50 protein-coding genes and 1 tRNA gene (1 of these 51 only partly in view) are annotated in these 55622 nt (G+C 70.8%); 26 read left to right on the forward strand and 25 right to left on the reverse strand.

What is annotated here, in order from left to right:
• A protein-coding gene (locus OV427_RS35895; protein ID WP_267860729.1) for a diguanylate cyclase crosses the window boundary here: on the forward strand, positions 1-1191 show its 3' portion. It extends 66 nt beyond the left edge of the window; only the last 1191 of its 1257 coding nucleotides appear in the window; its start codon lies beyond the left edge, outside the window; it ends in the stop codon at positions 1189-1191.
• Here the strand turns inward: OV427_RS35895 and cyaY are convergent.
• Positions 1179-1511 (reverse strand): iron donor protein CyaY, encoded by a 333-nt coding sequence (gene cyaY, locus OV427_RS35900; protein WP_267860730.1) that lies wholly within the window; start codon positions 1509-1511, stop codon positions 1179-1181. The two genes, OV427_RS35895 and cyaY, sit on opposite strands and share 13 nt — an antisense overlap.
• A 13-nt stretch (positions 1512-1524) precedes the next feature.
• Positions 1525-2019: a SixA phosphatase family protein gene (locus OV427_RS35905; RefSeq protein WP_267860731.1), complete on the reverse strand. Its 495-nt coding sequence runs from the start codon at positions 2017-2019 to the stop codon at positions 1525-1527.
• Positions 2020-2204: 185 nt separating this feature from the next.
• Between OV427_RS35905 and OV427_RS35910 the strand changes: the two genes are divergently transcribed.
• Positions 2205-2873: a hypothetical protein gene (locus OV427_RS35910; RefSeq protein ID WP_267860732.1), complete on the forward strand. Its 669-nt coding sequence runs from the start codon at positions 2205-2207 to the stop codon at positions 2871-2873.
• Between the two features lie 36 nt (positions 2874-2909).
• Here the strand turns inward: OV427_RS35910 and OV427_RS35915 are convergent, their stop codons facing one another.
• Positions 2910-6689 carry an FAD-dependent oxidoreductase gene (locus tag OV427_RS35915; RefSeq protein ID WP_267860733.1) on the reverse strand — a complete coding sequence of 1260 codons (3780 nt, stop codon included), beginning with the start codon at positions 6687-6689 and terminating at the stop codon, positions 2910-2912.
• Positions 6690-6939: 250 nt separating this feature from the next.
• Here OV427_RS35915 and OV427_RS35920 point away from each other — a divergent pair, with 250 nt between their 5' ends.
• On the forward strand, positions 6940-7875 hold the full coding sequence (locus tag OV427_RS35920; RefSeq protein ID WP_267860734.1) for a class I SAM-dependent methyltransferase: 936 nt from the start codon (positions 6940-6942) through the stop codon (positions 7873-7875).
• A gap of 12 nt (positions 7876-7887) precedes the next feature.
• Positions 7888-9780, forward strand: coding sequence for a hypothetical protein (locus OV427_RS35925; RefSeq protein WP_267860735.1), 1893 nt, complete (start codon positions 7888-7890; stop codon positions 9778-9780).
• Here the strand turns inward: OV427_RS35925 and OV427_RS35930 are convergent.
• The 3 genes from OV427_RS35930 to OV427_RS35940 form a co-directional block, all read right to left on the reverse strand.
• The gene (locus tag OV427_RS35930; protein WP_267860736.1) at positions 9758-10597 is read right to left on the reverse strand and encodes a glycosyltransferase; all 840 of its coding nucleotides are present in this window, start codon (positions 10595-10597) and stop codon (positions 9758-9760) included. The two genes, OV427_RS35925 and OV427_RS35930, sit on opposite strands and share 23 nt — an antisense overlap.
• A gap of 187 nt (positions 10598-10784) precedes the next feature.
• Complete coding sequence (locus OV427_RS35935; RefSeq protein ID WP_267860737.1) at positions 10785-11672, reverse strand: hypothetical protein; 888 nt, start codon at positions 11670-11672, stop codon at positions 10785-10787.
• Positions 11669-13906: a glycosyltransferase family 4 protein gene (locus OV427_RS35940; RefSeq protein ID WP_267860738.1), complete on the reverse strand. Its 2238-nt coding sequence runs from the start codon at positions 13904-13906 to the stop codon at positions 11669-11671. The genes OV427_RS35935 and OV427_RS35940 overlap by 4 nt, the downstream gene beginning before the upstream one ends.
• A gap of 30 nt (positions 13907-13936) precedes the next feature.
• Here OV427_RS35940 and OV427_RS35945 point away from each other — a divergent pair, with 30 nt between their 5' ends.
• Together OV427_RS35945 and OV427_RS35950 are read left to right on the forward strand one after the other, a co-directional pair.
• Complete coding sequence (locus OV427_RS35945) at positions 13937-15040, forward strand: glycosyltransferase family 4 protein (protein WP_267860739.1); 1104 nt, start codon at positions 13937-13939, stop codon at positions 15038-15040.
• 35 nt (positions 15041-15075) lie between these two features.
• Positions 15076-15609: a hypothetical protein gene (locus OV427_RS35950; RefSeq protein WP_267860740.1), complete on the forward strand. Its 534-nt coding sequence runs from the start codon at positions 15076-15078 to the stop codon at positions 15607-15609.
• Positions 15610-15630: 21 nt separating this feature from the next.
• Here the strand turns inward: OV427_RS35950 and OV427_RS35955 are convergent, their stop codons facing one another.
• Positions 15631-16152 (reverse strand): NADAR family protein, encoded by a 522-nt coding sequence (locus OV427_RS35955; RefSeq protein WP_267860741.1) that lies wholly within the window; start codon positions 16150-16152, stop codon positions 15631-15633.
• Positions 16153-16235: 83 nt separating this feature from the next.
• On the opposite strand from OV427_RS35955, the gene OV427_RS35960 reads away from it, so the two are divergent.
• Positions 16236-16961: a hypothetical protein gene (locus OV427_RS35960; RefSeq protein ID WP_267860742.1), complete on the forward strand. Its 726-nt coding sequence runs from the start codon at positions 16236-16238 to the stop codon at positions 16959-16961.
• Between the two features lie 10 nt (positions 16962-16971).
• Here the strand turns inward: OV427_RS35960 and OV427_RS35965 are convergent, their stop codons facing one another.
• Positions 16972-18315, reverse strand: a complete 1344-nt coding sequence (locus tag OV427_RS35965; protein WP_267860743.1) for a sigma 54-interacting transcriptional regulator — start codon at positions 18313-18315, stop codon at positions 16972-16974.
• A 144-nt stretch (positions 18316-18459) separates the two neighbouring features.
• Between OV427_RS35965 and OV427_RS35970 the strand changes: the two genes are divergently transcribed.
• Positions 18460-20385, forward strand: a complete 1926-nt coding sequence (locus OV427_RS35970) for an SPFH domain-containing protein (RefSeq protein ID WP_267860744.1) — start codon at positions 18460-18462, stop codon at positions 20383-20385.
• Between the two features lie 246 nt (positions 20386-20631).
• Positions 20632-21408, forward strand: coding sequence for a hypothetical protein (locus OV427_RS35975; protein WP_267860745.1), 777 nt, complete (start codon positions 20632-20634; stop codon positions 21406-21408).
• Positions 21409-21518: 110 nt separating this feature from the next.
• Here OV427_RS35975 and OV427_RS35980 read toward each other — a convergent pair whose 3' ends face one another.
• From OV427_RS35980 to gmd, 4 genes are read right to left on the reverse strand one after another with little or no spacing between them, the layout of a single operon-like run.
• Positions 21519-22178: a glycosyltransferase family 2 protein gene (locus OV427_RS35980; RefSeq protein WP_267860746.1), complete on the reverse strand. Its 660-nt coding sequence runs from the start codon at positions 22176-22178 to the stop codon at positions 21519-21521.
• Positions 22175-22702, reverse strand: a complete 528-nt coding sequence (locus OV427_RS35985; protein ID WP_267860747.1) for a class I SAM-dependent methyltransferase — start codon at positions 22700-22702, stop codon at positions 22175-22177. The genes OV427_RS35980 and OV427_RS35985 overlap by 4 nt, the downstream gene beginning before the upstream one ends.
• Before the next feature lie 50 nt (positions 22703-22752).
• The gene (locus tag OV427_RS35990) at positions 22753-23682 is read right to left on the reverse strand and encodes a GDP-mannose 4,6-dehydratase (RefSeq protein ID WP_267860748.1); all 930 of its coding nucleotides are present in this window, start codon (positions 23680-23682) and stop codon (positions 22753-22755) included.
• Positions 23683-24657, reverse strand: a complete 975-nt coding sequence (gene gmd / locus OV427_RS35995; RefSeq protein WP_267860749.1) for a GDP-mannose 4,6-dehydratase — start codon at positions 24655-24657, stop codon at positions 23683-23685.
• 142 nt (positions 24658-24799) lie between these two features.
• Here gmd and OV427_RS36000 point away from each other — a divergent pair, with 142 nt between their 5' ends.
• From OV427_RS36000 to OV427_RS36010, 3 genes are all read left to right on the forward strand, one after another.
• A complete protein-coding gene (locus tag OV427_RS36000; protein ID WP_267860750.1) occupies positions 24800-26053 on the forward strand; it encodes a myxosortase-dependent phytase-like phosphatase in 1254 nt (417 codons plus the stop codon).
• 46 nt (positions 26054-26099) lie between these two features.
• Complete coding sequence (locus OV427_RS36005) at positions 26100-27911, forward strand: bifunctional metallophosphatase/5'-nucleotidase (protein WP_267860751.1); 1812 nt, start codon at positions 26100-26102, stop codon at positions 27909-27911.
• 228 nt (positions 27912-28139) lie between these two features.
• Positions 28140-28517: a hypothetical protein gene (locus tag OV427_RS36010; protein ID WP_267860752.1), complete on the forward strand. Its 378-nt coding sequence runs from the start codon at positions 28140-28142 to the stop codon at positions 28515-28517.
• A 113-nt stretch (positions 28518-28630) separates the two neighbouring features.
• Here OV427_RS36010 and OV427_RS36015 read toward each other — a convergent pair whose 3' ends face one another.
• From OV427_RS36015 to OV427_RS36030, 4 genes are all read right to left on the reverse strand, one after another.
• The gene (locus tag OV427_RS36015) at positions 28631-31408 is read right to left on the reverse strand and encodes an Hsp70 family protein (RefSeq protein WP_267860753.1); all 2778 of its coding nucleotides are present in this window, start codon (positions 31406-31408) and stop codon (positions 28631-28633) included.
• A gap of 25 nt (positions 31409-31433) precedes the next feature.
• Positions 31434-33296, reverse strand: a complete 1863-nt coding sequence (locus tag OV427_RS36020) for an Hsp70 family protein (protein WP_267860754.1) — start codon at positions 33294-33296, stop codon at positions 31434-31436.
• A 17-nt stretch (positions 33297-33313) separates the two neighbouring features.
• On the reverse strand, positions 33314-33940 hold the full coding sequence (locus OV427_RS36025) for a DUF2760 domain-containing protein (protein WP_267860755.1): 627 nt from the start codon (positions 33938-33940) through the stop codon (positions 33314-33316).
• A 106-nt stretch (positions 33941-34046) separates the two neighbouring features.
• Positions 34047-34122: transfer RNA gene (locus tag OV427_RS36030), tRNA-Ala, on the reverse strand.
• A 204-nt stretch (positions 34123-34326) separates the two neighbouring features.
• Here OV427_RS36030 and OV427_RS36035 point away from each other — a divergent pair.
• The 6 genes from OV427_RS36035 to OV427_RS36060 all read left to right on the forward strand — a co-directional run bounded on the left by OV427_RS36035 (position 34327) and on the right by OV427_RS36060 (position 42251).
• Entirely contained in the window at positions 34327-36717 is a 2391-nt protein-coding gene (locus OV427_RS36035; protein ID WP_267860756.1) for a tetratricopeptide repeat protein, read from the forward strand.
• A 315-nt stretch (positions 36718-37032) separates the two neighbouring features.
• Positions 37033-37917: a heme o synthase gene (gene cyoE, locus OV427_RS36040; RefSeq protein ID WP_267860757.1), complete on the forward strand. Its 885-nt coding sequence runs from the start codon at positions 37033-37035 to the stop codon at positions 37915-37917.
• Positions 37918-37944: 27 nt separating this feature from the next.
• Positions 37945-38934, forward strand: coding sequence for an ABC transporter ATP-binding protein (locus OV427_RS36045; RefSeq protein ID WP_267860758.1), 990 nt, complete (start codon positions 37945-37947; stop codon positions 38932-38934).
• Positions 38931-39800 carry an ABC transporter permease gene (locus OV427_RS36050; RefSeq protein WP_267860759.1) on the forward strand — a complete coding sequence of 290 codons (870 nt, stop codon included), beginning with the start codon at positions 38931-38933 and terminating at the stop codon, positions 39798-39800. Before OV427_RS36045 ends, OV427_RS36050 begins: the two co-directional genes overlap by 4 nt.
• Positions 39801-39886: 86 nt before the next feature.
• Positions 39887-40753 (forward strand): carboxypeptidase regulatory-like domain-containing protein, encoded by an 867-nt coding sequence (locus OV427_RS36055; protein WP_267860760.1) that lies wholly within the window; start codon positions 39887-39889, stop codon positions 40751-40753.
• 13 nt (positions 40754-40766) lie between these two features.
• Positions 40767-42251, forward strand: a complete 1485-nt coding sequence (locus OV427_RS36060; protein ID WP_267860761.1) for a lipase maturation factor family protein — start codon at positions 40767-40769, stop codon at positions 42249-42251.
• Positions 42252-42308: 57 nt separating this feature from the next.
• Here the strand turns inward: OV427_RS36060 and OV427_RS36065 are convergent, their stop codons facing one another.
• The 4 genes from OV427_RS36065 to OV427_RS36080 form a co-directional block, all read right to left on the reverse strand.
• The gene (locus OV427_RS36065) at positions 42309-43649 is read right to left on the reverse strand and encodes a HAMP domain-containing sensor histidine kinase (RefSeq protein ID WP_267860762.1); all 1341 of its coding nucleotides are present in this window, start codon (positions 43647-43649) and stop codon (positions 42309-42311) included.
• Positions 43650-43870: 221 nt separating this feature from the next.
• Positions 43871-44551, reverse strand: coding sequence for a response regulator transcription factor (locus tag OV427_RS36070; protein WP_267860763.1), 681 nt, complete (start codon positions 44549-44551; stop codon positions 43871-43873).
• Positions 44552-44566: 15 nt separating this feature from the next.
• Entirely contained in the window at positions 44567-44830 is a 264-nt protein-coding gene (locus tag OV427_RS36075; protein WP_267860764.1) for a hypothetical protein, read from the reverse strand.
• A 48-nt stretch (positions 44831-44878) separates the two neighbouring features.
• Positions 44879-45388, reverse strand: coding sequence for a periplasmic heavy metal sensor (locus OV427_RS36080; protein ID WP_267860765.1), 510 nt, complete (start codon positions 45386-45388; stop codon positions 44879-44881).
• A gap of 337 nt (positions 45389-45725) precedes the next feature.
• Here OV427_RS36080 and OV427_RS36085 point away from each other — a divergent pair, with 337 nt between their 5' ends.
• The 3 genes from OV427_RS36085 to lepB all read left to right on the forward strand — a co-directional run bounded on the left by OV427_RS36085 (position 45726) and on the right by lepB (position 47659).
• Positions 45726-45929 carry a cold-shock protein gene (locus OV427_RS36085; protein ID WP_267860766.1) on the forward strand — a complete coding sequence of 68 codons (204 nt, stop codon included), beginning with the start codon at positions 45726-45728 and terminating at the stop codon, positions 45927-45929.
• Between the two features lie 207 nt (positions 45930-46136).
• A complete protein-coding gene (locus tag OV427_RS36090) occupies positions 46137-46508 on the forward strand; it encodes a cupin domain-containing protein (RefSeq protein WP_267860767.1) in 372 nt (123 codons plus the stop codon).
• 485 nt (positions 46509-46993) lie between these two features.
• Positions 46994-47659, forward strand: coding sequence for a signal peptidase I (lepB, locus tag OV427_RS36095; protein WP_267860768.1), 666 nt, complete (start codon positions 46994-46996; stop codon positions 47657-47659).
• A gap of 144 nt (positions 47660-47803) precedes the next feature.
• Here the strand turns inward: lepB and OV427_RS36100 are convergent, their stop codons facing one another.
• A complete protein-coding gene (locus OV427_RS36100) occupies positions 47804-48445 on the reverse strand; it encodes a hypothetical protein (protein WP_267860769.1) in 642 nt (213 codons plus the stop codon).
• Here OV427_RS36100 and OV427_RS36105 point away from each other — a divergent pair.
• On the forward strand, positions 48435-48764 hold the full coding sequence (locus OV427_RS36105) for a hypothetical protein (RefSeq protein WP_267860770.1): 330 nt from the start codon (positions 48435-48437) through the stop codon (positions 48762-48764). The genes OV427_RS36100 and OV427_RS36105 overlap by 11 nt on opposite strands.
• A gap of 167 nt (positions 48765-48931) precedes the next feature.
• Here OV427_RS36105 and OV427_RS36110 read toward each other — a convergent pair whose 3' ends face one another.
• Both OV427_RS36110 and OV427_RS36115 read right to left on the reverse strand, forming a co-directional pair.
• Positions 48932-49480 (reverse strand): hypothetical protein, encoded by a 549-nt coding sequence (locus tag OV427_RS36110; RefSeq protein ID WP_267860771.1) that lies wholly within the window; start codon positions 49478-49480, stop codon positions 48932-48934.
• A 445-nt stretch (positions 49481-49925) separates the two neighbouring features.
• Positions 49926-50378, reverse strand: coding sequence for a GNAT family N-acetyltransferase (locus OV427_RS36115; RefSeq protein ID WP_267860772.1), 453 nt, complete (start codon positions 50376-50378; stop codon positions 49926-49928).
• A gap of 349 nt (positions 50379-50727) precedes the next feature.
• Between OV427_RS36115 and OV427_RS36120 the strand changes: the two genes are divergently transcribed.
• From OV427_RS36120 to OV427_RS36135, 4 genes are all read left to right on the forward strand, one after another.
• Entirely contained in the window at positions 50728-51414 is a 687-nt protein-coding gene (locus OV427_RS36120) for an FHA domain-containing protein (RefSeq protein WP_267860773.1), read from the forward strand.
• 526 nt (positions 51415-51940) lie between these two features.
• Positions 51941-52324, forward strand: a complete 384-nt coding sequence (locus OV427_RS36125; protein WP_267860774.1) for a hypothetical protein — start codon at positions 51941-51943, stop codon at positions 52322-52324.
• A complete protein-coding gene (locus tag OV427_RS36130) occupies positions 52321-52809 on the forward strand; it encodes a hypothetical protein (protein ID WP_267860775.1) in 489 nt (162 codons plus the stop codon). The genes OV427_RS36125 and OV427_RS36130 overlap by 4 nt, the downstream gene beginning before the upstream one ends.
• 388 nt (positions 52810-53197) lie before the next feature.
• Positions 53198-53803: a TetR/AcrR family transcriptional regulator gene (locus OV427_RS36135; protein WP_267860776.1), complete on the forward strand. Its 606-nt coding sequence runs from the start codon at positions 53198-53200 to the stop codon at positions 53801-53803.
• A gap of 4 nt (positions 53804-53807) precedes the next feature.
• Here OV427_RS36135 and OV427_RS36140 read toward each other — a convergent pair whose 3' ends face one another.
• Entirely contained in the window at positions 53808-54659 is an 852-nt protein-coding gene (locus OV427_RS36140) for an NAD(P)H-binding protein (RefSeq protein WP_267860777.1), read from the reverse strand.
• Positions 54656-55495, reverse strand: coding sequence for an SGNH/GDSL hydrolase family protein (locus OV427_RS36145; RefSeq protein WP_267860778.1), 840 nt, complete (start codon positions 55493-55495; stop codon positions 54656-54658). Before OV427_RS36145 ends, OV427_RS36140 begins: the two co-directional genes overlap by 4 nt.
• Positions 55496-55622: the final 127 nt, after the last annotated feature.

The raw sequence follows: 55622 nt of genomic DNA on the forward strand, positions 1-55622 counted from the left end.
GGCGCCGGCCACGAAGTCTCCTCGGTGGGCAGCGCGGACGAAGCGCTGCGCGCCGCCCGGATGCGTCCTCCCACCGTGCTGCTGGCCTCGGGGACGGGCACCCTGGACGGAGAGGCGCTGTGCCGCGCCCTCCGCGCGGACGGGCTCTCCGTCCCGGTGCTGCTGCTGTACCCACCCACCGAGGAGCACGCGGACGAGCGCGCCGTCGAGGCGGGCGCGGACGGGTGCCTGGTGGGGCCCCTCAAGCGCGCCAACGTGCTGACCTGTGTCGGGCTGCTGATGCAGCGCGAGGAGGCACGGAGGCTGGCGGCCCCCGCTCCGGCCGAGGCTTCCGGCGCGACGCTCGTGCTCACGAGTGAAGACGAGCTGAGCTTCGGGGAGTCCACGCCCGACGGGGCTTCAGGCGCGGGTTCCGTGCCCTCGCGCGACGAAGCGCGAAGGTCGGAGGGCTCCCCTCCGGGGGCGGCCTCCCGCGTGGCCTTTGCCCTGGAGGGCTCGGGCGAGGCCGTGGGCCCGGACGCCCAGGCCGGCACGGGCGTGGCGTCGACATCCTCTCGAGGGACGGCCTCCCTGCGCGCGTCGGGGTTCGCCATCACCCCCGTGCCGGGCACGTTGACCCTCCTGGAGCCGGAGGGCCGCCGCGTCACCCGCTCGGACCTGCCCTCCGTGGGCGCATCGCCGTCGTCCTCGCCGGACTTCGAGTTCCTCAAGCGGCTGATGCTGATGGAGGTGAAGCGCAGCCGCCGCTACCGCTACCCCATCGCCCTGCTGCTGGTGGAGCTGGACCGCTACACCGAGCGCATCGCTCCGCTCGCCCCCGCCGCCCGCACGGGTGTGCTGGCCGAGGCGCTGGGGCTGCTGGTGGCGGGCGTGCGTGACATCGACGTGGCGGTGCCCTTCTCGGACAGCCGCTTCGTGGTGTTCCTCCCGCACACGCCGCGCTCGGGCGCCCTCGTCGTGGCCGAGCGCCTGCGCGAGCGGGTGAAGTCCCTGCGGGGGCTGGCGGGCACGAGCGCGTCCGTGGGCGTGGCCGTGTCCGAGCCGCCGGCGGGCAAGGCGCCTTCGTCCGGTGGCGGGGCCCAGGTGAGCTTTGGAGGCCTGCTGAAGGAAGCGGGCGAGGCGCTGCGCCGCGCGCAGGCGGCCGGGGGCGACAGGGTGGAGCCGGCGGGCGGGAGGCCTCAGCCGGGATAGATGAAGTCCACGCCGCTGATGTCGTGCACCACGTCCGCGACGAAGGCGAGCAGCTCCAGGCCCCGGCCCTTGTCGTCCTTCCAGGCGCTGGTGGCCGGGTCGTACGTGAAGTGGATGCCCTGGCCCCGGCCCGCCACCCAGATCTGCCGCACGGCGCGCTGGGTGTTGACGATGCACTTCTCGCGGGAGCGGGCGGTGAGCGTCACCATGTCGCCCGTGCTCTCGGCCTCGAGGAGGTCCGGGTCGATGGCGTCCGCCGCGGCGAGGATGCGGCGGAACGCGGCGGTGGCGAGCTGGTTGTAGCGGGCTTCGTCCATCATGGCCGCGCGGGCCTCACTGGATGACGTCGAGCACCTGCTGGCCAGGGGCCGCGTAGAACAGGAACTTCAGCTGGGGCGTCTCCCCCTCCGTGCGCTCCAGCGCGATGACGGTGCCCGGGTTGACGGGCTTGGGGAAGGACTGCATGCCCAGCAGGTGGGCCGCCAGCGCCCCCATGGAGGGCTGATGCCCCACGAGCACGAGGTTCTGGTCCGAGTGCTCGGTCAGCACCGGCTCCACCGCGCCCACGGGCATGTCCGGCAGCAGGCACCGGTGCACCTTGAGCAGACCCTCGTGCTTCGTCTCGATGGAGAGAATCTGCGCCGTCTGCACCGTGCGCACCAGCGGGCTGGTCAGGATGAGACCCACGGGGCCCATGCGCTCCGACAGCGACGCGAAGTGCTGCGACGTCGTGGCGCGGGCCTTCGCGGTGAGCGCGCGCGCCTCGTCGCCGAGACCCTCGGGGATCTCTGCGTCCGCATCGCCGTGCCTAACCAGGAAAATCCTCAAAGTCCCTCCACCGCTTTCGACAGGACCGCGGTTCGTACACGAGCGCGGCCGGGTAGGTCAAAGGTAATGCGGCGATTGTTCAGTGGCCGGAACAACTCCGTCGTGCCAGAGAGAGAAGGGCGTCACCGGCCGCCGCGCAAGTGGCGGAAGTTCCCGGTGTCCCCGGCCCGTCTGGAGGAAGACGCATGCGCACCGTGCTGTCGGGACTGTTGGTACTGCTGACCTTCTCGGCTTGTAAGAAGGAAGAGGCCGCACCTCGCCCGGCACCCGGGGAGGCAGCCGAGCCAGCCAACGGCACCCCGGCGGGAGGGGAGGCCGAGGTCGGTCCGTACACCGTGACGAAGGAGAAGCTGGACGCGTACGTCGGCTACCAGCGGCGCATGCTGGACGTGTACGGCTCGCTGCTCAAGGGGCTGCACGGCCTGGGCGCGCTGGTGGACGCGGGCACCCCGGAGGCCATGGCGTCCGCGCGCGCGGGGCTGAAGGTGGTGGAGGCGAAGGCCAAGGCGGAGGCCGAGGCCCGGCAGCAGGCGGGGCTGAGCGAGAACGACGTCAACGGCATCGCCGAGGTGGTGACGGCGGTCATCAGCCAGCGGCAGCTCGGCCGCACGCTCCAGTACGAGGAGGAGCTGAAGAAGCTGGAGGCGCTCCAGGCGAAGCTCCCTCCCGAGCAGCAGGAGGGGCTCGCGGCCCAGGTGGCCTCCATGCGCCGCCAGGTGGAGGCCTTCGAGAAGCTGGCCGACGCGCGCCGCGACTACGGCGACGCCAACGTGGACGTGGTCCTCACCCGCGAGGACGACCTGATGAAGAACTACCAGGAGATGCTGCGGGTCTTCACCGGCACGCGCCGGTGAAGACCCGGGGCTCGGAGCCCGGAAGCGCGCCGTGCCTCAGACGCGCTTGAGGTGCGGCGCCTTCTTGAGGAGCTGCGCCAGGTAGACGTCCGCCACCTTCTCCATGACGGTGTTGCCGCGCAGGCGCTGGTTGAGGTTGACGAAGTCCACCTGGTCCAGCCGCTGGTCCTGGTTGTAGCAGGAGAACACCCACGTCTCCTTGCCGGTGAGCGGGTCCACGTGCCGCTGGAGGCACTGGGCGCAGATCTCCTTCATCATGCACTGCATCGGCGAGTTGATGGAGCCGATGGCCTCGTGGCCGGGCTTGAGGTGCGGCTGGAGCACGCCGTGCCGCGCCTCGGCCACCGCGCGCATCATCCGGTCCGAGCCGATGGCGATGATGCGGTCCACCTCCGCCAGGGAGATGACGGGCGCCGGGCCCAGCTTGTTCTCCGCATAGGCCAGCATGGCCTGCACCACGTTGCCCCGGAACGCCGAGTCCTGCGGGCGCCGCGGCGCAATCGTGTCACCCGTGTCCACGGACCACACAATCTGGTCCGTGCCGGCTTCAATCTCGTCCTGCTTGAAGGAGTCCGACTTCTGCCGGTAGCCGGCGAAGTAGACGACGCGGCAGCCGGCCGCCTTGAGCGAGCGGGCGATGGAGAAGAGCACCGCGTTGCCCAGGCCGCCGCCCACGAGCGCCACCGTCTCGTTGTGGCCGATTTCCGTGGGCGCGCCGGTGGGGCCCATCAGCACCACCTGCTCGCCCGGGGTGAGCGCCGCGCACAGGCGCGAGGACGAGCCCATCTCCAGGACGATGGTGCCCATCAGCCCCTTCTCCTTGTCCACCCACGCGCCGGTGAGGGCCAGGCCCTCCATGGTGAGGCGCATGCCGTCCACCACGGGCGCGTTCCGCTCGAAGTTCTGCAGGCGGTAGAACTGGCCGGGGGAGAAGTGGCTCGCCGCGAAGGGCGCACGGACCACCACTTCCACAATCGTCGGAGTCAGCCGGTTGACGGCGACGACGGTGGCCGTGAAGGCCTCGTCCAGCTTCGCGAAGTGCGCGGCGCGCTGCTCCTCGCGGCGGGCCTGGGCCACCTCGTCGGTGAAGTCCATGGCCGCCACTTCCTTCGCGTACAGGCGAGCCACCTGCGGGTGGCCGTCCTTCGCGCTGGCCATGGCCTTCACCACGTTGCCCGCGTAGGTGGGGTGGTTGTCGCCGTAGAAGGAGATGAGGTGGCCGTCCTTCCGGTACGACGTGAAGAAGCCCGCCTTCGCCGCCGGGTCCTCCTTGGCCTTCACGGGCTTCAGCTCGAAGCCGTCATCGGCCTCCACCAGTTCGTGGCCCTGGAAGTACTCCCCGCGCGCGTCGAGCTGGAAGGTGCCCGGGTATTCCTTCTCGTACGTGACGTTGGGCGACGTGCCGGCGGCGACGCACACCGTGCGCGCGGGCAGCTCGAAGAACTGCCCGCTGCCCTTCAACTTGCCGTCCACCGTCACCTGGCGCTCGAAGCGCAGCGCGCGCACCGCGCCGGACGCGTCCTGCAGTGCCTCCACGGGGCTCATGCGCTCGATGAAGCGGATGCCCTCCTCGAGCGCCTTGGTGACTTCCTCGTGGTTGAGGCGGTAGGCGGGGGACTCGGTGAGGCTGCGGCGGTAGACGAGGCTCACCCCGCCCCAGCCGCGCACCAGCTTGATGAAGTCCGGGTTGCGCCCCTCGGCCTGCGCCTTCTCGCGCTCGGCGCGCACCGCGCGGCCGTGCTCCAGGAAGGTCTGGTAGGAGGCTCGCTCCTCGGCGTCCAGGCGGGCCAGCACGCCCTCCTCGCCGAGGTCCGCCACCAGTCGCTCATGGCGGGCGAGCGTCTTCTCCACCTGCACCGGGTAGTACGCCATCAGCTCGGTGGCGGTGTCGATGCCGGTGAGGCCGCCGCCGATGACGATGGCGGGCAATTGCACCTGGAGGTTGGCCAGCGAGTCCTTCTTGAAGGCGCCGGTGAGCTGCAGCGCCATGAGGAAGTCGCTCGCCTTGCGGATGCCCCGGATGAGGTTGTTCTTCATCCCGATGATGGTGGGGCGCCCCGCGCCGGCGGCGATGGCGATGTGGTCGAAGCCCAGCTCCCACGCGTCTTCAATCGTCAGCGTGCCACCGAAGCGCACGCCGCCGTAGATGCGGAAGCCCTCGCGGCGCGCGAGCGTGAGGTGGATGAGCGTGAGGAAGTTCTTGTCCCAGCGCACGGTGATTCCGTACTCGGACACGCCGCCGAAGCCCTCCAGCACGCGCTCGTCCAGCTCGCTGGTGAGCGCGGACCAGTCGCGGATGGGCCGCAGGGCGCGGCCGTTGCGGCCCACCAGGTCATCCGGGAAGGGCTCGATCTTGAGGCCGTCCACGCCGGTGACGCCGAAGCCCTCGTTGAGCAGGTAGTGGGACAGCGTGTAGCCGGCGGGGCCCAGGCCCACCACCAGCACGTTGCGGCCCACGTAGGGCAGGGCGTACGGGCGGCGGACGTTGAGCGGGTTCCACCGGGTGAGCAGCCCGTAGATTTCGAAGCCCCAGGGCAAGTCCAGCACGTCCGTGAGGGTGGCCGTCTCCGCCAGGGGGATGTTCACCGGCTCCTGCTTCTGGAAGATGCACGCCTTCATGCAGTCATTGCAGATGCGGTGGCCGGTGCCCGGGCACATCGGGTTGTCCAGCGTCACCATGGCCAGCGCGGCCACGGAGTTGCCCTCGCGCTTGAGCAGGTGCGCCTCGGAGATGCGCTCGTCGAGCGGGCACCCGTTGAGCGGAATCCCCAGCGGGTTCTTCTTGTAGCTGTGCCCCTCCGCCACCGGGTCCTTCGCGGGGAAGCCCTTGGAGCACGAGTCCTTCGAGCGCTCGTGGCAGATGACGCAGTAGTCCACCTCGTTCATCACGTCGCGCGAGGTGCCGCGGCGGTCCGTGAGCTTGAAGCCGTCGCGGTGGCGCAGGTGGTGCTCGTCCCCCTCCGTGATTTCGGGCAGCTCCGGGTCCGGGCGCTTCAGCTGGACGAGCTGGTCGAACACCAGCGGCTTGGGAATCCGGTGCGTGGACCACGCGTGGAAGACGTCCTTCGTCTCCGGGTGCAGGGCGCGCGCGTACGTCCAGCGGTCCGCCAGCGACAGGAGCGCGCGGACGGCCTGCAGCTCCGCGGCGTCGTCGCCCTGGGTGACGAGGCTGGAGCCGAAGGCGTCACGCCCTTCCGGGGTGGACACGAGCCCCTCGCGCAGCGCCGCCCATCGGGCGCGCATCGCCTCCGCGCGGGGCTGCAGCTCCGCGGGGAGGCTGCCGGCGAACAGCCGCTCCAGGTCCATCAGCGTGAGGACGGACTCGGCCAGGCCGCGCTCCAAATCGCCCGTGGCCAGCGCCTCCGGGAAGCCGAGCTGCATCAGGAGCCGCATGCGCGCGTCCAGCGAGGGGAACTCGGCCAGCGAGGGGCGGTCCGCGGCGCCCTTCTTGAAAACGCGGCGGGTGATGAACTCGCGCTTGAAGTCGAAGAGGGGCAGCTCGCCCTTGAGGCGGCCGGCCAGGCGCTCGAGCTCCGACTCGAGGCGGAAGAGCTTCGCGACGAAGCGCGACACGTGGCGGGACACGCGCACGAGCAGGTCCGACTCGGCGGGGCCGGTGAGGCTGGTGCCCCCGGATTTGCGGTACGCCTCGTAGCTCTGGAAGAGCTCGGGTTCGTCCTCGGCGAGCTGCGCGTCGAAGCGCTCCATCAGCCGGCGCAGGCCGCGCGGGCGGTAGAGGTCCTCGAAGGTGAAGCCCGGCAGGCCCAGGGTGAGGGTGGGAGCGGAGTCGGAGGGCAGGTCGGTCAAGGCGCGCATATCACTGAAGGTGTGAGAGGAACCTGGGGGAACGGCTCCCGGGCGGGGCCTATTTCGCGGTCAGTCGCCCGGAATGCAAGCGGGCTCAGCACCGCGCGTGAAGGACGGCGATGGGAGCGATTGGCCCGGCTTCGGTTGTAACGCGGCCGGCCGCGCAAGACACCTCGGCCCGCGTCATGTCCGGCGTGAGGCGAGTCCCACCCACCTGCCGTGTTGTGGGGGCCCGCCCTCGGGGATACGGTGCGCCGCCATGACGGAACGCGCCCACCGCCGCCAGGCGGAGCCCCACCTCGCTCCGGTGCCCGACGCCTGCTACCTGTGCAAGGGAGCCCGGCTGCGGATGAAGTTCCCCGCCCGCGGCGGTGGAGAGCCCGAGGGCGCGGCGGCCTACAACTGCACCTCCTTCGGCCACCGGAGCCACCCGCCTATCTGGGAATGCAAGGACTGCGGGATGCTCTTCCAGTGGCCCATGCGCTCGGCGCAGGAGCTGCTGTCGGCGTACCAGGGCGTGGAGGACCCGCTGTATGTGGCGGAGAAGGAGAACCGCTACCACACGTTCCGCAAGGTGGTGCGGGCGCTGGGGCCGCCGCTGGGGCGGACGCTGCTCGACGTGGGCGCCTACTGCGGCTACTTCCTGGACGTGGCGCGCGAGGCCGGCTTCCGCGCGGAGGGGCTGGAGCTGTCGCGCTGGGCGGCGGGGCACGCGCGCTCGCTGGGCTTCACCGTGCACGGGGTTCCGCTGGCGGAGCTGGCGGCGCGGGGCGTCCAGTACGACGTGGTGACGCTGTGGGACGTGGTGGAGCACTTCGCGGACCCGCGCGCCGAGCTGGAGGCCGCGTTCCGGCTGGTGCGCCCCGGCGGCCGCATCTACCTGTCCACCATCGACGCGGGCAGCCTCGTGGCCCGGGTGTTGGGGGGCCAGTGGCCGTGGCTGATGGACATGCACCTGTTCTATTTCGGCCGGCCCACCCTGGCGACGCTGCTGGAAGAAGTGGGCTTCCACGTGAAGGACACGCGGACGTACACGCACATCATCTCCGCGGACTACCTGCTGCGGAAGGTGGGGGCGAGCTTCCGTCCCGCGGCGCCGGCGCTGGAGCTGGCCCGGCGCGTGGTGCCGGGGGCGTGGGCCATTCCGTTCAACCTGGGCGACAACATGCTGATGGCCGCCGAGCGGCCAGCCTGACCTCCACCGTCTATGTCCTCACTTCCGCGGCGGGTGCTCCACCCGCTGGTGCTGCTGGCGTTCTCGCTGCTGTCCGCGTTCCACACCTGGCCGCTGCTGTCGAAGCTGAAGGGCCACGTCGCGGGCGGGCGCGAGGACGTGCTGATGAACATGTGGCACCTCTGGTGGATGCGTCAGGCCACGTGGGTGGAGCCGCAGAACCCCTTCTTCACGCCGCTCTTGCACTGGCCGCTGGGGGCGGAGCTGTACTGGCACACGCTGTCGCCCGCGAAGACGCTGTGGGGCGTGGTGCTGCTGCCCTTCATGCACGTGGAGACGGCCTACAACCTTGTCCTCTTCGGCACCTTCGTGCTGACGGGGTACACGGCGTGGCTGCTGCTGGATTATCTCCTGACGCGTGCGGGCTTCGCTCCCGGGCTGGCGGCGGTGGCCGCGCTGGCGGGCGCGTGCGTGTTCAACTTCTCGCGCTACCACCTCAGCCACTCGATTGCGCACCTCAACCTGTCCGCGCTGGAGGGCATCCCCCTCTACCTGTACTTCTTCCTGCGCTGGCTGGACGAGGGCAAGCGCAAGTGGCTCGTGGGCGTGGCGCTGGCCGCGCTCTACACGCTGCTGTGTGACTATTACTACCTGCTCTACATCGCGCTCTTCTCCTTCCTCTGGGTGGTGGCGGAGCGCTGGCGTCGCGGGCCCCTGCTGTCGCTGGATACGCTGAAGGACCCGGGCATGCGCCGGGCGGGCCTGGCGGCGCTGGCGGCGGGCCTGGCGTGCATACCGCCGGTGGTGCCGCTGCTCCTGCATGCCTTCCCCGCGCCGCTGGCCATCCACCACGGGGACTCCGACTACTTCACCGACCTGTACGCCTTCTTCCTCCCGGACACGCTGTCAGGCTGGGTGGAGTCGATGCCGGACTGGGCCCGGGAATTCTCCGTGGGGGTGGTGCGCGGGAAGATGGCGAGCAACGCGGAGGAGGCGGGCACCTTCCTCGGATGGCTCACGCCGCTGCTGGCCGCCTTCGCGCTCTGGCGCGGCGTGCCTGACGGGCGGCGCTGGGCGGGGCTGGGGCTGGGCTTCGCGGTGCTGTCCATGGGCACGGTGCTGAACATCGGCCTCGCCGACAGGCTGTCTCCGGTGGTGTTGCTGCTCGTCGTGACGCTCGTGGTGGCGTGGGCGCCGGCGTGGCGCGGGCGCTCGTGGCACCGGGACGTGGTGGTGCTGCTGGGCCTGTGCACGCTGCTGTCGTCGCTGACGCCGCTCACCGCCTTCGAGCAGCCGCTGCTGGTGCAGGTGCCCATGCCCTACGTGGTGTTCAAGCACGTGGTGCCGCTGTTCTCCCGCGGCGGCATGCCGGTGCGCTTCGAGCTGCTCACCACGCTGGCGCTGAGCGTCCTCGTCGCCTTCGCGGCGGCGCACCTGGGGCGCATGGTGTCCCAGCGCAACGCGGCGGCGGGTCTGGGCGTGGCGCTGGGCGTGGCGCTGGTGCCGAACGTGGAGTACCTCGGCAAGCCGTTTCCCATGCCGGAGCTGCCGAGGCTGCCGCCCGTGTTCGACGAGATTCGCTTCGCGCCCATGCCGGCGGCCGTCTTCACGGACAACGTGCTGGGGCAGTGGGAGCAGATCTACCACCAGAAGCCGGTGTCCTTCGCGCGCCTGTCACGGCTGCCGGTGCGCGAGGCGGGCATGCTGGAGCAGCGCATCTTCCGCGCGCTGGAAGGACTCAATGGCGTGGCGGGGAAGGTGTCTCCGGAGGAGCGCGAGGAGATGCGCCGCTTCCTGAAGGACAACCACTTCCGCTGGTACGTCACGCACTTCAACCACCCGATGCGGCACCGCTTCGTGGTGGAGGAGCTGGGCGGAGAGCTGGCGTACCAGGACGGCTACGTCACCGTGTACCGCTTCCCGTGACGCTGGCGGGCAGGGACTCCTGCTCCGAGCGCGGCGCGGGGGCGGGGAGGGACAGCCGCTCCAGCCTGCGCCGGAGCTGGAGCAGGCCCCAGAACATGCGCAGCCCGTCCAGGCCGGGGATGACCTTGGAGCCGCCGAAGTCCTCCCAGTCGATGGGGACTTCCAGCGCGCGGGCGCCCTGACGCTTGAGCAGCGCGAGCAGCTCGATGTCCAGCAGCCAGCGCTCCTCGCGCAGTACGTCCAGCAGCGGGCGCAGCAGGGAGGCGCGGATGAGCTTCACGCCACATTGGGTGTCGTAGAAGTGCAGGCCGAAGTTGGCGTCCGTCAGCGTGGCGAAGACGCGCCCCTGCAGATGACGGTGGAGGTTGCGCACCACGCGGCGGCCGGCCATGAGGATGCGCGAGCCGGCAATCACGTCCGTGTCCCGGCCGGCGGCGGAGACCGTCATCTCCACGAGCCGGTGGAGCTCCTCCGCGCTGATGGCGCCGTCCGCGTCCACGAAGCCCAGCCACGTGGCGCCGGGCGAGGCGCCGCGCCAGCCCAGCCGGATGGCCGAGCCCTTGCCCTGGTTGCGCGGGGCGGCCACGTAGGTGAAGCGGTGGTGGGCGCCCTTCGCGGCGAGCCGGGCCCGGGCTTCTTCCACGCACGCACGCTGGAGCGTGGCGTGCTCGGGGCGGCTGCCGTCGTCCACGACGACGAACTCCACCGGCGGGGCGGGGCGCTCCAGGAAGACGCGCGTCAGCTCTCCCACGAAGCGGGGCAGGCGCTGGCCCTCGTTGTAGGCGGGGATGACCACGCTGATGACAGGCTCGTCCACCCGGCCGGTTTGTCATGCGGTAGGCGGGGTCGTCAATGCGAGCCATCGACGCCCGTGCGCGGGCGGCGGCGTCCCCATGGATGGGGAGCCGCGTTGCCCGGCGTGCAGGGGAGCCTGCGCGAGTTCCTCTTCGAGCTCGTCGAGCCGCACCTGGAGGGGGGAGACGGCACGGCGAGGTGACTCCGCACTACTTCCGGCGACCGCGGCGCTTGTCTCCAGCCTTGCGAGGGCGCTGGCCCGCCGGCCCTGTCGAAGGGCCGGGCGTCTCGGGGCGAGCCCGGGGCGTGCCTCCCTGCGCGCGAGGCTGCTGACCCTCTGCGCCCCGGGTGTGGCGAGGCTGGGGGAGCACCTGCGCTTGTGTCGGAGTCGGCTGGGTGCGGCTGGCAGGCGGCGACTTCGACGCGGGCGAGGACTTCGCTCGGGGCGAGGGCCTGGTGGATGGAGCCTCGGTGCGGGCCGGCCTGGAGGACGGAGCGGAACCGAGGGGCGCTCGCGCGGCGGATGCGGAGGGCGGAGCCGGTGCGTGCTTTACCGCCGCGGCCGCCTCGACGGTTCGCGGGGCTCGCTCCGCGGGTGCGGTCGGCTTCGCGGAGGACTCCCTCGCCACCGAGGCAGGCTGCTCGGACGCGGCCTTCGCGATGGCCGGAACGGGCCGGTCATCCCCGGGCGGCCTGCCGCCACCGCTGCCCCGGGCGCGCAGTTCCTCCACCTCGCGCCGCAGGCGAATCACCTCGGCGGAGAGCTGCGCGTACGAGTCGCGCACGTGCCCGTTGAAGACGCGCTGCCTTCCGAGCGCCTCGTTGATGAACACCTGGCACGACTTGCGGAAGGCCCACTTGGCCACCAGCACGAGCTGGCCCGCGCCGCCCCGGTGCGTGTGCAGCGGCAGCGCGCGCGTGGCGTCCGCGTTCTCCTCCAGCGCGTGCAGGTTGAACGTCAGCGGCTCCACCCGGGGCTCCACGCCCTCGGGGGGCACCTCCAGCGGCTCCGACGTGGGGAGGCCGCGCGTGCGCAGGCGCTCCTCGATTCGGGAGATGAGCTCCCGCGCGGGAATGTCGCGTCCCAGCAGCTTCATTGGCGATTCTCCTCGAGGATGCGCTCCAGCTCCTCACGGTAGGCCGCCACCACCTGTGGCCAGCCCTGCTTCTTCACGTACGCCAGGCCCTTCTTCCCCAGGGGCGACCGTTGCTCGCCCACCTCGCGCAGGCCCTTGATGAACGACTCCAGGTCCGTGTACGTCCGGCCCGCCCCGCTGCGCTCCACCTGGCCCACCAGCACGTCCGAGCGCCCGTTCACCAGCACCGGCGTGCCCTGCGCGAAGGCCTCCAGCGTCAGCAGCGACAGGCTCTCGTACCGGGACGGCACCACCACCGCCAGCGCCCCGGCCAGTGCGTCGTGTTTGTCCTGCTCTTCGATGCGGCCCAGGTAGCGCACGCCCTCGCCGGACAGCTCCATGTTGGTGTCGCCCGCGAGCACCAGGTCCGGCGCATCCGCGTACCGCTGCTTCAGCGCCCGGTGGTACTCGAGCAATTCCCCCACGCCCTTGCCCGGCTCCTGCCGCCCCACATAGAGCAGGTAGTGCTTGTGGATGCCGTGCTTCTCGCGGAAGCGCGCGCCGTCCGCCTCGGGCCGGTCCACGCCCACGCCCACCACCCGCGTCCGCGCGTGGTTGGGGAAGTACTTCTCGATGATGGTCAGCTCCTCCGGCGTGAGGCAGAGGAGGGCGCGCGGGCGCTCGAAGACGTCTTTGTACAACCCGAAGCGGACGGGCGACTCGTCGTGCGTGGTGGGCACCAGCAGTGCCCGGTCCGCCACCAGCGGCAGGCCCCACACCGTGGGCGCGTAGAGGTACGTGAAGAACAGGTAGCCGTCGTACGCGTCGCGCCTGGTGGCCAGGTGGTTCAGCAGCCCCGGGCACAGCGGGCCCTGCTCCGCTACCCACTGCTCCTCGCGCAGCCGCTCGTTGGGCTTGTCGAACACCTGCCGCGACAGCCCGTTGAAGCCCCGGATGTTGCGCGCCCGCGTCGACGGGAAGCGCAGCACCTTGATGCCGTCCACCTCATCGGGCCCGGGCGGGAAGACATTCTCCCAGGACAGGTGGTTCTTCGCGCACGTGGTCAGCACCGTGAGGTCCCAGTGCGGGGCCATATGCTCGGCCACCTGCGCGGCCAGCTTCTCCGCGCCGCCCGTCACCTCGCCGTAGCGCTGCACCACCAGCGCCACGCGCGGGCGCTTCGGCACCGTGCGCGGGCGCGGCGCGGGCGGAGCCAGGAACCCGTCCAGCGCGCGGGAGAGGGCGAGCTGCGCGGACGCAGCGGAGAAGTGCTCCAGCCGGCGCATCTGCCCGGCGATGACAGGCTCGCGCAAGGACAGGTCCTCGCTCAGGTCCACCGCGAGCTCGGCCAGGAAGGCGAAGCGCTTCTGGTCGAAGGCCACCCCCGCGCCGCCGAGCGTCTCCGGCACCGCCGCCGCCGCGTATGCCAGCACCGGCACCTCGGCCGACATGGCCTCGATGAGCGGGACGCCGAAGCCCTCGTGCTCGCTCATGGAGACGAAGACGGACGCGGAGCGGTACGCCGCCACGAGCTGCGCGTGGCTCAGCCGCCCCAGGAAGTGCACGCCACTCAGGCCCTTCGCTTCACGCTGGAGCGCCTTGAAGTAGCGGCTGCCCGGCTCGTACCCGCCCACCATCAACAGTCGCGCCTGAGGTCGCAGCCGCAGCAGTTCGCGGTGCAGGGTGATGAGGTCCTCGAAGCGCTTGTGCGGCATCACCCGGCTGACGCCCAGCAGCACCGGGCCGGGGCCGGCGAGCTGTCGCAGCATCTTCGGGTCCGCGTTGTCCCGGCTGAAGCGCTCGGGCTCGATGAACAGCGGCACGGTGTGGACGTTGCGGTAGCCCGCGGTGCGCAGTTCCGCGGTGTTGAAGTCCGACACGCCGATGGCCACGTCCGCGAAGGGCGCCATGGCCGCGAGCTGGGCGCGCCCCGCCACCAGCGCATCCGCCAGCGGCAGGCCCGTGTAGAAGCGCGCGGGGCTGATGTTGTGGAACACCACGCCCCGGCGGCAGGGCAGGTGCATCAGCCGGCTGCTCAGCGGCGAGGCGATGCCGTGGTGATAGAGGACCAGGTCTTCGGGCTCGGGCCGCAGCGCGGAGGCGGGGCTGGCAAGACCCTCCAGGCCCGCGCCCAGCTCGTCCGCGTACAGCGCGCCCGCGTGGCCCATGCGACGCAGCAGCAGTTGGAGGTGCAGCGCGGCCTGCCCGGTGGCGTCGCCGGGGACGAAGCTCGGTATCAACTGGTGGATCGCCATGCGCGCCCTGCCTATCACACGAGTCGTGCTATGAGGCGCACCGTGTCCACCGGCCCCATCGCCTTCGACGCGACGCTCTGGGACGAGCCCACCACCGGCATCGGCCTGTACACCCGTTGTCTTTCCTCCGCCCTGGAAGGCCTGGACGTGCGCCTGGAGAAGGTTGGCGCGCACGGCTCCGGCGAGCACCCCCGCGGCGACGTGGGCCGCACCTCGTGGACGCTCGGCCGGCTGCCCCGGGTGCTCCAGCGCCTGAGCGCGCCGCTCTACCACGCGCACGGCAACTTCAACCTCCCGCTCACCCGCGTGTCAGGCACCGCCTACGTGCTCACGGTGCATGATCTGATTCCGCTGCTGATGCGGGAGACGGTGTCCACCGCGTTCCGCTGGCAGTTCCGCCTGTGGCTGACGCGCAGCGTGTCTCTGGCGGACCGCGTGGTGTGCGTGAGCGAGCGCACCCGGGACGACCTGCTGGCCCGCATTCCCGAGGCCGAGTCGCGCACCGTGGTGGTGCACAACGGCGTGGACCACGTGCACGCGCCGGTGCTGGATGCCATCAGCGTGGACTTCCTGCGCGCGCTGTCACTGCCGAAGGACTACGTGCTCTACGCGGGCTCGCTGGACGTGCGGAAGAACGTGGACCTGGTGCTGGACGCCATGGAGCGGCTGCGCGAGCGCGGTCGGCCGGTGTCGCTGGTGCTGGCGGGGCAGAGCTGGTTCGGCTCGGGCCGGGTGGAGCGGCGCATCGCCCGGATGCGCTCGGAGGGGCATGATCTGCGCTCGCTCGGCTACCAGGCGGACCCGGTGTTCTACGAGCTGATGCGCCGTGCGGCCGTGTTCGTGTTCCCCTCGCGCTACGAGGGCTTCGGCCTGCCGCCGCTGGAGGCGATGCACCTGGGCACGCCCACCATCGTCTCCAACGCGGGCTCGCTCCCGGAGGTCTGCGGCGACGCGGCGCTGGCGGTGCGGCCGGACGACGCGGAGGGGCTCGCGCAGTCCATCGAACGCCTGCTGAAGTCGCCCGAGGAGCGGCGGGCCCTGGCGGAGAAGGGCCGGGCCCGGGCGGCGAGGTTCACCTGGAAGCGGACCGCCGAGGCCACCCTGGCGGCGTACGAGGCCGCGCTCCGGCGTTGAGGCAGTGACGCGGTCCTGGAAACTGGAGGATGCGGATGCGAAGGCTGAGCTGGAGTGGCTTCGTGCTGTTCGGGCTGCTCGCCGGGTGTGCGAGCACGCCGGTGAAGGAGGAGTCGTCGGAGCCCGCGGCGGAGGAGCGCCGGGAGGCGGAGGGTGGCGAGGAGGCGGAGGAGTCCATCAAGGAGACCACCTCCGAGGAGGGCAAGGCGCCCGTGCAGCCCATCGCCGTGACGGCGAATCCGCAGGCGAAGGACCTCATCCGCATCGAGGGCATGCGCATCCTGCGGGGCGTGCTGGACGTGAGCGTGTCCCACGGCGGCGGCTGCAAGGAGCACACGTACGCGCTGGCCTGGGACGGCACCTTCACTCAAGGCACGGACGGCACGCCCGTGGCGAACCTGGTGCTGGTCCACGACGCGCACGAGGACCACTGCAAGGCCATGAAGTACGCGACGCCGCGCTTCGACCTGGCGCCCATCACCCAGGCCTTCCAGCAGAAGTTCGGCAAGGCCACCGGCGCGGTGGACCTGGCCCTGCCGGGACAGGCCACCCTGCGCTACGAGTTCTGAGCGGCGCGCGAGGCGAAGGCCCTACCGCGAGGCGGGGCGGGCCTCGGTGATGCCCTCCGAGAGCAGGTCCTCACGCAGCTTCGTGAGCACCTTGCCGAGCAGATTCAAGCCCCGCCACTTCGACGGGTCCTGGATGCGCGGGTCCTCCGCGCCCAGGCCCACGCCCCAGATGCGGTCCAGGGGACTGGCCTCCACCAGTTCCGTGCCCTTCGTGGCCAGCAGCGCCTTCAGTAGCTCCGCGCTCTGGGTGAACTTCGCGCGGTTGCCCTCATAGACGATGCGCTCCCGCTCGCGCTCCCACGCGGCGGCGTCGAAGTCACGCACCTTGCGGCCCAGGGCCTTGTGCGTCTTCGGAGAGGCGGACTTCAGGATGCTCGCCAGCACCTCCGCGTCCCCGAAGAGGCGCGCCTTGCCCGCCATCATGTACTGCTCCGCGCACATGTAGCGCACGCCCTCCACCATGAAGTCGGACCGGTGCCACTGGGAGAAAGGGGACTCCTCGCGCCAGAAGAAGGTGAACCTGCGCTGCTCGGCTCCGTTCATGTCTCGTGCCTCCCGCTTGGTGTGGAGAATACACCAACGTTCCACGCGCGCGAGCCTGACACGGGCACTACACTGCCGGCACGATGAAGCTCTCCGACGCCCAGGCCCTACTGGAACGCTGCTTCGGCGGCATGGGGGAGGGCGCGCCCCGCCTCCGCGAGCCCGACGACGCGCGCTTCGCGCTCCGCCAGAGCGCCGTCTGGCTGGAGTACCGCTGGTATGCCCATGAGCGCGGGCTCGCCGAGGTGTTCCTCAAGTGGGGCCGCGTCCCGTCAGAGCAGTTTGCCGGGGCGGAGGCGACGGTGCTGCGCACTCACCTGCTCGGCGCCTCGCCGGAGTTGTCCGTGAGGGCGCATCGGGTGCTCGAAGGGGGCACGCCTTCGCGGGATCGCATCCTGGACCTCTTCGGCGACGACGGCGTACGCCGCGAGTGTGTCTCCTTCGGCCGGACGAGCGTCACCGTGGAGCAGTGGGAATCGCCCGGGCCGAGCCCGCTGCTGGAGGACGCGCGCTTCGAGGCGCTCACCGCGACGCTGGAGGACGCGGACTCCACGAACGAGGAGCGCCACGAGGCCGTGCAGCGGCTCGCCGCCGAGCGCAGCCCTCGCGTGGTGGAGGCACTCGTCGCGTTGGTGACACGCCGGCCCTCGCTGATGGCGCTGCGCGTGCTGTCGGAGTGGGGCGAGGTCCGCGCCCGTGTCGCGCTCCAGCGCGACCTGGCCGCGGTGCGTCCCGACAATCCGGCGGACCTGTGGGCCCTCACCGCGCTGGACCGCCGGCTGGAGGCCTGGCAGTCGCTGGTGATGTGAGCCCACGGCTTCACGTCGTTCCGCGCGTCCCCACGCCCAGCCGCTTCATCATCGTGCGCACCGTGCCGCCGGGGTCCTTCGCCGTGCCGCGGCCGACCTCGCCCAGCAGGCGCGCGGCCTCCGCGGCATTGCCACCCGCGCGCCGCAGCGCGGCCTGGAGGGCCATGCGCTCCAGTCGCTCCAACTCGGCGCGCAGGTTCATCGTCCCCGAGGACACGCGGCGCTCCACCTCCTGTGCGGACACCAGCGCGGAGGCACCCACGCGCTCGCGCTGCCACAACCGGCGTGGCAGGTCCGACACGAGCAACTCATCCCCGGCGCGCTTGGCCACCAGCGCGCCGTAGATGACGTTGCGCAGCTCACGCACGTTGCCGGGCCACGGGTATGCGCGCAGCACGTCGAGCGTCTCGGGCGTCGCGCTCCGCACGCGGGGACTGTCGGGCGCCGGCTCCTCGACGGCGTAGTAGCGCTCCATCCAGTGCAGCACGAGCGGCGCCACGTCTTCCTGCCGCTCGCGCAGCGGGGGCAGGTGGATCTGCACCGTGGCGAGGCGCTCGTAGAGGTCCTCGCCGAACAGCCCGCGCTCGATGAGCTGCTTCAAGTCACGGTTGGTCGCCGCCAGGATGCGGAAGTCCACCTTGCGCCATGCGTTCTCTCCCAGGCGCGAGATGACCCGGTCCTCCAGCACCCTCAGCAGCTTCGACTGGAGCGCATGCGGCGTGTCGTCAATCTCGTCCAGCAGCACCGTGCCGCCCTCGGCCGCGGACACCAGACCGTCATATCCGTGCACGGCGCCGGAGAACGCACCCTTCGCGTAGCCGAACAGCTCGCCCTCCATCAGCTCGTTGGGGATGGCCGCGCAGTTGATGGGCACGAAGGTGCGCGAGCGCCGCTCGGACCACTCGTGGATGAGCCGCGCGGCGACCTCCTTGCCCGTCCCCGTCTCCCCCGTGAGGAGCACCGGCATCGACGTGCGAGCGGCCTGCGCGAGCTGGGCGAGCAGCGCCTTCGCCGCCGCGCTGTGCGCGATGAGCGTCCCCGGCACGCGCGGCGCAGGAGTCTCCACCAGGCTCTCCTCGAGCCGGCGCAACAGCCGCGCTTCCCAGTCGCGCGAGCCCTTCCAGAGCACGTCCACGGCGCCCTGTTCCACGGCCAGCCGGAGCGCATCGACGGGCAGCGGCTTCTCGCACAGCCATACCCAGGGCCCCGACTTCGGCGGACCCGCCAACCGTGGCTGCGCCGAGCACACCACCGTCACTCGCGGCTCGGCGCCTCCGAGCCGCCAGCCGGCGTCATTCAAGCGCTGCACCAGGGCCCGCTCCGGGGCCGGGCCCTTCCAGTGGAGAGTCGGCATCCCGCGAATCAAACACGGAAAGCGCATGATTTGAATCATGGTCGGGAATCACCGTTCCAGCAGTTCCGGACACTTGGCCCTGGCAGGGGGCATGCAGTGGATGGGGGCGTCCCGCACTCCCGCGGGCGGCAGGAGAAGGGCCTCATGGAATACATCGTGGTTCTGGCCGTGGTCGGGTTGCTGCTGGGCGTTGGCGCGGTCTACGTGCTCAGCGGCCTGCAGGTCATCGGCGAGGACGAGTCGGGGCTGGTCATCAAGAAGTACGGCGCGCCGCTGCCGCCCGGACGGCTGGTCGCGCTCCAGGGCGAAGCCGGCTACCAGGCGGAGATGCTCCCTCCGGGGTGGCACTTCGGCTACCCGTTCTGGCGCTTCAAGGTGACGCGTGTCCCGGTGGTGAGGGTGCGCCAGGGGCACATCGCGCTCGTCGTCGCCAACGGCGGCGCGCCCATTCCGCCCGGAAACATCCTCGGCTGCGAGGTGGCCTGCGACAACTTCCAGGATGCGCACGCGTTCCTCGACGGCGGCGGGCAGAAGGGCCGGCAGCTCGCGTTCCTCACCGCGGGCACGTACCGCATCAACCCCTCGCTGTTCACCGTCATCACGCCGGAGAACGCGGAGGCGTTCGACATGTCCGAGGAGGACCTCGAAATCTTCAGCGTGGGCCCCGACAAGGTGGGCATCGTGACGACGCTGGATGGCCGGCCGATTCCCGCCGGGGACCTCGCCGGCTCACCGGTGGAAGGGCATGACTCGTTCCAGAGCGCCCAGCGCTTCCTCGACGCGGGCGGCTGCCGCGGCCTCCAGGAGCAGGTGTTGCTGTCGGGCTCGTGGAACCTCAACCCGTGGTTCGTGAAGGTGGAGCAGATTCCCATGACGGAGGTGCCCATCGGCTACGTGGGCGTCGTTGTCAGCTACGTGGGCCGTGAGCACCTGGACGTGTCCGGAGACGAATTCACCCATGGCGACCTCGTGGAGCGCGGGCGCAAGGGCGTGTGGATCGAGCCGCTGCTGCCAGGCAAGCACCCGCTCAACACGCGGGTGATGAAGGTGGAGCTGGTGCCCACGACGAACATCGTCCTCAACTGGGCGCAGCGCACGGAGCAGCACAAGTACGACGAGAAGCTCAGCCCGATTACGGTGCGCTCGCGCGATGGCTTCAGCTTCACGCTCGACGTGTCGCAGATCATCCACATCAGCATGAAGCAGGCGCCGCGCGTGATTTCGCGCGTGGGCTCCATGCAGAACCTGGTCGACCACGTGTTGCAGCCCACGGTGGCCAACTACTTCCGGAACTCCGCGCAGCAGGTGTCGGTCCTGGAGTTCCTCTCCGCGCGCACCGAGCGCCAGCGCGAGGCGTACGAGGCCATCCACGGCGCGCTGGGGGCGTACGACGTGGAGTGCATCGACACGCTCATCGGCGACATCCAGCCGCCCGGCGAGCTGATGAAGACCCAGACGGACCGGAAGATCGCCGAGGAGCTCCAGGTGACGTTCGAGGTGCAGCGCGAGGCCCAGGTCCGGCGCCGCGAGCTGGAGCGCGCGACGGCGGTGGCGAACATGCAGGGTGAGGTGGTGCGCAGCGAGCAGATGGTCGCCATCAGCGAGAAGGGTGCGCTCGCGGCGGCGGAGACGGCCAAGGGCGAGGCGGCCCGCACGCGGCTGCACGCGGACGCGGAGGCGCATGGCCTCAGGCAGCGCGCGGACGCGGAGGCGCACGGCATGCGGCAGCGGGCCGAGGCGGAAGCCGAGTCGAAGCGGCTGCATGGCAGCGCCGAGGCGGATGCGACGCGGCTCGTCGGTGACGCGAAGGCGGAGGCGTACCGCACGGGTGTGGCTGCGCTCGGCGCCCAGGCCTTCACCGCGGTGCAACTGGCCACGGTGCTGGCGCAGCACGGGGTGAAGCTGGTGCCGGAAATCGCGCTCGGGCAGGACGGCGGCGGGGGAGGGCAGGGGCTGCTCGGCGCGCTGATGGCCCGGGTGCTCCAGAACGGGGCGGCGCCGCAGGTGCTGCAACGCCCCGCGAAGCCGCAGGGTGGGAATGGGGTGGAGAACGGCCGCAAGGAGGCGTGATTCTGGACGCGGGGACTCGCAGGGAATGAACGGGAAGCGTCCCCTCCGGTCGGGGGCTGACGCGGAAGGAACGTTCATTCCGGGCGCCTGCTCTCCGAAGGAGGGCGGGGGCCCTCGCGGCTGGAAGGAAGTTGCGAAGCTGAAGGCCGTGCACCTCCACGAGCGCATCCGTGCTGCTCGCGGAGGTGCGCGGCCATTCCGCGGGCCTGATTGATTCCTGGAGGTCGGGTGGTCGAGGCGGCGAGGTTGGAGCTCCTGCGATTGCTCCGGGCGCTTCCGCGTGGCGCGGGGCCCGGCGCGCTGCGCCCCCTTGCCGCGCTGTTCGAGGCGGCGGTCGGCGTGGACGATGACGTCGACCCACGCTTCCGGGACGAGCTCATCCGCGTCCTCGGCCCGGTGATGGCCGAGGACACCCCCGTGACTGTCGAGGATGCGGCGGCGTTCGCAACGGGAGTGGACTCAGCAGCGCTGGTGGCCACGCTGCCCCCGTTGCGTGCGGCAACTGCCCGCGTACGTGGGCTGAAGGCGTGCCTCACGACCGAGGCCTGCGAGGTACTGGCGGACGCCGAGGCCCTCCTTTACGAAGGTCCGACAACACATACCCGACGCGAGCTGGATGTCGCGGTGGGCGCTGTGCGTGCACGCCTCGCGGCCGAGTTGTCCCGGCTCCATGCGCCCGTCACCGTCCTGCCCGAGGATGCACTCCGCGTCGCGCGCTGGATGCTCGGAGCCGGGCCGCCGCCCAGGGGTGCCGCCGTCCTGGAACTGGCCCGCCGCCTGGACGACTTCTGTCGGCGCGCGCCGCTGTCTCCATCAGACCTGGAGGCGCTCCGTGCGCTCGCGGGCAGGGCAGACTCGGAGCGGGACACGCCGGGCTGGCCGCTGCTGCTGGAGCGGCTGCGCACCGTGCGCCCCCGGCTGTTGCCCCGCGCGCCGCTGCCGCCGCTCTACCGGTCCCTGGCCGGAATCCAGGCACGCGCACCCGCCGCACCGGCGTCTCTCGAAGCGCTCTTGCTCGAGTGAGGGCCGCGCACCGCTTCCGGCCCGGCACGCCGTCCGCCAGAGGTCCGCCTCGGCGGCCACGAGGCCGAGACAACACGGAGGGCGCTGGAGCAGCTCGTCCGCGGGGTGGCTCAGCCCTCGTCGTGAATGAACTTGTAGTGCTCGTCCTTCACCCGCTGCCGCCACACCGACTTGACGGTGGGCACGTCCACCAGTCGGTAGCCCTGCTGGAGGAGCTGGAAGGACTGGTAGATGTCCGAGGACCAGTGGGCGAACTCGCCGTCGGGGTACGGGTACTTCGCCAGCACCTCCGTCCTCCCGGCGAAGAGGCCCCCCTGGATGTGGAGGCGCGGCAGTGATTCCGGGAAGCCGAGCTTGGACGGAGGCCCGCTCGCGTAGTGGGAGCCGGTGAGGGCCACCTTGCCGCTCGCGTCGTTCACCAGCGGCTCGAGCATGTCCCACGCCCACGTCGGGTCCAGCATGCGGCCATGGTTGGCGCAGACGTAGAGCAGGAACGGATGCGACGCGGCCTTCACGGCCAGGTTGAGTGCCGGGCCGTAGTAGAGATTGCGCCCCTCGCTCCAGAGGTACTTCGCGGGGAAGACGCCATTGTCGCGCACCGCCTCGGCCAGCCGGGGCTGCGGCTTCTCGCTGTTGTCGACGACGATGAGCTCCGTGTCGAGAACGGGCCGGTACAGGAGGAGCGACGGCATGAGGTCGCGCAGCAGGCGCGTCAGGGCCAGGTCCTCGTTGTGGTACGCGACCATCACCGCCGTGACGCCGACCTTCACGTCCCGGGTCCCAGCTTCACGGCGAGGGCGTAGATGTCCCCGGGCGTGGTGGCCGTATCAATCATCGCGAAGCCGAAGGGCTTCAGCCATTGCTGGAGCTGCTCGCGGTTGACGTTCCGGTAGTACTCACCGGGCCGCAGCGCCTGCCCATCCACCGCCGAGTGCGGCGCGCGCCCGACTCCCGCGGCGGTGAGGATGAGCACCCCTCCCACCTCGAGCATGGCCAGCGCGTTGTGGCAGATGCGCTCGGCCTCCGGCGTGTGCTCCAGCGTCTCCGTGCACACGACGGTGTCGAACTGGCGGAAGGGCTCCGGGCGCCAGGTGGCGGCGTCCCCGATGAAGTCCACGTTCTCACCGGCGGCGATGTCCACGCCGACGTACTCGGAGCCGGGGAACAGGGGCCGGATGGAGCCGGAGTAGGGCCAGTTCCCCGCCACCGTCCGGCTGCCAAGCTCCAGGACCTGCTTGCGAGGCTCGAGCTGCATGACAGCGCGAGCCACGAACTTGTAGGCGCCTTCGTGCATCCCCCAGGAATATCAGAAGGGGGGACACACTGACGACCCGGGCCCCCGTGCTACGAGGCCCGCGCCGGCACCTTGGGACCCAGCACGTCACGCAGCGCGTCCGTCACCGTCAGCTTCGGCGCCCAACCCAGCGCCCGCAGCTTGTCCGGCGCGCCGACGAGGCTCGGGATGTCCGAGGGCCTCAACCGCGCGGGGTCCAGCTCGATTCGCGCATTCACGCCGGCCAGCGTCAGCATCTCCTCTAGCAGGCTGCGGATGGTGCGTCCCTCGCCGCTGCAGATGTTGTACGCCTGCCCGGGCTCGCCCTTCACGAGCAGCAGCCGGTACGCCTCCACCACGTCGCGCACGTGGGAGAAGTCGCGCACCGCTTCCAGGTTGCCCGTGCGGAGCACCGGGTCCACCGTGCCCAGGCCAATCGCGCGAATCTGCGAGGCGAAGGAAGGAACCACGAAGGTAGGGTCCTGCCCCGCGCCCAGGTGGTTGAAGGGCCGGGCCATCACGACTTCCAGCCCGTAGCTGCGGTGGAACTGCACGCCGGCCAGCTCCGCCGCGGACTTGGAGGCCGCGTAGGGGCTCAGGGGGACGGCGGGCGTGGACTCGGAGGCGCGCGTGCCCTCGGGCACCGGGCCGTACACCTCGCCCGAGCCCACCAGCACCACCCGCGTCTTCGGCGCGGTGTCGCGCAGCGCCGTGAGCAGGTGCACCACCCCCATCGTGTTCACCGCGAACACGCGCGAGGGGTTGTTGTGGCTCTTGGCCACCGAGCTGAAGCCCGCCAGGTGGATGACGCCCTCGGGCTTCGCCTCGGCGATGGCGGTCTTCATCGCGGCCTCGTTGGCCACGTCGAAGTGGAGGGCGCTGCTGCTGATGCCCTCCCCGCGCGGCCCGTGGGCCTCGACGACGTCGTCACCGGCGGCGCGCAGCAGGGCGCACAGGTGCCGGCCGACGAAGCCGTCCGCTCCAGTGACGAGGACGCGCATCTACTTCTGCCCCGCCTTCAGCCGCTCCAGGTCGGCGTCCACCATCATCTCCACCAGCTGCTTGAAGCGCACGGTGGGCTCCCAGTCCAACTTCTTCTTCGCCTTGGCGTAGTCGCCGATGAGCAGGTCCACCTCTGCGGGGCGCACGAAGGCCGGGTCGATGTGCACGTACTTCTGGTAGTCCAGGCCCACGCGGCCGAAGGCAATCTCCACCAGCTCGCGCACGGTGTGCGTCTCGTTGGTGGCCACCACGTAGTCGTCCGGCTCCGGCTGCTGGAGCATGCGCCACATGGCGTCCACGTAGTCGCCCGCGAAGCCCCAGTCGCGCTTGGCGTCCAGGTTGCCCATGGGCAGCTTGTCCTGGAGGCCCAGCTTGATGCGCGCGACGTTGTGGGTCACCTTGCGCGTGACGAACTCGAGGCCGCGGCGCGGGGACTCGTGGTTGAAGAGGATGCCGCTCACCGCGAACAGGTTGAAGGACTCGCGGTAGTTCACCGTGATGTGGTGGCCGTACGCCTTGGCCACGCCGTACGGGCTGCGCGGGTAGAAGGGCGTCTCCTCCGTCTGCGGCACCTCCAGCACCTTGCCGAACATCTCGCTGGAGGACGCCTGGTAGAAGCGCACCTGCGGGCGGGTGTGGCGGATGGCCTCCAGCATCTTCGTCACGCCCAGCGCGGTGAACTCACCGGTGAGCACGGGCTGGTTCCAGCTGGTGGGCACGAAGGACTGCGCCGCCAGGTTGTAGACCTCGTCCGGCTTGACCAGGTTCAGGAGCGCCGCGAGCGAGAACTGGTCCAGCAGGTCGCCCTGGTGGAGCTGGATCTTCCCGTGCAGGTGCTGGATGCGCTCGAACTTCTCCTCCGAAGAGCGGCGCACCATGCCGTGAACTTCGTAGCCCTTCGAGAGCAGCAGCTCCGCGAGGTAGCTGCCGTCCTGCCCCGTGATGCCTGTAATCAGTGCGCGCTTGGTCGCCATGGTCTTTTTCTATGTTTGCTGGAGGACGGCGCGTTGTACCCGAGGCAGTCGCCCGTAGCCAACCGTTGCCTGAGTCTTCGTACTTGAAGGACACACCTCCCGTGACAAGGTAGGCGTTTCCCAGATGAGCGAGGAGCCCGTCATGACCAACCCGTTTCCCCTGGCCCTGGCGGCGCTGCTCGCGAGTGCGACCGTGTCCGCACAGCCCGTTTCCGTGGTGCCCGTCCGGGAGACCCAGCCGAACCCGGCCGTCACCGGTGGGGCGCTCCGGGACGTCGCGCTGTGGGTGAACCCGGCCGACGGCGGCGCCAGCCTGCTGCTGACCGCGTACGACAATGCCAACGCGGGTCTGGTCACCTTCGGGATGGACGGGGCGCAGCAGGAGGCGGAGCTGGACGGGCCGGTCCAGGGCGTGGCCGTGCACGACGACTTCCCCCTGGCGGGGGGCAGCCGGACGCTGGTGGTGGCGGCCAGCACCACCTTCAATGGGCTGGTTGCGTACCGGCTGGACCCGGGCGGCGCGGAACGCGTCGTGCGCATCGGCATCGCGGGTTTCCTCACCGGCACGCAGTACTCCACCGTGGCGCTCTACCGCAGCCCCACCTCTGGCCGCTTCTACGTCTTCGCGGGCACCGCGGGGGGACGGCTCGAGCAGTTCGAGCTGACGGGGGCGGATGGTGGGGTGACGGGCCTCCCGGCGCGCGTGCTCGCCACGGCGGGAGGCGGAATCGCCGGTGTGGTGGCGGATGAGGAGACGGGCCGGCTGTTCGTCACCGAGGAGGGGCAGGGCCTGTGGCGCTACTCCGCCGAGGCGGATGGTGGTCAGACGCGACTGAAGGTGGCCTCGGTGGGAGCCGCGCTCAACACCGACGTGGGCCGGGTGAGCCTGTACCGGGCGAGCAATGGCGAGGGCTACATCCTCGTCGCGGACACGGCCTCGGGCGCGTTCGCCGTGTTCGAGCGCCGCTCCGAATCCCTGGTGGGCTCGTTCCAGGTGGTGGCGTCGGACGGCGGCATCGACGCGGTGGTTGCCCCGGTGGCCCTGGCGGTGGCGTCGCGTCCGGTGGGGCCGGACTTCCCGGACGGGCTCTTCGTCGCGCACGACGGCGTCGAGACTCCCGCGGAGAACCTCAAGCTGGTGTCCTGGCCGGCGGTGGCGAACGCCTTCAACCCGCCGCTGCGCATCGACACGCGGCAGGTCACCGACGGCGGGACGGACGCGGGGACGGGCGGGACGGATGCCGGCCCCGACGTCCGGCCCCAGCCGCTGCCGGTGCCCGGCGACGGTGACGCGGACGACGACAGCGGCTGCTCGTGCGCCACGGCCTCGGTGCCCGCCTCGGCGCTGCTCGGGCTGCTTGCCCTGGCGCTGGCCGGACGGCGGCGCCGGAGCTGAAAGCGCGTTGCCAGGGGGAGCGCGCCGCGCTGAAGTGCGCGGCTCCATGCGTTCCCCGCGTCCCGTCCTCGTCGCGCTGGCGGCCGTTGCCGCCGCCTGCGCCAGCACCCCTCCCAAGTCCACGCCTGGCGGCGTCGGCTCCACCGCGAGCGCCGCGTCGGCGCAAGCCGTGCGCCTCACGCTGGTGGGGCTCAACGACCTCCATGGCCACGTGGAGCCCGGCCGCACCGTCCTGAAGGACGGGCAGGTGGTGGAGGAGGGTGGGGCGGCCACGCTCGCGGCCTACGTGGCACGGCTGCGCGCGGACAACCCGGGCGGGGTGCTGCTGGTGGACGGTGGGGACCTCTTCCAAGGCACGCTCCCCTCCAACCTCACGGAGGGCGCCATCGTCGTCGACGTGTACAACCACCTGGGTGTCACGGCGGCGGCCATCGGCAACCACGAGTTCGACTACGGCCCCGTGGGGCCGGGCACCCTGGCGAAGGGCCCGGGCGAGGACTCGCTGGGCGCCCTCAAGGCCCGCGTCGCCCAGGCACGCTTCCCCCTGCTGTCCGCCAACCTGCGCGAGGCGGCCACCGGCCAGCGCCCGGCGTGGACGGGCAATGACGGCACGGCCCTCGTCACGGTGAAGGGCGTGAAGGTGGGGTTGCTGGGGCTCACCACCGAGTCCACGCCGGAGGCCACCAACCCCGTCAACGTGGCGTCCCTGCGCTTCCTGCCGCTGGCGCCCGCCGCCCTGGAGGCGGCCCGCTCCCTGCGCGCGCGCGGCGCGGAGGTGGTCATCGTCGTCGCCCACGCGGGCGGCAAGTGCCCGGACGTGAAGAACCCGCGCGACACGTCCACCTGTGACAGGGGCGACTCGGAGATTCTCGACATGCTGGATGGGCTGCCGCCGGGCACGGTGGACGCGGTGGTGGCCGGGCACACGCACCAGCCCCTGGGCGTCTTCTACAAGGGCGTGCCCGTCATCGAGACGTCGGGCCAGGCGCGCTCGCTGGGCGTGGTGGAGCTGTACGTGGACCCGGCGGGCCGCCGCGTGCTGCCGGAGCGCACCCGCCTCCAGGCGTCGATTCCCCTCTGCGCGAAGGTGGACGCGGTCAGCGGCACGTGTGACGCGCGCCGGCTGAAGGCGCAGCCGGACGTGAAGCTGGTGCAGGCCACCTTCCTCGGCGCGCCGGTGGTGCCCGACGCCCAGGTGGAGGCGCTGCTGGCGCCGGCACTGAAGATGGCGCGCGAGACGCAGCTGCGCCCGCTCGGCATCTCCGCCGCCGCGCCCCTGACGCGCGGCTACGACGCGGAGAGCGCGCTGGGCAACCTCCTCGCGGACGCCCTGCGCGACGTGGCCCGCGCGGACGTGGCGCTGATGAACCCCGGAGGCATCCGCGCGGACCTGCCGGCGGGCCCGCTCACCTTCGGCCAGATGTACGAGGTGCTGCCCTTCGACAACACCGTCGCCGTGCTCCAGCTCAGCGGCGCGGAATTGCGGCGCCTGCTGGAGCTGGCCCATTCCACGGACCGGGGCGCCGTCTTCCCCGTCTCCGGATTGGAGCTGACGCTGGCGAACTGCCCGGGGCCCCAGCGGCTGCAGGGCGTGACGCTGGCGGGAGGCGGGGCGCTGGAGCCGGGGAAGACGTACCGGGTGGCGCTGCCGGACTTCCTCGCCCGCGGCGGAGACGGCCTAGCGCCCCTCGTCCGGACGCTGCCCCCCGAACGCGTGGACCTCACGCCGGTGCGCGGCATGGACCTGCGCGACGCCGTCATCGCCTACGGGAAGGCGCGGGGTGGAGTCCTGCCCATGCCCCCGGTGGGTCGCGTGCGCTACACCGGTGTCGCGGCCTGTCCTGGCGCGGCGCGGTGAAGGGAGCCGGGGCCGAAAATTCAGTCCCTGTGTGATCCGCTGGGACTGAACGAGGAGAGCCAACCCGGCGTAAGATCAGCGGAAACGCGCCAGGGCCCGATTTTTCGGCCTTGGATCAGTTTTCAACGGGAGGAAGAGTCCCTAGTCTAGGGCACGCGAGCGACTGAACCGAGGTGGCCCTTTGCCTGGGCCTGCGAGTGCTGGCGCGCGTGAGTGGGAGGGACTGACATGCTCTACAAAGTGACCCCGATGATGGCGCCGCCTGCGCCCGACAAGGCCAAGCAGCGTGAACCGGGGCAGGGCCAGCCGCGCAAGCGGCGCAAGTCCGCCGTCTACGACGCGGACGGCCACGAGGTGCTCATCTCGCTGATGTGCATCAAGTGCCGGACCCTGAAGCCGCTGGCCCAGTTCGGCCTGCGGAAGATGGCGGATGGCGCCATCCGCAACCAGCCCTGGTGCCGCACCTGCCGCTCGGGCGCGGGCTCCAAGAAGTCCAAGGCCGCCAAGGACGCCGACGTGAAGGCCCCCGAGGCCCCCGCGCCCGTGCTCCAGGTCGTCGCCAAGGCGGATGAAGCCGCTCCGCCCGCTGTCGCCGTGCAGGGCTGAGCTGATCCACCGCTGAGCCACGCTCCCGAGGGGCGGCCCTCCCGGCCGACCTGACGGGAGGGATCTGACCGGGATGATCGCGACCTCGCCGGTCACAACGCCCGGAAGTCGCCTCAGGACAGCCGGAGTCCGGCGGGCAGCGTGTCGCCGAGCGCCCGGGCCTCGTCCGCCGCCTCCAGCGCCACCACCTCGCGCACCATGCGCACCCAGGCCTCGTGCGCCTTGGCCGCGGCGAGCTCCCGGGCCGTACGCTCGCGCAGCGCAGGGTCCAGATCCCGAGTGCGGTCCCCGGTGAGCCGGGCCAGCTGCGCCGCCGCGAAGGGGGCGCCGTCAATCTTCTTCAGGTCCATGTCGAGGAGCAGCGTGAGCCACGCCTCCGCCGTCTCCACGTCCACCACCTTGTGGCTGCTGCCGTAGAGGGGCACCCGCGCGCCCAGCCGGCCCAGGGACCAGGCCCACGGGCCGCCGGACTTCGCCTCGGCCTTGAGCCGCGAGGCAATCCACCCGCCCACCTCGGACTTGTCCCCGGGCGACAGGTGCTCCAGCGAGGCCACGGTGCGGACCATCTCCTCCAGCCCCTCTGGCTGGATGCCCTTGAGCTTCCCCGCGGGCGGCGCGTCCGGCGGCACCTTCCGGGCGAGGTGCGGCTGGAGGTACGCGTACAGCTTCTGCTGCTGCGCCTCGGTGAGACCGCCGGCGATGCGGCGCCACATCACCCAGAACTCCGTCCACACCGCCTTGTCCGTGTGGTGCTGCACCAGCGCGTCGAAGAGGCTGAAGGTCTGCTCCGAGCGCCAGCCGTCCAGCGGGTAGCCGAAGCCCGGGCGCAGCGAGAAGCCGGTGAGGCTGTAGAAGACGCGCTCGTGGTCCTCCGTACGCCGCCGCTTGCTGGCGCCCGCGTACAGGGTGCTCCACATCTCGCGCAGCACCGGCACGCGCCACGTCTCGCGCGGGCCCAGCGCCTTCTCCAGCGTGCGCCCCAGTTGCTTCACGTCCTTGGGGCCGATGGGCAGCGGCTTGTTGCCGTAGACGCGCTCGATGTTGTCCTTCGCCTCGACGAAGCGCGCGGGCATGGACTCGGTGACGGTCAGCTCGTGCGAGCCGCCCGTGCCGCGCAGCTCGAACTCCAGCCGCCAGCGCTCGTCCGCCACGTTGGAGACGCAGTACAGCTCCAACGTGCCAATCTCCGTCAGCGCGGCCTGCAGGTGCACGGGGACTTCCGCCACCTTGCCGGTGGCGCCCTTGAGCAGCGTGTGGATGGGCGGCAGGGGCTTCAAGTCCTCCGCCAGCGGGACGAGGTCTCCCGGCTTGTCGATGCGGTCGCTCGTCGTGGAGTAGAGCTGGAACTGCACCGGCCGCCCGAGGGTGAGCGTGAAGGGGCGCTCGCCCAGGTCCACCTTCTGGCCTTCCTCGAAGCCGCGGGGGATGAGGCACAGCGCCGGCTGCTCCGCGCTGTCCGCCGGCCGCTGCAGGCCCACGTAGTACGCGCGCGCCGCGCCACCGCCGATGCGCAGGCCATGCCCGCGCCGCACCAGCCCGTAGTACGCCGCGCCGCGCGCCACCGCCAATTCGAGCGAGGTGTGGCGCAGCAGGGGGATGCGCGGCGCGCCGGGCCACCACGCGGAGAGCGCCAGCACCAGCCGCTCGGAAATCTGGGGCGAGTTGAAGACGCCGCCGTTGAGGAGGATGGCGTCGGGGCGGGGCAGGGCGCCCTCGGCGGGGGCCGCCTCGCCCAGCGCCGCGAAGCCCGCCGCCGCGTGCTGCGCGAGGAAGGCCGCCAGGTGCCGCGTCACCGCCGGGTCCTGCACGTACGGCAGGCCCAGTTCCTGGAGCGCCATGCGCGCGGCGCGGCGCGGGCGCTCGCCAGGCGCGGAGGCGGGGAAGAAGCCGTCCAGCACCAGCGCGTGCGCCTCGTCGCGCAACAGCTCCGTGGACAGCGTGCCACCCAGGAGCCGGCTGCCCCCGCCCACCAGTGAGACGCCGTACTTCTCGGGAGGCTCGTTGCCCAGCAGCGCTTCCTTCGCGGTGCGCGCGGCCTGGATGGCGTGCGTCCACTGCGTGGCGGACAGGCGTCGGCCGTCGGTGAAGAGCTTCTCCTCCACGCGGCGGGCCAGGGCGGCGTCCATGTTGTCGCCGCCCAGCATCAGGTGGTCGCCCACCGCGAGGCGCCGCAGCATGGGCCCCTCGGGCGAGACGCCCGCGTGCACCAGTGTGAAGTCCGTGGTGCCGCCGCCCACGTCCACCACCAGCACCAGCCGCACGTTGGAGAGCGTCTGCTCCAGGCCCGTCCGGTGGCGCGCGGTGTAGTCGTAGAAGGCCGCCTGCGGCTCCTCCAGGAGCGTGAACTTCTCCAGCCCCGCCTTGCGCGCGGCGCTCACCGTGAGGGCGCGCGCCGCCTCGTCGAAGGAGGCGGGGACGGTAATCACCACCTCCTGCTTGGACAGCGGCTCATCCGGGTGCGCGAAGTCCCACGCGCGCGCCATGTGCGTCAGCAAGAGGGCGCTGGCGTCCACCGGAGAGAGCTTCTGCACGTCTGCCGGAGCGCCCCACGGGAGGATGGGCGCGGAGCGGTCCACGCCCGGGTGGCACAGCCAGCTCTTGGCGCTGGAGACGAGGCGGCCCGGCACGCGCGCGCCCTGCCAGCGCGCCAGCTCGCCCACCACCCACGGGCCGCCGTCATCGCCCCAGGGCAGCTTCAGCGACTCGGCGGCCAGCTCCTGGCCGGCGGGCACATACACGGTGGAGGGCAGCAGCGCGCGGGGCGCCACCTCTCCCTGCCGGACGAGCTGGGGAATCGGGAAGTCCTCCACGGGGGCGCCCGCGCCCTTCGAGGGGTCCACGGACGCCACCGCGCAGTGGGTGGTTCCCAGGTCGATTCCAACGATTCGCATACGCCTCCGGTTGACGGACGGCTTTCTACTCCTTCATGCGGACGTTGAGCTCCAGCTTCCAGCGCCCCGGGCCATCCGTCTGCAGGCAGCGCAGTTCCAGCGTGCCCACCTCCGTCACCGCCGCCTGGAGGTTGACGGGCGTCAAGTCACCGAAGGCCGAGGGCTGGCCGGGCATGGTGGTCTCAATCGGCGCCAGCTCTTCCAGGGCACCGTCGGCCAGCGCGCCGTCCACGTCCTCCAGCATCTCGCCCACCTTGTCGTCGCGGCGGACGGACGAGGAGAAGAAGCGGAAGCTGGTGGGCTCGCCGGTGACGAGGCCGAACTCCTGCGGCGGCACGTCCGCCTGCGTGCCTTCCTCCATGCCGAAGGGGGCCACGCACAGCGCCTTCACGGGCGGCTCCATGCCGGGCACCGCGGGCATCGCCGTCTCCACGCCCACGTAGTAGGCGCGGGCGGTGCCGCCGCGGATGCGCAGGCCGTGGCCCTGGCGCACCCAGCCGTAGTACGCGGCGCCGCGCGCCACGGCGAGGTCCAGGTCCGCGCCCTCCAGCTCCTTGGCGGGCTGGCCGCCATCGGCCTCGAGCCACTCGTTGAGCACCTCCATGACGCGCGCCTTCAGCGGGCCGGCCTTGAAGACGCCGCCGTTGAAGAGCACCGCAGTGGGGTGGAGGAAGGCCTTGCCGCTGACGTCCACCGGCGCGTCCGAGCTGGCCGCGAGCGCCTGCGCCTGCCGGGTGAGGAAGGCCGCCAGGTGCCGCGACACGCCCGGGTCCTGCGCGTAGGGCAGCGCCATCTGCGCGAGGCCCGTGCGGCGCGCGGTGCGCGGCAGCTCGGTGACGGGCGTCACCGGGAAGAAGCCGTCGGTGAGGACGCGGTCCAGCTCCTCGCGCGTCAACTCCGTGCGCAGCGTGCCGCCGATGAGCGACGAGCCGCGGCCGGGGATGGAGATGGGCGCCTTCTCCATGGACGGGTCGCCGTACAGCGTCTCCTTCGCGTGCCGGCAGCCGTAGGTGAGGGCGTTGAACTGCCACGCGTCCAGCTTCTTGCCCTCGGCCGTCAGGCGCTGGTTGAGCGTGTGCGCCAGCGCCAGGTCCATGTTGTCGCCGCCGAGCAGGATGTGGTCGCCCACCGCCACGCGCAGCAGCTCCAAATCACCCTCGCTGTCCCTCACGGTGATGACGGAGAAGTCGGACGTGCCGCCGCCCACGTCCACCACGAGGATGACCTCGCCGGGCTGCACCTGCCTGCGGAAGTTCTCCCCCATGGCCTCCAGCCACGCGTAGAGCGCGGCCTGGGGCTCCTCCAGCAGGGTGATGTGCTGGAGCCCCGCGGCCTTGGCGGCCTCCAGCGTCAAATCACGCGCCGCCGCGTCGAAGGAGGCGGGGACGGTGACGATGACGTCCTGCTCGGCCAGCGCGTTGCCGCGCTCCTCCTTCGCACGGGCGAAGGTGTGGTCCCAGGCCTCCTTGAGGTGGCGGAGGTAGCGCGCGGAGGCATCCAGCGGCGACACGCGCTGCACCTCTTCCGGGGCCTGCCAGGGCAGGAGCGCCGCGCGCCGGTCCACGCCGGGGTGCGACAGCCAGCTCTTGGCGGAGGAGACCAGCCGCGTGGGCACCTTGGCCCCGTGCGTGCGGGCGAACTCGCCGACGATGGTGCCCGTCTCGGGGTTCCACGGCAGGGCGAGGCTGCCGGCGGGGAACTCCTGCGCGGAGGGCAGGTAGAGGAAGGACGGCAGCAGCGGGCGCGCCTCCACGGTACCGGGGGTGGTGAGCTGGGGGATGGGCAGCATGGACTGCGCGCGGCCCCGCGGCTTGCCCTCTTCGAGGTTGAAGTAGGACACCGCGGAGTGCGTGGTGCCGAGGTCGATGCCGATGGAATAGCGGGCCATATCGGACTGGAACTCCTTCAGGCGAGCTCGACTTCCGCGGGCGCCAGCACCCGCGGGTCCATGGCCGGGCTCACGGCGGGGAACTTCACTTCCGTCGTCACCCAGCCGTGGTGGCGCAGCGTCCCGGTGTAGGGCGGCTGGCCGGCCACGTTGCCGGTGAGGCGGGTGCGCTGTGCGTCGAAGCCGGCGGGCACCTTGACGCTGTCCCCCTCCGACTGCGGCAGTACCGGCTGGAGGGTGAGGTATTGGTTCACCACCTTGCGGCAGCCCTCATGGACGATGCGGGCCGCGGCCCCCACCTCGGCGTCCGAGAAGGCGGCCACGTTCTCCTGGAGGAAGTCCACGAAGCGGCCCTCTCGCTGGAGCATGCCCAGCAGGGACAGGGCGCTGGCGTGCTCGCGCTCGGGTGCAAGGGCGGGGGGCGGCTCGGGGGGCTTCACCACCGCCGGCTTCGGCTGCTCCTTCGCCAGGGCGGCGGGCGCGGGGCCACCGGCGGGGAGCTGTGCGAGCTGGCCGGCGTCGTAGGCCCGGCTGGCCGGCAGCACCGCCTGGGCGAACTCGCGGGACACGAGGCAGCGCCAGAAGCACAGCCAGGCGAGCCAGAAGCGTGCGAAGAACGACAGGGAGGCGGACGGGTCGGTCATCGACTCCGGATAACAAAGCCCGCCTGCTTTGCAATTCAGCAAATGGAGGGAAGTGCCCCAAATGCAAAGGGCCTCACGGTTTCCCGTGAGGCCCTTCGGTTCTTCATGGTGGAGGTGGACGGGATCGAACCGACGACCTTCGCATTGCGAACGCGACGCTCTCCCAACTGAGCTACACCCCCACAACCGGACTGCTGACTGCTCGTCTGCTGCGCCCCGGCGGCGTTGGGTCCGCCGAAGTGGAACGGGCTAGTACCGGACCCCTTTCATGCTGTCAAGCGCAAGGCGCAGCCAATAATTCCTGCGATTGACGTGCCGCGCAGCGGATGCCATAAAAACCCCTCGTTTCAGGCGTATCCTTCCCGCCCGCTTCAACGCCCCCGGTAATGTCTATCTCCCCCTCTAAGACGTTGAGCCCGGCAGAGCTCGCGAAGCTGGAGCACGCCTTCGCTTCCGATCCCTCGTCCGCCGCCTACAAACCCCTCGCCGAGGCGTACCTGAGCATGGGGCGCTTCATGGAGGCGATGGTCGTCTGCAAGAAGGGGGTGAAGGCGCATCCGAACGCCGCCGACCCGCGCCTGCTGCTCGCCCGCGTCTACGCGGAGCAGGGCAAGGACAAGAAGGCGCTGGAAGAGGCGCTCGGCGCGCTCAATGTGCAGCCCGAGGACAAGGCCGCGCTGCGGATGGCCGGCACCCTCCAGTTGAAGACGGGCGAGACGGAGCCCGGCAAGGCCAACCTGCTCAAGGCGTACGGCGCGGATCCGGGTGACCCGGAGACCGTGACGCTCCTGCAGCAGTACAAGATCGACCTGCCCCGGCCCGCGGCGCCCGCGCCCGTGGCCGCGCCCCCGGTGCTCACGCCGGCCGCGCCCCCGGCTCCGTCCGCCACCCAGCAGTCCGCCGCCGCCCTTGCGAGCGTCGCGGCGACGGGGGCCTCGCAGGCGGCGCCCTCCGCCACGGCCCGGGCCACTTCGGCCGCCGCTCCGCAGCAGCGCTCGTCGGGCGGTGCCAACGCGGCCCGCGCGGAAGCTCCGGCGCCCCGTCCCTCGCCGCAGCCGCGCCGCGCACCGGTGGTGGTGGAAGAGGTGGACGAGGACGAGGACGACGAGCCTTCGACGTCGCGCCGCCGCCCGGCCTCGGGTGGTCGCGGCGGGAAGATGGTGACGCTGGCGCTGCTGGTGGCCATCCCGCTGTTCGCCATCGGCTACGGCTGGTACTCGTCGCACGCGAAGGCGCGCGCCCGCGAGCTGAAGAAGACGCTGGACGTGGCCACCGAGCTGCTCAAGCGCGACTCGTTCGACAGCTACAAGAAGGCCTGTGAGGCGGCGGACAAGGCGCTGGAGGTGGACTCCGACTCCACCGTGGCGCACGGCTACCTGGCCTACGCGTACGCCATCCGCTGGGGTGAGCACGGCGGCGGCGACGACGCGCGCCGCAAGGCCGAGGAGCACCTGGCCGCGGGCAAGGCGGGCAAGGACGTCAGCTCGCACCTCATCGCCGCCGAGGCCCTCATCCAGACGTACGGGGGCAAGGGCAAGGAAGCGCTGGGCAAGCTCGAGGAGACGGTGAAGGGGCTGGACGCACAGGGCCGCTCCAGCTCGCTGCTCTACCTGACGCAGGGCCTCATCCAGATGAACGCCGGTGACCTGGAGCGCGGGCGGGACAGCCTGGAGCGCGCGCAGGTGCTGGCGCCGGACGACCCGCGCATCTACGCGGGGCTGGGCGCCGTGTACCGCCGCCTGGGCCAGGACAACACCGCCTGGAAGAACTACGACTTCGCCCTCCGGTACGAGAAGGACCACCCGGAGTCGCTGCTGGGCCGCGCGCTGCTGATGCTGGAGCAGGACTCGCCCAACTACGGGCTGGCCCACACCATGCTGAAGAAGCTGCTGGAGACCGACCCGCCGCCGTCGCCGCGCCAGCTGGCGGCCGCGCACCTGGCCCGCTCGCTGCTCATCAGCCGCGTGTCGGCGGAGATGGCGGCGCTGAAGCCGGATGTGCAGCAGAAGCTGTCCGAGGCCACCGGCGTGCCGCTGGACAAGGACAAGGCACGCGCGGAGATGCTCAAGAGCGAGGAGACCGGCTTCGCGCTCGACAAGCAGAACCCGGAGCTGCACCTCATCAAGGGCCGCCGGCTGCTGGCGGAGAACAACTTCGACGCGGCCGCCGAGGAGATTCGCAAGGCCATCCGCGTGGACGGCACGCGCGCCCAGTTCCACGTCGAGCTGGCCAAGGCCCTCATGGGCAAGCAGGGTGGCGAGAAGGAAGCCGCCGAGGCGCTCGTGACGGCCCTCAAGACGATGGGAGACAGCCCCAAGCTCGTCGTCATGCTGGGCAACGCCTACCGCCGCCAGGGCAAGCTGGACGAGGCCCTCACCCAGTACCAGCGCGCGGTGAAGGACCCCAAGGCGAAGAACCCCGAGGCGCGGCTGGCCATGGGCGCCATCTACCGCGAGCGCTCGGACTGGCCGAAGGCGCAGGAGCAGCTGGAGAAGGCGAGCCAGGAGTTCGTCGGCCAGGCCGACCGCGCGGCCATGGCCCTCACCGAGCTGGCGCGCGTCTACCAGGGCAAGGGTGACACGGCGAAGGCGGACGAGACGTACCAGCGCGCCCTCAACGCCGACGAGGGCTACAGCCCGGCCTACTACTTCTACGCCACCCTGCTGTCGAAGGACGCCAAGCAGGGCGCCAAGGCGAAGATGCTGGCCCAGGAGTACCTGAAGCGCGAGCCGAGCGGCGAGCATGTCAACGCCGCCCGCGCCCTGGCCGGGAGCTGAGACGACACGGGCCCTTTTCGGGCCCGCGTAGCGACAAGCGGGGCTGATGCGCGCGGGCAGCAGGACGCGTGGTCAGCCCCGTTGCCGTGGTTGAAGGCGCCCCCGGCGGGCGGTATGCCCCGGACGTTTGCTTTCCCGAACGCACCAGGAGACGGGGTCTGACGGCCTCTCGCGGCGGAGGGGCTGCCCGGCGGGCAGCCGTCCGCCGGTGGCATCTCCGGGCGCCGTGTCCTTGCCCACCCCCCGGTGGTGCCTGTATGGGAAGGCCGTTCCCGCGTCGGCAGCCCGCCTGTCGCGCCTTGCCCCGGAGTCTGTGTGAACGCGCGTGCCGAGTCCCTGTCGACGACCGCGTCCGACCTGATCTCCCTGACCAAGCCGCGGCTGTCCAGCCTGGTGCTCATCACCACGGCGGGCGGCATGTTCCTGGCGCCCGGTCCGCTGAGCACGGTGCGCGCGCTGGTGACGCTGCTGGCCACGGCCGGCACGGTGGGCGCGGCCAACGCGCTCAACTGCTACTGGGAGCGGCACAGCGACCAGTTCATGGCGCGCACCCGCAACCGGCCGCTGCCCTCGGGCCGGATGGAGCCGTCGGTGGCGCTGTGGTTCGGCATCTCCCTGGCGCTGGTGTCCCTGCCGGCGCTGGCCCTGGGCGCCAACCTGCTCACCGCGGGCCTGGGCCTCATCGCGCTGCTCAGCTACGTGCTCGCCTACACGCCGCTCAAGGCGCGCACCTCCGCCGCCATGCTGGTGGGCGCGGTGCCCGGCGCGCTGCCGCCGCTGATGGGGTGGACGGCGGTGACGAACGTGGTGGACGCGGGCGGCTTCGCCCTCTTCGCCATCCTCTTCCTGTGGCAGATGCCGCACTTCATCGCCATCGCGCTGTTCCGCAAGGAGGAGTACGCGGCCGCGGGCCTCAAGTCCGTGCCGCTGGAGCGCGGGGACGAGTCCAGCCGCGCGCAGGTGGTGCTCTACCTGGTGGCGCTGATTCCGATGACGCTGCTGCCCTTCCAGCTGAACATCGCGGGCTCGTGGTACCTGGCGGCGGCGGTGTTGCTGGGGCTGGGTTTCCTGGGCCTGGGGGCGTGGGGTTTCTTCCGCCGGCTCGGGAAGCCCTGGGCGCGCCAGACGTTCTTCTATTCGCTCATCTACCTCACCGTCCTGTTCGCCGCGATGACGCTCGACCGCGTCCCGCGCGGCTAGCGCGCAGGGGACCGGGGGAAGTCACCCATGCCTGATACCTCGGTCTCCATCCCGCCGGCGCCGCTGCTCCAGATTGAGGGCCTCACGCGGCGTTTCAAGGGCCGCACCGCCGTGGACGGCTTGAGCCTGTCCGTGCGGCAGGGCGAAATCCTGGGCCTGCTGGGCCCCAACGGCGCGGGCAAGTCCACCACGTTCCAGGTGCTGGCGGGGCTCCTGGCCCCGGACGCGGGAGAGGTGCGCTTCGCCGGGAAGGTGCTGGCGCTGAGCGACCCGTCGCTGCGGCGGCAGATGGGCATCATCTTCCAGCGCAGCAGCCTGGATGACCTGCTCACCGCGCGGGAGAACCTGATGCTCGGGGCCCGGCTGTACGGCCTGGGCGGCGAGCGGGCGCGCGAGCGGGTGGAGTCGATGCTGGTGCTCATCGGCCTCCAGGACCGGGGCGACGAGAAGGTGGGCATCTGGTCCGGCGGCATGCGCCGACGGCTGGAGCTGGCGCGGGCGCTGGTGCACCAGCCGCGCGTGGTGCTGATGGACGAGCCCACGCAGGGCCTGGACGAGGCGGCCTTCCGCACCTTCTGGGCGCACCTGAAGCGGCTGCGCGACAGCGAGGGCGTCACGGTGCTGCTCACCACACACCGCGCGGACGAGGCCGACGTCTGCGACAGGCTCGCGGTGCTGGACGCGGGAAAGCTGGTGGCCTGTGACACGCCGGCGGCGCTGGCCTCGCGCATGGGCGGGGACATCCTCACGCTGGAGGCGGCCGAGCCGGAGACGCTGGCGCGCGAGGTGCGCGAGCGGCTGGGGCTGGACGCGAAGGTGGTGGAGGGGCGGGTGCAGGTGGAAGCCACGCAGGGACATGCGCTGGTGCCCCGACTGGTGGAGGCCTTCCCGGCCGGGCGGCTGACCTCCGTGTCGCTGCGCCGGCCCACACTGGCGGACGTGTTCCTCCAGCTCACGGGGCGCGCGCTGGGGGCGGACAAGCCCGCCGCCGAGCCCGCGCCGAGGAGACGCCGATGAACGCCGAGGTTTCCGCCGCTCCTCCGCCCGTGGAGGCTCCGCAGTCGCTGGAGGCGCGGGTGCCGGCTCCCGGTGCACCGGGCTCGCTCGCGCTGCAGTGGGCCACGGTGCGTGTGCTGCTGGTGCGCGACGTGGTGCGCTTCTTCCGCCAGCCCAGCCGCGTGGTGGGCGCGCTGGCGCAGCCCATCCTCTTCTGGTTCGTCATCGGCTCCGGCTTCGCGGGCTCGTTCCGCGTGGAGGGCGCGCAGGGGCTGGGCTACCAGCAGTTCTTCTTCCCTGGCGTCGTCACCATGGTGCTGTTGTTCAGCGCCATCTTCGCGACGATTACCGTCATCGAGGACCGGCGCGAGGGCTTCCTCCAGGCGGTGCTCGCCGGGCCGGGCTCGCGGCTGGCGGTGGTGCTGGGCAAGGCGCTGGGCTCGTCGGCGATTGCGCTGATGCAGGCGTCGCTGTTCCTGCTGCTGGCCCCGCTGGCCGGGGTGAGCGCGGCCACGCTCAATCTGCCGCTGCTGCTGACGGTCATGGTGCTGTCCGCGCTGGCGCTGACCGGCATGGGCATGTCGCTGGCGTGGTGGGTGCGCTCCAGCGCGGGCTATCACGCGGTGATGAGCATCGTCCTGCTGCCCATGTGGGTGCTGTCCGGGGCGATGTTCCCGCTCAAGGGCGCTGGCTCCTGGCTTGCGTGGGTGATGCGCATCAACCCCATGCGCTTCTCCGTGGAGGGCGTGCGGCGCGCGCTGTACGGCGTGGAGGCATCCGCGGCCGTGGGCCCGGCGTCCGTGGCGGGGCTCGAGGTGCCGGTGCTGCTCGCCTTCGCCACCGTGTTCGTGGGCCTGGCCGCCTTCAGCGTCAGCCGGCGCGAGTAGCCCCAGGCGCACGTGGCTTGGACATCCGGAGCCCCGTTCAGTACGACGGGGTGGCTGATGAACCTGCTTCCCGAGGAGATTGCACGATGACGCTGCGCACGCTCGGTCTGACGCTGTTGGGGACCGCGGGCCTGCTGGCCCTTCCCGCCTGCCAGAAGGAGGAGGCTCCGGCCGCTCCGACTCCGGTCGCCGCCACCCCGCCGCCCGCCGCGCCCACGCCCGCGCCCGAGGCGAAGCAGCATGCGGCCACGCCCATTCAGGAGCCCGGCGCTCAGGGGGCCGCTCCCGCCGTTCCAGCCATTCCCGCAGGCAAGGGCGTGGTGCGTGGCACGGTGACGTTCACCGGCACGGCGCCCGTCGCGGCCGACATCCCGGCGAGCAACGACCCGGCCTGCGAGGGCATGTCGATGAAGGACGCCTCGGTGCTGGTGAAGGACGGCAAGCTGGCGAACGTGTTGGTGCGCGTGCGCGGCAACGTGCCGGGCGCGCCGTCCGCGCCGACGGCTCCGGTGCTGGTGGACCAGTCGAAGTGCACCTATGTGCCGCGCGTGCAGGGGGCGATGGTCGGCCAGCCGGTGGCCTTCAAGAACAGTGACGGGACGCTGCACAACGTGCGCGGGCTGGTGGGCACGAAGTCTGCCTTCAACGTCGCGCAGCCGCCGTCTGGCGCGCAGGTGCAGAAGACCCTGCCCGCGGACGCGGAGGTGCTCAAGCTCAAGTGCGACGTGCACCCGTGGATGACGGCGTTCGTGGTGACGAACCCGAACCCGTACTTCGCCACCACGGGCGCGGACGGCACGTTCAGCCTCCAGGGCCTGCCCGCCGGGACGTACACGGTGGAGGCCTGGCACGAGTCGCTCGGCACGAAGACCGCCGAGGTCACCGTGAAGGACGACGCGCCGGCCGAGGCCTCCTTCGCCTTCTCCGCGACCGACGCCGCCGCGAAGAAGTGAGCGTGTCGAAGACATGAGCACGCACGGGCTCGCGCGGGTGCGGTGGTGGTACCTGCGCGGGCTCGGGTTCGTCTTCTGTCTGGCGTTCGCCTCGCTGCTCCCGCAGTTGCCCGAGCTGCTCGGGCCACGGGGGTTGAGCCCCGCCGCGGAGTGGCTCGACCAGGTCCGTGAGTATCTGGGCGGCGCGGAGCCCATGCTGCGCGTGCCCACGCTGTTGTGGCTCACGGGGGCGGGAACCGGGGCCCTGCAAGGCGTGAGCATCGCGGGTCTCCTGTGCGGCCTGCTGCTGCTCGTGAATGTGGCGCCGCGCCAGGCCCTGGTGGGCGCGTGGGCCGCGTACCTGTCCATCACCACCGTGGGCGGCGTGTTCCTCAGCTTCCAATGGGACGTGTTGCTGCTGGAGACCGCGCTCGTCTCGCTGCCGCTCACACCGGGACACCTGTGGCCTCCGCGCGTGGCAGTCGAGCCGCGTCGTGAGGCGGTGCTCCTCGTCCGCTTCCTGCTGTTCCGGCTGATGGTGATGTCCGGCCTCGTGAAGCTCGCGAGTGGCGACCCGACGTGGCGCGACTTCACCGCGCTCGAGTACCACTACTGGACGCAGCCGCTGCCGAATGCGCTGGCGTACTTCGCGCACCAGCTCCCCGTGGGGCTCCAGCGGGCCAGCGCGGTGGCGATGTTCATCATCGAGTTGATGGTGCCGTTCTTCCTCTTCGGGCCCCGGCGCGTGCGGCTCACGGCGGCCTCGCTGCTGGCGCTGCTCCAGGTGGGCATCCTCGCCACCGGGAGCTATGGCTTCTTCAACGTGTTGACGCTCGTGCTGTGTTTCGCCGCGCTCGATGATGGCGTGCTGGGCCGGCTGCATGTCCCGAAGCTCGGGGAGGAGGGGGCTCTACCCGCGCCGCGCTCACGCGTGGGCACCGCGGCGTTCACCGTGTTCGCCGGTGTCTATGCGGTGCTCGCGCTGTCACAGGATGCGCGTCGCCTCACGCGATGGGGTCCTCCGGCGCTGGTGTCGACGGTGCTCGAAGCGGTGGGCCCCTTCAACAGCATCAACACCTACGGCCTCTTCGCGGTGATGACCACGCAGCGCGAGGAAATCGTCATCGAGGGCAGCGACGACGGGCAGACGTGGCACGAGTACCTCCTGCGCTGGCGCCCGGGCCCCGTGGATGAGCGACCCCGCGTGGCCGCGCCGCACATGCCCCGGCTGGATTGGCAGATGTGGTTCGCCGCGCTTTCCACCTGTCGCGACAACCCGTGGCTCTTGCGCCTCCAGGACGCGCTGCTCCGGGGCGAGCCCCAGGTGCGCGACTTCTTCCGTGGCGGCACGCTGCCGGAAACGCCCCCGCGCTACGTGCGCACCGTCGTCTACGACTACCGCTTCACGGACCTTGCGACGTGGCGCAGCACGGGGGCGTGGTGGACACGTCGGGCGGTCGGCCCCTACTGCCCGCCACTCACCGTGGAGAGCGGCCAGCTCCAGGTCGCGCCCCCGTGACTCGCGAGGGCTCGACCGAACGGCCCGGCCGCGGAATGAACGTTCCTTCCGCGACGCTCAGGCTGCGGTCCCCTGGGGCAGGGTGCTGACACCGGGCGGACCCGACTTCTTCACGGTGAAGCCCACCCGCGCGCCACCCCCGGCGCGGTTCTCCGCGAAGGCCTCGCCCCCGTGGGCGCGCGCAATCCGCTGCACCAGCGCCAGCCCCAGTCCCAGCGAGCCCGCCTCACGGGCCTCGCCGCCCCGGTCCTTCCGGTAGAAGGGCTGGAAGATGCGCACCTCCTCGCCCGGCAGGAGCCCCTGGCCCCGGTCGTCCACGAAGAAGGCCAGGTGCTCGCCGCGCTCCTGCACGCGCAGCGCCTCCGCGCCCGCGCCATGCCGCCGCGCGTTCTCCAGCAGGTTGGCCAGCGCCCGCCCCAGCAGCGTCGCGTCTCCCTGCAGGCCCGCCTCTGTCGCCTCTACGTCGAGCAGTTCCACCGGCAGCCCCGCGCGCTCCAGCGCCTGCGCCGCGAGCGCGCGCCCGTCCAGCACCCGCGACGTGAGCTGCCCGAAGTCCAGCCGGGAGCTGGCCAGCAGCTCTCCCACCAGCGCGTCCAGCTCCACCACCTCGCGGTCCACCTGGTCCAGCGTCCTCGGGTTGCCCCCGCCGTCGCGCAGCAGCTCCGTCAGCACGCGCATGCGCGCCAGCGGCGTGCGCAGCTCGTGGGACACCGCCGCGAGCAGCTCGCGCTGGTCCGCCACCTGCTTCTCGATGCGGCCCGCCATGTCGTTGAATGCAACCGCCAGCACCGCGAACTCGCCCGTGGTGTGCGGGAGCACCTCGGCCCGTGCGTCCAGCCTCCCCGCGCCCAGTGCCTCCGTGGCCTTCACCAGCGTATCCACCGGCCGGGCCAGTCGCCGCGCCAGCTTGCCCGCGGCCAGCCACAGCACCGCTCCCGCGAGCACCAACGGCAGCGCCACCCGGAGCGGGTTCTTCGGCCGGAAGGGGGAGTAGCACGCCCGCACCATCCCCAGCGGGACGCCGTCGCGCTCCACGGGGACGCTCAGCTCGGAGCGCCGGCACGGCTCGCCCCCGCGCACCAGCAACGCGCCCGAGGTGTCACGCAGCTCCACGCCAATCTCCAGGTCCGTGGCGATGGAGTGCACCAGCGCATCGCGCCGCGCGGGCTCGTTCCAGACCTCCTCGAAGCGGTGACCCACGAAGGTCCGCATCCGGTCGGTCTCCTGCTTCCACGTGTTGCCGCCCACCAGGTTCATCACCGTCACCACGACGAGGCCCGTGGCGAGGATGGACAGCCCGAACCAGAGGAAGAGGCGCCGATGCAGCCGCGCGCGCACGAAGTGCCCCAGCCGGCCCATGCGCCAGTACCGGTGCCGCCAGCGCGCGTGCGCTCGCATGTGCCGCCGCCAGGCCGCGGGGCCGTGCCCATGTCCCCAGGGGCCACCGCCGCCAGGTCCCCAGGGCCCGCCGCCATGCCCCCAGGGCCCGCTTCCCTGTGCCCCGTGTCCCGGGCCGTGTCCGGAGGCGTCGCCCTCGGGCCCGTGCCCGGAGTCTTCTTCGTGAAGCCCGCAGTCGGGGCCGCAGTCGGGCCCGTGGCCCCAGTCGCGTCGGCGGCCTCTCATGGCCCCTCTTTGGCGAAGACGTAGCCCACGCCGCGCACCGTCTTGATGAGGCGCGTCCCGACGTCGCCCAGCTTCTGCCGCAAATGCGAGATGTGCACGTCCACCGTGCGCTCACCCACCACCGTGTCACTGCGCCCGGCCTCGCCCAGCAGCGCGTCGCGAGGGATGACCCGCCCGGCCCGGCGCACCAGCGCCACCAGCAGGTCGAACTCCAGGCCCGTCAGGTCCACCAGCCGGTCCTCCACGCGCACCTCGCGGCCGGCCACGTCGATGGACACACCTCCCGCCTCCAGCCGGTCCGCCACCGCCGACGGCTGCGAGCGGCGCAGCACCGCCCGCAGGCGTGCCAGCAGCTCGCGCGGGCTGAAGGGCTTGGGCAGGTAGTCGTCCGCGCCCAGCTCCAGCCCCACCACCCGGTCCGTCTCGTCGCCCTTCGCCGTGAGCATGAGGACCGGGATGCGGCTCTTCGCGCGGATGCGCTTGCACACCTCCAGGCCATCCATGCCGGGCATCATCACGTCCAGCAGCACCGCGTCGTAGGCCCCGGCCTCCAGCGCCGCCAGGCCGCGCCCACCGTCGGGCGCGTGGGTGACGCTGAGGCCGTTCTGCCCGAGGTACTGCGCGAGCAGCTCGTACAGCCGGGTGTCGTCGTCGATGAGCAGGACTCGCGTGGACATGTACGGCCTCTGACTCTAGCGCGCCCCCTCGCCAGGCGCGGGGGACTCGGAGGGACTGGGAGCTGCGGCGGACGGGGCCGGGGCCCCCCTGGGCGCGCGAGACTCCCACGACTCGCGCGGGCCCCGCGAGCCCCAGCGGTTCTCCCCCCGGTCCTCCCAGCGCTCTCCCCACGCGCTGGAGTGACAGGGGTGACGGTGGTGGGCAAGGCGGGCGAAGCCGGAGGCATAGCCTCCGACGGTGCCCATGGCGAGCAGGACAATCAGCAGGCGGCGGCGCATGGTGCGTTCTCCTTTGCGTTGATGAAGACGGCTGTCATGGGGAGCGGGTCAGACCATCTGCTCGCCATGCCCCCGCCAGCCGCCGCGCCCGCCGCACCGGCCATGGCCGCCGTAGCCGCCGCGCCAGCCGTAGCCGAAGCCGTGCTCGATGAGGTCCGCCAGCTCGCGGCGCTGGCGCGGATCCAACGCCTCGTGCACCTGGGACAGCGCGCCCTGCACCGTGCGGCGCAGGTTGTCGAGCGCCACGTCATGGCGCGCGAACAGCTCGCGCAGCGCGTCCCCGTCGAAGTGCTCGCCCCGCAGCGCGCTGCCGAGGGCGGTGCGGCTCGGGCCCACCTCGTCGCGCACCTTGGCGAAGGCCTCCGTCACCTCTTCCACCGTCTTGACGATGACCTTCTCCTGGCCGGGAGACGTCTCCAGGCGCTCGAACAGCCAGCGCAGCCGGGCGCGGCCCCAGCGCCCTGTGCCGCGGTGATGATGGTGATGCCAGTGACGCCCGCCGCGCAGCGTGAAGATGAGCCCCGCGAGGCATGCGGTACCGAAGAAGAATCCGAACATGATGCTGCTCCCCAGAAGTGCCGCGCCCGGGAAGGGCCGGCGTTGTTGACGGGGAGAAAGGTAGAAGGCGGGTGTGAAGCGCGCGCCCGAGCCCCGTGAAGAAGTGTGAAGGGGCCATGCGGGCTCGGAATGGAGAGAAGCGCCCGGTCGGTTTTCCCTAACGAGCGACGCGCCTCCCTTGGAGTGTCTTCCGTCCGACGCCTGCCTGCCCGGTAGGCCGGGGGCCGGTGGACTTCCACCTCCGAGGTGGATTGTCGTCTCGGTGTTGGGGCGATGTCCGCTCCGCACGGGCAGCCCGGAAGTCCGGACCGCCGCAAAGCAGAAAGAAGAAGGTCACATGGCAATCGGTACTGTGAAGTGGTTCAACGACGCCAAGGGGTTCGGCTTCATCGCGCAGGACAACGGTGAGGACGTTTTCTGCCACCACTCGGCCATCAACATGGATGGCTTCCGCACCCTCCAGGAGGGGCAGAAGGTGGAGTTCGAGGTCACCCGTGGCCCCAAGGGGCTGCAGGCCCAGAACGTCCGCGCGGCGAGCTAGCCGCTCCGCACCGCGGCCACCCATGGGTGGTTTCGAGGCCCGGTCTCCCACAGGGAGGCTGGGCCTTCGTCTTTCCGGCCTCTGGCCTGCCGGGCAGGCGGCCTCGCGGTGTCCACCCGTCGACGCCGGCCTCCTTCCTTACCTTCACGGCAGGAGCGCGGCGCACCCGCCGCCATTCATCCGCCTCGAGGCGAAGGAGACGCAGGCATGGGCGACACCAGCGTGAAGAAGGTCGAGAGTCGGCACTCTCCCAAGGGAGAGCTGGGGCAGAAGTACCTGGCCTCCGGCGTCCGCCTGTCCATGCGCCTGTGGGAGGACGAGCCTCCTGGAGAGCCCGCGCCCGCGACCGCCCGCGACTACGAGACGGTGGGCTTCGTGCTGAAGGGACGCGCCGAACTGCACCTGGAGGGACAGGTCATCCTGCTCAATCCGGGTGACTCGTGGCTGGTGCCGCGCGGCTCCTCGCACACGTACAAAGTCCTGGAGACGTTCTCCGCCGTGGAGGCCACCAGCCCTCCGGCCGCCGTGCATGGGCGCGACGAGGGCAAGGACGTGCAGAAGAAGCCCGCCAATGCGTGAGGCCGGAACCGGGTGAAGAGGGCGGACATCTCCTCGGAATGGAGGCGATGGCCGCCCCGGCCCTCCGTGAGAAGTCTGTCGTTTGAAACCCTTCACCGTGCGGTGCGCAGGTGCCCGCATGGCGGATGGAACCAGGCCCCTGGAGCTGCTCGCGCTGGCTGCGGAGGGCACCGAGTCGCATTTCACGAGTTCCTCCAGCAGCGCCCGGAGGCCTGGACGTCCATCGGCACCGTGGGCCTGCCCGCGCTGGGAGACGTGTCTACCGTGCTCTCCCGATTGCGCACCGTGTCCAGTGGCGCGTCGGCGGCGTACTTCGAGCACGAGGCCTCCGACCTGCTCGCCCTGGTGGACCGGGCCCGCACAGGCACGTCGGTGCAGGTCATTCGCGGCCGCCCGGTGATGAACCTGACGGCGTGCCCGCCACGCTCGGGAAGAGATGGGAGCGGGTCCGGGTTGGGGCGTCACCCCGAGCACCGGAGGACCGCATGGCCGAGAAGTCGTCCCGCCCCGCCCCCCGCTGGAAGCGTCACCTGCCCGACCTCGTCGTGCTGCTCTTCCTGCTGGTGGGGCGCGCCAGCTTCGCGGACCACTACCACGTGCCCTCCGGCTCCATGGAGCCGACGCTGGCGGTGAAGGACCACATCCTCGTGGACAAGCGCGCCTATGGCCTGCGCGTGCCGCTCACCGAGACCTGGCTCACCGAGCGCGAGCCCACCCGCGGCGACGTGGTGGTGTTCGCCCACCCGCTCACGGGGACGACGATGGTGAAGCGCCTCATCGGACTGCCCGGCGACACCGTGGCCCTGGTCGACGGGCGGCTCTGGCTCAACGGCGCGCCGGTGGAGCAGACGCTCGCGCGGGGCGCGCGGCGCGAGGCGCTGCCCGGCGCGCCGCACCCGCTGTCGCCCGAGGAGGACCAGGGCCCAGACTTCGGCCCGCTGCAGGTGCCCGCGGGCGGGTACCTGATGCTGGGCGACCACCGGGGCAACTCCGCCGACAGTCGCTTCTGGGGCCTGGTCCCGCGCGCCAGGCTGCTCGGGCGCGCGGTGGCCGTGGTGTACAGCGCGCGCGACGGGCTCTCCGGCACCGAGCGCCTGTGGCTGCCGCTCACCCCGGGCAGCGAGGACTCCCGGCTGCTGGAGCCGCGGTAGGACGACGAGCCTCGGGGCAGCAATCCCCCGGCGCCTCGATTCCGCAAGCCCGCCGTCCCTGAGGTCGAGCGCCGCCCACGGTGAAGCGGGCCGGGGTCCACCTATCATGCAGGCCCGGCTGCGAGGCAGCGCGCTCGCGACCGCCTACTCCGGCTGCGGCTGACGAATTTCGATGTGGAACGCCGGGTCTCCGTCGGCAGGCCCGAGGAAGTTCGACACGGAGGGGTTCGCCCGGATGGCGGCGATGAACGCGTCGTGCTGACTCGCCGGAATCGAGCGAGGGGAGATGTCGACGACGTTGAGCTGGTCGGGGTTCGCCAGGTGCCGGGACACGTTGGAGGGCCCCAGCTCGTTGATTCTGTCCACCATGGCCTGCTCGACCTCGGGCCGCGACAGCCCCGCGCCCACCGCTTCCTCGTAGGCGTCGATGACCTGGTCCCCGAAGCGTCCGTAGAGCTCCCGTTGCCGCGCGACGCCCTGGGTCTGGAGGTTGTCGTACATGGCCCGCGCCTGGTCCGCGGGCGTCCGCGCCGTGCTGGTGATGGTCGCCGACGTCACGCCGGCGGTGGCCATGATGTCCGCCAGCACCGCCTGCGAGTGCGCGCTGACGGCCGCCGTGTTGGCGTTCGCGCCATAGGTCAGGTTGGCCGTCGTCGCCGCCTGGGTCAGGTGAGCGGGCCTCGGCTGGGGAGTCGGCACGGGCCGCTCGAAGGACGCCAGCGGCCCCATGGGCGTGGACTGGAGCATGTTGGCGCTGAAGTTGGGCGCCGTCAGCGTGGCATTCATCGCGACCGGCGTCGGGTCCAGCATCGCGTTCGTCACCTGCGGGGCCGTCAGCGACGGCATTCCGTTGGGCGCCGCCGCCGGGGTGAAGGAGCTGACGTCCAGGGCGAGCCGCTCGGAAATCGCCGCCTTCTCCGCAGCCGCGGCCGCCGCGGCCGCGTCCGCCTGCCTCTGGGTTTCGGCGGCCCTCGCCGCCTCCGCGCTCGAGGCGCTGTCATTCACAGACGAGGAGGAAGACGACGAAGAACTCCTGCTGGAGCTTGAACCGCCAACGGAATCGACACCCATGGAAGTCTCCACAGCCTGCGAATGCGTGATTTGACTGTAAGTGTGTCACACACAGGCCGTGGAGCGCGAGGCCCCTCCGCCCCCATGCACCCGCTGGAGCGGGACATGGAGGCGGCGGCGCTGGACGCTGGCGCTTGAAGCGGACCCTGGGCGCGACGTGCACGCAACAGGTGCCGTGACACCGCGATGCGAGGCGTGGGCTCAGCCGCAGGTGTTGTTGCAGTCGCTGGGCTGCGCCATCCAGCGACAGTCGTACCAGGTGGTCTCGTACGAAATGGTCCGGCCGTTGCTGTAGTAGCGGCGGGTGTACTTGTCATACTTGTACAACGGCGCGCCGTTGTCGCAGTCCGAGTTCGAGTCCCAGGGACCGAAGCTGCACGAGTTCGCGCTGAGGTAGGTGCCACAGGCGGCCGCGGCGGAGACGTCCTCCTCCTCCGGCAGCTCGCGCCGCACGGAGACCACGGGCACGTCCTCCCCGTTGCGCTGGAAGACCAGCTCCGTCTTGCTCTCTCCCGTCACGGGGATGCGCAACACGAGCGCGCCGGCCTCCGCCTCCACGATGGCCGCGGAGGGCTCGAGCACGTCGCCGCGCGATTCCAGCATCTGGTAGGTGGCCTGGAAGTTGTCGTGACGGAAGGCCTCCTGAAGCGCGGCCTCACGGCTCATCGACGGGGCTTCGGACTCCACTCCACACCCGGTGGCGACGAGCGACACGGCGGCTGCAAAGACACAACCCAGAATGTTCTTCATGGCGTTGAGCTCCTGGTGGTGATGCACGCGAAGACCCGCTGCGGGCCTTCGCGGCACGACGACTATGCGGAATCCAGGGCCCGGAGATGATGCAACACTATTGCAAATGTGGCTGATTAAACATGAATTACGTGATTTCCACTATTTGATTGGATTGGAGGCCTACGTCATCAGGACAAAAGCGAACGATGTTCAAGAGAGCAGCAGTCCGCGGGGTCCGCTGAGGCGCGCTGGTGGCTGGCTGCGGTGCCGACCCGCGGTCCGAGAACGAGGAGATCATCTCCAACCTGCTCGACCGGCGAGTTCACCAGCACAGACGTCATCGCGTTGAGATACCTCTCCTGAATCGGGCCATCCTGGCCGGGGCCCGGTTGCGGAGTGTGAGCACGAGGCCCGGAACGGGATGCCGCAGAGCGGCTGTCGCACGGGACGTACCCGGCTCCTGCTATTTCGGACCCAGCGTCATGAGTACCTCCGCAACGCCGTCCGCGTGCTGCGGGTTCTCCTGGGCCACCGTGCGGAAGCCACACTTCTCGAGGACGCGGATCGACCCAACGTTGTGGACGGCGACCCATGCATGGAGCGGACGACTCGGCTCGAGCACGAGGAACTCCGAGAGCGCCTGTGTCGCGATGCCCTTGCCCCAGTGCTCGCGACCCATCCAATAGGCGACGAGCCGCTTGCCATCCTGTTCCCAAGTGCCGATGTACCCAGCGACCCATCCGTCGACGACGATGGTGCGGTTCACGTTCTCGGGGCGGAGAACGTTCGTGCGCCAGTGGGTCAGGAAGGCATCGCGTTCCCGCGACGGGAATGCGGCCATGTGCAGCGCGACTGCGTCCCGCTGGTGCTCGAAGAAGATCGGGAGGTCATCATCCGTTACGTTGCGCAGGGTCACCAAGAGAGTCTCCGTGAGCCGAGTGACGAGCCGATTCTAGCCAGGGGATCCACGCTGGGGGCGCTGCTGCGCCTCCCGCCTCAGCGCCCCAGTGGAGATTCCCGATGCGCTGAGCGGGGTAGGGGAGTGGGCCCTCCTGGATTCGAATCAGGGACCCATCGGTCATGAGCCGGGGGTGGGGCGGGTTGGCAGGGGCTCGCAGGCCCTGGCACTGGCTCGCAACCTGCGGAAAGGACTGAGAGGCCCGTGGGCGGCTAACGGTAGCGTGTGCCCTGGAAAGGTGTGGCAGGGGAGGAGCGGATGGAGGGAGCGCCGGTGGGCGTACCGGCGGAGGCCGCCGGAGGGGGCGGTGCTGTACGAGGCGGTGAAGGACTACCTGGCCACGCTGCTGGCGGAGGCGAGCGAGGTGGGGCGCGGCCTGCCCCGGTACGTGGAGCGGGACTTCGCCCGGTACCTGGAGTGCGGAGTGCTGGCGCACGGCTTCGCGCGAGACTACGGCGTGCAGGTGTTCACCTTCGGGGACCAGTGCCACTTCGTCCCCTTCGGAGAGATGGTGCCCAGCGGCGACAACCGCGTGACGCTGAGCTCCACCGCGACTACATGGTGGGCGAGCTCAAGTCTGGACGGCTGTAGACCTCGCGCATCACGGCGGCGAGCAGATGAAACCGTCCGTGGTGGTCTCCCGCGCGGCGACCTGCCAACCTCCTCCTGCAATCAGACAGGAGGAGTCATGACCGTTCCCGTGCGAATCAAGGTCTTCGTGGACGGAGTCCTGGTCGGCAACCACCAGTACACCCTGCCAGTCATCCGGATTGGCAGGTCGCCCGGAATGGACCTGTTCCTCGACGACCGGGCAGCCACCCGCACGCACTGCATCATCGACACGCTGGGCGATGGCACCCTGCTCCTGCGGGACGCCGGTGGCGCGAATGGCACGTTCCTCAACGGAAAGTGCATCAAGGAGAGTCCCCTCTCCGTCGGAGACGAAATCCGCGTGGGCAAGACAACCCTGCGCGTGGAGGACCCTGGTGCGTGAGCACGAGCGCGACGCCCGGCGCCGGTAGAGGTGCGCGCCCGTGCGCAGCACGAAGGCCAGCACCGCGGCCACCGGCCCGAGCCAGTTCCCCCACGCGAGTGCGAGCGACGACAGCGGCGCGGTGACGGGCACGCGCATCACCCGCCCGGAGCGCTGGTTGTCATCCACCTCGGCCCGCACTGCGCCGACGAGAAGCTCGAGGCCGAGGAACTCTCGGAGCTCCTGCACCACATCGCTCAACTGCGGCCTCTGGCGCCGGACGCCTGGCGGGAGCATGTCGCATGGTTGTATGCGGATGACCACCGGTGGAACCGCCAGGATGCCGCCGAGCACCTGCCTCCGATGCTGGGGTTGCCGCCGCGCGCGGTAGAGCCCCAACCGGACGAAAGCGCGGCGACTGCGAAGGCGAGGCGGACGTGCATGGGCTCCTCCTGGAGTCGGATTTCGGACAGCATGGAGCGGAAGGGGCCCTCCTCAATGCCCTGAACGCCGTGAGGACACCGAATCACCGAACCAGGGAGCTGACATGCGATTGCAGTACCTCAATCCCAGAGCCCCCGTCTTCCAGGATGCCGCAGGCCAACGCACGGTGGTTCCGATGGAGCGCCTCGCCGCGGTTCCAACCGCCTCGGAGCTGACCCTCTCCTCGTTCAAGGCGGAGCAGTTCAACGCCTCCATCATGCTGGAGCTGGGCTTCTCGTCGATGCAGGGCCGCAGCGACAGCACCTACGACTTCTACATGTTCGCCTTCTCGTTCGCCTCGCCCATGCTGAGCATCGAGAACGTGCAGGGCATCGACCGGGCCTTCGAGTACGGAACGTCGGCCCGCATCGCCATCAGCGTGGCGCGGACCACGGCCACCGCCTCGCTCAACCTGGCCGGGCTCGCCCCCATGAGCCAGGTCCTATGACGCTGGCCACCATCGCCGCGGACTGCACCGTCAGCGGCCCGGGCTCGGCCTTCCAGGCGTCCGTCATCGGAATCGACGCCGCGGCGCTGCTGCGCGAAGTCCCAGGCCTGGCGACGGTGATGGGTCCCTTCGACATGGACAAGTACCAGGAGCTGGGCATGGTCCAGACGCAGCTCGGCGAGTACATCCAGGACAACGTCGCGGCCCTGCGGCCCCAGTTGCTGGAAGTCGAGGTGGACCTGTCGAAAGTCACCGCGCCGTACGCCAACTCACCGTCCACGCTGCTGGGCATGTCGGGCATCCAGAACGGGAAGACGGAGCAGCAGGCGTGGGCCAAGCGCCCGACGCCCGACAAGCTGCCAGCGGGCATGTCCGTCGACGAGGCGCTGGTCAAGGACATGTACGACGCGCTCGGCGTCGACGACAGCCAGCCGACCTCGTCCCAGAAGGCGGCCGCCGCGAAGTCGACGTTCCGCGGCGAGTAGTCCGTCCGTACCACGCGGCGCCATCTCCGGCGCGGAGTGGGAGGCCGGGCTTCGTGGCTTGAAGCCCGGCCGGGAGGGTGAACGCACTCCAGCCGCAGCCAAGGCGCGCCAGCCAGCGGCCTGGGAGCACGGCGTTGGCAGGGGTGTGCCTGAAGGGGGCTGCAGGGTCGCTCCACCGGAAAGGCGCATCGGCTTGGGGGCCCCCTCCAGCAGCCCTCTTGCCCCGCGGTGCCCCGGGCCGCTCCCCGCAACAGGGCCCTCATCCTTCCTATGGGCTGGCTGGCACCAGATCGTACTTTCAAGTATCTACATGGTTCCAAGTCCTGTTCGCCTGGCGTTCGGTGGCTTGAGCTGTCCCTGGCGTGGTAGTCCCTGAACAGGTCCGCGGATGAAGAACGAAGAGAGCACGCAGAGCCGCCGCCAGCCGCGGCAGGAGCGCTCGCGGCAGACGGTGGAGGCCGTCCTCGATGCCGTCCCCAGAGTGCTCAAGAGGCACGGGGCCGGAGCGGTCACCACCAACCGCATTGCGGAGGTGGCGGGGGTCAGCATCGGCTCCCTGTACCAGTACTTCCCGGACAAGCAGGCCATCTTCAATGCGCTTCATGAGCGCCATGTGGAGGATGTGAAGCACAGGATGGAACGTGCCGTGGCACAATGCGCGTCGAGTACCCTCGACGAGTTTGCGGCCTGCCTGGTGGAAGGACTGGCGGATGCCCACCTCGTAGAGCCTGAGCTCCACGAGATGATCTCCGCCGCAGTCCCGGCTTCCTCGCTCGGGTTCAAGGAAGCCCTTCAGATGGCATTCGAGCTGGTGATTCCATCGCCCGAGGTCGGCACGTCCCGCCCGCATGCGGGCGACCGGAGGTTGTTCGTCCTGCCTCACCTGGTCGAGGCGCTGGTACACGCTGTGCCCCAGGCGCGCCCTCCCTTCACGGTTGATCGCGCCAAGGGCGAAGTCATCCGGACGGTCCTCCATTACCTGGACCGGCCATGACCCCTCACTGAAAGGCTTCGGCGTTCTGATTGAGCCAGCGGTCGAAGGCGAGCGGCTTGCGGCCGAGGATCCGCTCAACGCCGTCAGAGACAGTCGTCAGTCTGCCGTCTCGGATGGCACGCCAGATGTCCACAAGAGCGTCCGCATACTGACGGCCACCCCCGTATGCGAGTGCAGCCTCGTGGGCTTCTTCGTCTGAGAGCTCCTCGTAGCGGACCTCCTTCCCAATGACCGCGCCAATCCTGGCCGCCATGGCGGCGTAGCTCAGCGCCTCGGGTCCGGTGACCACCAGTGACTCTCCTCTGTGCTCGCCCGTCGTGAGTGCGTGAGTGATGACGTCGGCGAGGTCGTCGGGATGAATGAATGCGATCCTCCCTTGCCCGGTAGAGGAACGGAGGACCCCCTCCGTGGCAATCGACTGAGCCCAACCGAGCACGTTCGACATGAAGGCGGCTGACTGGATGAACGTGTACGGCATGCCACTCTGCCGGACCGCGTCCTCGCCGCGCGCGTGCCATGGGCCGGTTCCCACCCCGGTCCGGACGTCCAGCGTCGAGAGCTTCACCAGGTGCTTGACACCCGCATCCACAGCGACCTGAACGACGACTCGGTCCCGACCGGCGAGGCGTGGCCCGCTGTTGAGGAGAAACACGCCGTCGCTGCCGGCGAGTGCCTTCTGTAGAGCGGGGCCTGGCCTGGCCAGGTCGCCGACGTGCACGTCAACCTCGTCGCCGAACAGCGCCCGTGCTCGGGCTGCATCCCGGACAAAGACGCGGGGACGATGCCCACCTCTGATGAGGCGATGGGTGACGAGAGAGCCGATATTACCTGTCGCGCCAGTCACCAAGAATGTCATTGAACGCGGCTCCAGGTTCGCAGGAGCTCAAGGACGACCTTTCGCTGACCGGCAAGCGAAAGGTGCAGGCCATCCTCCGTGAAGAGCTCAGGCGGTGGAGATGCGTCGAAGGCCGCAAAGAGGTCGACCGTGGGCTCCTCGAGGGCACGGATGGCCTCCGCGACACGGCGGACGTCCTCGTTGCGGAAGTGGACTCCGAAGCGGGACAGCCCCCAGTGCTTCGACACGCGATCCTCAAGGACCGGGGGAGGCGTAATCCACAGGCGACGTGCCTGCGTCCCCTGTGCAGCACGGGAGCGAAGCTCCTCGAGGTTGCGCGCAGTCTCACGGGCGTCAACGAGAGTCTTGCCCGCGTTCGGGCCTTGAGTCCGCGCGTCATTCACGCCGATGAAGAAGATGATCCAATCCGGCTCCTGGATGAGGGCGTTCCCTATCCGCACCAACCCATGCGTGGTCGTCTCACCGCCTACAGCGTTGATGGCCACTGAGACTTCATCATGGGGACGCTGAGCCGCCACCAGCTCCTGGAGAATGACCGCCCAGGATTGAGGATCCGCCGTGTGACTGTCGCCGAACGTGACGATGCGTGCGCTCTTGCGCAACGGTAGTCTTTCCATCATCCGGCTGAATTCGGGTTCCGCGAGCAGCCCCTGTGCGGCTTCTCTTGCGCCCTTCTTGCTCTGAGCGAGCTCGGCGCGGTACGTCTCCGGCTCGAGGCCGAGCAAGGCGGCGCACGTCTCGGCAGATACTTTGCCGCCGCCCGGAAGCGACGAGACGGTCCTCTCCGGTTGAAGGACCTTCACGAGCCAGCGCCTCTGTTCAGTTGACCATTCCATGTGCTCCATCTCCGGTGACTGGGGAGGCATAGAGGTACCGGACAGGGGCCGCACGGTCAGCTCGCGTTGCCCCGCGGCCAAACCCTTGAAATGACTCCTTCCTTACGCAGCGGCGAGTGACTTGCTC

Source organism: Pyxidicoccus sp. MSG2, assembly GCF_026626705.1.
Lineage (GTDB): Bacteria > Myxococcota > Myxococcia > Myxococcales > Myxococcaceae > Myxococcus.

What these genes read in the sequence shown, in the direction of transcription:
- lepB (WP_267860768.1), top strand. Translation starts at nt 46,994, where the DNA reads ATGGCCGAGAAGTCGTCCCGCCCCGCCCCCCGCTGGAAGCGTCACCTG.
- OV427_RS35970 (WP_267860744.1), top strand. Translation starts at nt 18,460, where the DNA reads ATGGAATACATCGTGGTTCTGGCCGTGGTCGGGTTGCTGCTGGGCGTT.
- OV427_RS36020 (WP_267860754.1), bottom strand. Translation starts at nt 33,296, where the DNA reads ATGGCCCGCTATTCCATCGGCATCGACCTCGGCACCACGCACTCCGCG.
- OV427_RS36130 (WP_267860775.1), top strand. Translation starts at nt 52,321, where the DNA reads ATGACGCTGGCCACCATCGCCGCGGACTGCACCGTCAGCGGCCCGGGC.
- OV427_RS36080 (WP_267860765.1), bottom strand. Translation starts at nt 45,388, where the DNA reads ATGTTCGGATTCTTCTTCGGTACCGCATGCCTCGCGGGGCTCATCTTC.
- OV427_RS36025 (WP_267860755.1), bottom strand. Translation starts at nt 33,940, where the DNA reads ATGACCGACCCGTCCGCCTCCCTGTCGTTCTTCGCACGCTTCTGGCTC.
- OV427_RS36090 (WP_267860767.1), top strand. Translation starts at nt 46,137, where the DNA reads ATGGGCGACACCAGCGTGAAGAAGGTCGAGAGTCGGCACTCTCCCAAG.
- OV427_RS36135 (WP_267860776.1), top strand. Translation starts at nt 53,198, where the DNA reads ATGAAGAACGAAGAGAGCACGCAGAGCCGCCGCCAGCCGCGGCAGGAG.
- OV427_RS35920 (WP_267860734.1), top strand. Translation starts at nt 6,940, where the DNA reads ATGACGGAACGCGCCCACCGCCGCCAGGCGGAGCCCCACCTCGCTCCG.
- OV427_RS35945 (WP_267860739.1), top strand. Translation starts at nt 13,937, where the DNA reads ATGAGGCGCACCGTGTCCACCGGCCCCATCGCCTTCGACGCGACGCTC.
- OV427_RS36140 (WP_267860777.1), bottom strand. Translation starts at nt 54,659, where the DNA reads ATGACATTCTTGGTGACTGGCGCGACAGGTAATATCGGCTCTCTCGTC.
- OV427_RS36045 (WP_267860758.1), top strand. Translation starts at nt 37,945, where the DNA reads ATGCCTGATACCTCGGTCTCCATCCCGCCGGCGCCGCTGCTCCAGATT.
- OV427_RS35935 (WP_267860737.1), bottom strand. Translation starts at nt 11,672, where the DNA reads ATGAAGCTGCTGGGACGCGACATTCCCGCGCGGGAGCTCATCTCCCGA.
- OV427_RS36055 (WP_267860760.1), top strand. Translation starts at nt 39,887, where the DNA reads ATGACGCTGCGCACGCTCGGTCTGACGCTGTTGGGGACCGCGGGCCTG.
- OV427_RS36060 (WP_267860761.1), top strand. Translation starts at nt 40,767, where the DNA reads ATGAGCACGCACGGGCTCGCGCGGGTGCGGTGGTGGTACCTGCGCGGG.
- OV427_RS35960 (WP_267860742.1), top strand. Translation starts at nt 16,236, where the DNA reads ATGAAGCTCTCCGACGCCCAGGCCCTACTGGAACGCTGCTTCGGCGGC.
- OV427_RS35915 (WP_267860733.1), bottom strand. Translation starts at nt 6,689, where the DNA reads ATGCGCGCCTTGACCGACCTGCCCTCCGACTCCGCTCCCACCCTCACC.
- OV427_RS35925 (WP_267860735.1), top strand. Translation starts at nt 7,888, where the DNA reads ATGTCCTCACTTCCGCGGCGGGTGCTCCACCCGCTGGTGCTGCTGGCG.
- OV427_RS35965 (WP_267860743.1), bottom strand. Translation starts at nt 18,315, where the DNA reads ATGCCGACTCTCCACTGGAAGGGCCCGGCCCCGGAGCGGGCCCTGGTG.
- OV427_RS36110 (WP_267860771.1), bottom strand. Translation starts at nt 49,480, where the DNA reads ATGAAGAACATTCTGGGTTGTGTCTTTGCAGCCGCCGTGTCGCTCGTC.
- OV427_RS36000 (WP_267860750.1), top strand. Translation starts at nt 24,800, where the DNA reads ATGACCAACCCGTTTCCCCTGGCCCTGGCGGCGCTGCTCGCGAGTGCG.
- OV427_RS35910 (WP_267860732.1), top strand. Translation starts at nt 2,205, where the DNA reads ATGCGCACCGTGCTGTCGGGACTGTTGGTACTGCTGACCTTCTCGGCT.
- OV427_RS35940 (WP_267860738.1), bottom strand. Translation starts at nt 13,906, where the DNA reads ATGGCGATCCACCAGTTGATACCGAGCTTCGTCCCCGGCGACGCCACC.
- OV427_RS36075 (WP_267860764.1), bottom strand. Translation starts at nt 44,830, where the DNA reads ATGCGCCGCCGCCTGCTGATTGTCCTGCTCGCCATGGGCACCGTCGGA.
- OV427_RS35950 (WP_267860740.1), top strand. Translation starts at nt 15,076, where the DNA reads ATGCGAAGGCTGAGCTGGAGTGGCTTCGTGCTGTTCGGGCTGCTCGCC.
- OV427_RS36050 (WP_267860759.1), top strand. Translation starts at nt 38,931, where the DNA reads ATGAACGCCGAGGTTTCCGCCGCTCCTCCGCCCGTGGAGGCTCCGCAG.
- OV427_RS36010 (WP_267860752.1), top strand. Translation starts at nt 28,140, where the DNA reads ATGCTCTACAAAGTGACCCCGATGATGGCGCCGCCTGCGCCCGACAAG.
- OV427_RS35985 (WP_267860747.1), bottom strand. Translation starts at nt 22,702, where the DNA reads ATGCACGAAGGCGCCTACAAGTTCGTGGCTCGCGCTGTCATGCAGCTC.
- OV427_RS35955 (WP_267860741.1), bottom strand. Translation starts at nt 16,152, where the DNA reads ATGAACGGAGCCGAGCAGCGCAGGTTCACCTTCTTCTGGCGCGAGGAG.
- OV427_RS35990 (WP_267860748.1), bottom strand. Translation starts at nt 23,682, where the DNA reads ATGCGCGTCCTCGTCACTGGAGCGGACGGCTTCGTCGGCCGGCACCTG.
- gmd (WP_267860749.1), bottom strand. Translation starts at nt 24,657, where the DNA reads ATGGCGACCAAGCGCGCACTGATTACAGGCATCACGGGGCAGGACGGC.
- OV427_RS36145 (WP_267860778.1), bottom strand. Translation starts at nt 55,495, where the DNA reads ATGGAATGGTCAACTGAACAGAGGCGCTGGCTCGTGAAGGTCCTTCAA.
- OV427_RS36085 (WP_267860766.1), top strand. Translation starts at nt 45,726, where the DNA reads ATGGCAATCGGTACTGTGAAGTGGTTCAACGACGCCAAGGGGTTCGGC.
- OV427_RS36125 (WP_267860774.1), top strand. Translation starts at nt 51,941, where the DNA reads ATGCGATTGCAGTACCTCAATCCCAGAGCCCCCGTCTTCCAGGATGCC.
- OV427_RS36015 (WP_267860753.1), bottom strand. Translation starts at nt 31,408, where the DNA reads ATGCGAATCGTTGGAATCGACCTGGGAACCACCCACTGCGCGGTGGCG.
- OV427_RS36065 (WP_267860762.1), bottom strand. Translation starts at nt 43,649, where the DNA reads ATGCGAGCGCACGCGCGCTGGCGGCACCGGTACTGGCGCATGGGCCGG.
- OV427_RS36005 (WP_267860751.1), top strand. Translation starts at nt 26,100, where the DNA reads ATGCGTTCCCCGCGTCCCGTCCTCGTCGCGCTGGCGGCCGTTGCCGCC.
- OV427_RS36035 (WP_267860756.1), top strand. Translation starts at nt 34,327, where the DNA reads ATGTCTATCTCCCCCTCTAAGACGTTGAGCCCGGCAGAGCTCGCGAAG.
- OV427_RS36100 (WP_267860769.1), bottom strand. Translation starts at nt 48,445, where the DNA reads ATGAATGCCACGCTGACGGCGCCCAACTTCAGCGCCAACATGCTCCAG.
- cyaY (WP_267860730.1), bottom strand. Translation starts at nt 1,511, where the DNA reads ATGATGGACGAAGCCCGCTACAACCAGCTCGCCACCGCCGCGTTCCGC.
- OV427_RS36070 (WP_267860763.1), bottom strand. Translation starts at nt 44,551, where the DNA reads ATGTCCACGCGAGTCCTGCTCATCGACGACGACACCCGGCTGTACGAG.